This is a genomic window from Oleiphilus sp. HI0066, from assembly GCF_001635725.1.
On the sequence record NZ_LWFH01001222.1, the window covers coordinates 1 to 57,296 of the forward strand.

Annotated in this window: 58 protein-coding genes, 1 other RNA gene, 2 pseudogenes and 1 riboswitch (1 of these 62 running past the window's edge); of the genes and pseudogenes, 38 read left to right on the plus strand and 23 right to left on the minus strand. The window is 44.6% G+C overall.

Annotation, left to right across the window (positions count from 1 at the left end):
* Positions 1–298: 298 nt before the first annotated feature.
* From A3738_RS16850 to pdxH, 5 genes are all read left to right on the plus strand, one after another.
* A complete protein-coding gene (locus tag A3738_RS16850; protein ID WP_068476000.1) occupies positions 299–556 on the plus strand; it encodes a DUF2282 domain-containing protein in 258 nt (85 codons plus the stop codon).
* A 28-nt stretch (positions 557–584) separates the two neighbouring features.
* Positions 585–1,451 carry a DUF692 domain-containing protein gene (locus A3738_RS16855; protein ID WP_068502996.1) on the plus strand — a complete coding sequence of 289 codons (867 nt, stop codon included), beginning with the start codon at positions 585–587 and terminating at the stop codon, positions 1,449–1,451.
* Positions 1,441–2,277, plus strand: a complete 837-nt coding sequence (locus tag A3738_RS16860; RefSeq protein ID WP_068475998.1) for a DNA-binding domain-containing protein — start codon at positions 1,441–1,443, stop codon at positions 2,275–2,277. Before A3738_RS16855 ends, A3738_RS16860 begins: the two co-directional genes overlap by 11 nt.
* Before the next feature lie 29 nt (positions 2,278–2,306).
* Positions 2,307–2,753, plus strand: coding sequence for a DoxX family protein (locus tag A3738_RS16865; protein WP_068475997.1), 447 nt, complete (start codon positions 2,307–2,309; stop codon positions 2,751–2,753).
* 69 nt (positions 2,754–2,822) lie between these two features.
* Positions 2,823–3,461 carry a pyridoxamine 5'-phosphate oxidase gene (gene pdxH, locus A3738_RS16870; protein ID WP_068475996.1) on the plus strand — a complete coding sequence of 213 codons (639 nt, stop codon included), beginning with the start codon at positions 2,823–2,825 and terminating at the stop codon, positions 3,459–3,461.
* Here pdxH and A3738_RS16875 read toward each other — a convergent pair.
* From A3738_RS16875 to A3738_RS16885, 3 genes are all read right to left on the minus strand, one after another.
* The gene (locus A3738_RS16875) at positions 3,410–3,991 is read right to left on the minus strand and encodes a hypothetical protein (protein ID WP_068502994.1); all 582 of its coding nucleotides are present in this window, start codon (positions 3,989–3,991) and stop codon (positions 3,410–3,412) included. The two genes, pdxH and A3738_RS16875, sit on opposite strands and share 52 nt — an antisense overlap.
* A 62-nt stretch (positions 3,992–4,053) precedes the next feature.
* Complete coding sequence (gene uvrD / locus A3738_RS16880; RefSeq protein ID WP_068502992.1) at positions 4,054–6,225, minus strand: DNA helicase II; 2,172 nt, start codon at positions 6,223–6,225, stop codon at positions 4,054–4,056.
* Between the two features lie 181 nt (positions 6,226–6,406).
* Positions 6,407–6,778, minus strand: coding sequence for a VOC family protein (locus A3738_RS16885; RefSeq protein ID WP_068475993.1), 372 nt, complete (start codon positions 6,776–6,778; stop codon positions 6,407–6,409).
* 249 nt (positions 6,779–7,027) lie between these two features.
* On the opposite strand from A3738_RS16885, the gene A3738_RS16890 reads away from it, so the two are divergent.
* Positions 7,028–9,802 (plus strand): GGDEF domain-containing phosphodiesterase, encoded by a 2,775-nt coding sequence (locus tag A3738_RS16890; RefSeq protein ID WP_197472509.1) that lies wholly within the window; start codon positions 7,028–7,030, stop codon positions 9,800–9,802.
* Positions 9,803–9,807: 5 nt separating this feature from the next.
* On the opposite strand, the gene A3738_RS16895 is transcribed toward A3738_RS16890, so the two are convergent.
* Both A3738_RS16895 and A3738_RS16900 read right to left on the minus strand, forming a co-directional pair.
* Positions 9,808–10,545: a sulfite exporter TauE/SafE family protein gene (locus A3738_RS16895; protein ID WP_068475991.1), complete on the minus strand. Its 738-nt coding sequence runs from the start codon at positions 10,543–10,545 to the stop codon at positions 9,808–9,810.
* A 21-nt stretch (positions 10,546–10,566) separates the two neighbouring features.
* On the minus strand, positions 10,567–11,286 hold the full coding sequence (locus tag A3738_RS16900) for a pirin family protein (protein WP_068475990.1): 720 nt from the start codon (positions 11,284–11,286) through the stop codon (positions 10,567–10,569).
* 114 nt (positions 11,287–11,400) lie between these two features.
* Between A3738_RS16900 and A3738_RS16905 the strand changes: the two genes are divergently transcribed.
* Positions 11,401–12,471: a PQQ-dependent sugar dehydrogenase gene (locus A3738_RS16905; protein WP_197468920.1), complete on the plus strand. Its 1,071-nt coding sequence runs from the start codon at positions 11,401–11,403 to the stop codon at positions 12,469–12,471.
* Positions 12,472–12,780: 309 nt separating this feature from the next.
* On the opposite strand, the gene ybaK is transcribed toward A3738_RS16905, so the two are convergent.
* The 4 genes from ybaK to A3738_RS16925 form a co-directional block, all read right to left on the minus strand.
* Entirely contained in the window at positions 12,781–13,257 is a 477-nt protein-coding gene (gene ybaK, locus A3738_RS16910; RefSeq protein ID WP_068502989.1) for a Cys-tRNA(Pro) deacylase, read from the minus strand.
* A gap of 64 nt (positions 13,258–13,321) precedes the next feature.
* Positions 13,322–13,849 (minus strand): inorganic diphosphatase, encoded by a 528-nt coding sequence (gene ppa, locus A3738_RS16915; RefSeq protein ID WP_068475988.1) that lies wholly within the window; start codon positions 13,847–13,849, stop codon positions 13,322–13,324.
* 165 nt (positions 13,850–14,014) lie between these two features.
* Positions 14,015–14,686, minus strand: coding sequence for a ribose-5-phosphate isomerase RpiA (gene rpiA, locus A3738_RS16920; protein ID WP_068475987.1), 672 nt, complete (start codon positions 14,684–14,686; stop codon positions 14,015–14,017).
* Positions 14,687–14,740: 54 nt separating this feature from the next.
* Positions 14,741–16,471, minus strand: a complete 1,731-nt coding sequence (locus A3738_RS16925; protein WP_068502986.1) for a bifunctional diguanylate cyclase/phosphodiesterase — start codon at positions 16,469–16,471, stop codon at positions 14,741–14,743.
* 195 nt (positions 16,472–16,666) lie between these two features.
* Here A3738_RS16925 and ilvA point away from each other — a divergent pair, with 195 nt between their 5' ends.
* Complete coding sequence (gene ilvA, locus A3738_RS16930) at positions 16,667–18,184, plus strand: threonine ammonia-lyase, biosynthetic (RefSeq protein WP_068502983.1); 1,518 nt, start codon at positions 16,667–16,669, stop codon at positions 18,182–18,184.
* Here ilvA and A3738_RS16935 read toward each other — a convergent pair.
* The 4 genes from A3738_RS16935 to A3738_RS16950 form a co-directional block, all read right to left on the minus strand.
* Entirely contained in the window at positions 18,163–18,780 is a 618-nt protein-coding gene (locus tag A3738_RS16935) for a 5-formyltetrahydrofolate cyclo-ligase (protein ID WP_068501846.1), read from the minus strand. The two genes, ilvA and A3738_RS16935, sit on opposite strands and share 22 nt — an antisense overlap.
* Before the next feature lie 21 nt (positions 18,781–18,801).
* A non-coding RNA gene (gene ssrS, locus A3738_RS16940) (6S RNA) lies at positions 18,802–18,980 on the minus strand.
* A 72-nt stretch (positions 18,981–19,052) separates the two neighbouring features.
* Entirely contained in the window at positions 19,053–19,346 is a 294-nt protein-coding gene (locus A3738_RS16945; RefSeq protein WP_068475983.1) for a cell division protein ZapA, read from the minus strand.
* Positions 19,346–19,552 (minus strand): TIGR02449 family protein, encoded by a 207-nt coding sequence (locus A3738_RS16950; RefSeq protein ID WP_068475982.1) that lies wholly within the window; start codon positions 19,550–19,552, stop codon positions 19,346–19,348. The genes A3738_RS16945 and A3738_RS16950 overlap by 1 nt, the downstream gene beginning before the upstream one ends.
* A gap of 172 nt (positions 19,553–19,724) precedes the next feature.
* Here A3738_RS16950 and A3738_RS16955 point away from each other — a divergent pair, with 172 nt between their 5' ends.
* The 5 genes from A3738_RS16955 to A3738_RS16975 all read left to right on the plus strand — a co-directional run bounded on the left by A3738_RS16955 (position 19,725) and on the right by A3738_RS16975 (position 24,685).
* Positions 19,725–20,330, plus strand: coding sequence for a UPF0149 family protein (locus tag A3738_RS16955; protein WP_068502980.1), 606 nt, complete (start codon positions 19,725–19,727; stop codon positions 20,328–20,330).
* A gap of 15 nt (positions 20,331–20,345) precedes the next feature.
* Positions 20,346–21,659, plus strand: coding sequence for a Xaa-Pro aminopeptidase (pepP, locus tag A3738_RS16960; RefSeq protein WP_068475980.1), 1,314 nt, complete (start codon positions 20,346–20,348; stop codon positions 21,657–21,659).
* Between the two features lie 2 nt (positions 21,660–21,661).
* Positions 21,662–22,900 carry an FAD-dependent monooxygenase gene (locus A3738_RS16965; protein ID WP_068502978.1) on the plus strand — a complete coding sequence of 413 codons (1,239 nt, stop codon included), beginning with the start codon at positions 21,662–21,664 and terminating at the stop codon, positions 22,898–22,900.
* A gap of 16 nt (positions 22,901–22,916) precedes the next feature.
* Complete coding sequence (locus A3738_RS16970) at positions 22,917–24,185, plus strand: UbiH/UbiF/VisC/COQ6 family ubiquinone biosynthesis hydroxylase (protein ID WP_068502975.1); 1,269 nt, start codon at positions 22,917–22,919, stop codon at positions 24,183–24,185.
* Positions 24,186–24,325: 140 nt separating this feature from the next.
* Entirely contained in the window at positions 24,326–24,685 is a 360-nt protein-coding gene (locus tag A3738_RS16975) for a hypothetical protein (RefSeq protein ID WP_068502972.1), read from the plus strand.
* Positions 24,686–24,692: 7 nt separating this feature from the next.
* Here the strand turns inward: A3738_RS16975 and A3738_RS16980 are convergent, their stop codons facing one another.
* Positions 24,693–25,061, minus strand: coding sequence for a ribosome recycling factor family protein (locus A3738_RS16980; protein ID WP_068500275.1), 369 nt, complete (start codon positions 25,059–25,061; stop codon positions 24,693–24,695).
* 183 nt (positions 25,062–25,244) lie between these two features.
* On the opposite strand from A3738_RS16980, the gene A3738_RS16985 reads away from it, so the two are divergent.
* Positions 25,245–26,192, plus strand: coding sequence for a sodium-dependent bicarbonate transport family permease (locus A3738_RS16985; RefSeq protein WP_068502969.1), 948 nt, complete (start codon positions 25,245–25,247; stop codon positions 26,190–26,192).
* A 4-nt stretch (positions 26,193–26,196) separates the two neighbouring features.
* Here A3738_RS16985 and A3738_RS30020 read toward each other — a convergent pair whose 3' ends face one another.
* Together A3738_RS30020 and A3738_RS16990 are read right to left on the minus strand one after the other, a co-directional pair.
* The gene (locus tag A3738_RS30020) at positions 26,197–26,373 is read right to left on the minus strand and encodes a hypothetical protein (protein WP_156502777.1); all 177 of its coding nucleotides are present in this window, start codon (positions 26,371–26,373) and stop codon (positions 26,197–26,199) included.
* 32 nt (positions 26,374–26,405) lie between these two features.
* A complete protein-coding gene (locus A3738_RS16990; protein WP_068502966.1) occupies positions 26,406–26,960 on the minus strand; it encodes an ABC transporter substrate-binding protein in 555 nt (184 codons plus the stop codon).
* 54 nt (positions 26,961–27,014) lie between these two features.
* Between A3738_RS16990 and A3738_RS16995 the strand changes: the two genes are divergently transcribed.
* The 11 genes from A3738_RS16995 (at position 27,015) to A3738_RS17045 (ending at position 43,228) form a co-directional block, all read left to right on the plus strand.
* The gene (locus A3738_RS16995; RefSeq protein WP_068502963.1) at positions 27,015–28,133 is read left to right on the plus strand and encodes a succinylglutamate desuccinylase/aspartoacylase family protein; all 1,119 of its coding nucleotides are present in this window, start codon (positions 27,015–27,017) and stop codon (positions 28,131–28,133) included.
* Between the two features lie 128 nt (positions 28,134–28,261).
* The gene (locus A3738_RS17000; RefSeq protein ID WP_156502776.1) at positions 28,262–30,814 is read left to right on the plus strand and encodes an EAL domain-containing protein; all 2,553 of its coding nucleotides are present in this window, start codon (positions 28,262–28,264) and stop codon (positions 30,812–30,814) included.
* 302 nt (positions 30,815–31,116) lie between these two features.
* Entirely contained in the window at positions 31,117–33,681 is a 2,565-nt protein-coding gene (gene nirB, locus A3738_RS17005; RefSeq protein ID WP_068503009.1) for a nitrite reductase large subunit NirB, read from the plus strand.
* A gap of 46 nt (positions 33,682–33,727) precedes the next feature.
* Complete coding sequence (nirD, locus tag A3738_RS17010) at positions 33,728–34,093, plus strand: nitrite reductase small subunit NirD (protein ID WP_369819817.1); 366 nt, start codon at positions 33,728–33,730, stop codon at positions 34,091–34,093.
* Between the two features lie 2 nt (positions 34,094–34,095).
* Positions 34,096–36,855, plus strand: coding sequence for a nitrate reductase (locus A3738_RS17015; protein WP_231876681.1), 2,760 nt, complete (start codon positions 34,096–34,098; stop codon positions 36,853–36,855).
* Positions 36,852–37,745 carry a uroporphyrinogen-III C-methyltransferase gene (gene cobA / locus A3738_RS17020; protein WP_068502954.1) on the plus strand — a complete coding sequence of 298 codons (894 nt, stop codon included), beginning with the start codon at positions 36,852–36,854 and terminating at the stop codon, positions 37,743–37,745. The genes A3738_RS17015 and cobA overlap by 4 nt, the downstream gene beginning before the upstream one ends.
* 171 nt (positions 37,746–37,916) lie before the next feature.
* Positions 37,917–38,504, plus strand: coding sequence for an ANTAR domain-containing response regulator (locus A3738_RS17025; protein ID WP_068502952.1), 588 nt, complete (start codon positions 37,917–37,919; stop codon positions 38,502–38,504).
* A gap of 8 nt (positions 38,505–38,512) precedes the next feature.
* On the plus strand, positions 38,513–39,562 hold the full coding sequence (locus A3738_RS17030; RefSeq protein WP_068502949.1) for a CmpA/NrtA family ABC transporter substrate-binding protein: 1,050 nt from the start codon (positions 38,513–38,515) through the stop codon (positions 39,560–39,562).
* Positions 39,563–39,960: 398 nt separating this feature from the next.
* On the plus strand, positions 39,961–41,277 hold the full coding sequence (locus A3738_RS17035; RefSeq protein ID WP_369819818.1) for a CmpA/NrtA family ABC transporter substrate-binding protein: 1,317 nt from the start codon (positions 39,961–39,963) through the stop codon (positions 41,275–41,277).
* 86 nt (positions 41,278–41,363) lie between these two features.
* Complete coding sequence (locus A3738_RS17040; RefSeq protein ID WP_082869133.1) at positions 41,364–42,347, plus strand: ABC transporter permease; 984 nt, start codon at positions 41,364–41,366, stop codon at positions 42,345–42,347.
* A gap of 17 nt (positions 42,348–42,364) precedes the next feature.
* Positions 42,365–43,228, plus strand: coding sequence for an ABC transporter ATP-binding protein (locus tag A3738_RS17045; RefSeq protein ID WP_068502941.1), 864 nt, complete (start codon positions 42,365–42,367; stop codon positions 43,226–43,228).
* A 97-nt stretch (positions 43,229–43,325) separates the two neighbouring features.
* Here A3738_RS17045 and A3738_RS17050 read toward each other — a convergent pair whose 3' ends face one another.
* The 4 genes from A3738_RS17050 to A3738_RS17065 form a co-directional block, all read right to left on the minus strand.
* On the minus strand, positions 43,326–43,577 hold the full coding sequence (locus A3738_RS17050; protein ID WP_068475967.1) for a TIGR03643 family protein: 252 nt from the start codon (positions 43,575–43,577) through the stop codon (positions 43,326–43,328).
* A 72-nt stretch (positions 43,578–43,649) separates the two neighbouring features.
* Positions 43,650–44,162, minus strand: a complete 513-nt coding sequence (locus A3738_RS17055) for an MOSC domain-containing protein (RefSeq protein ID WP_068502937.1) — start codon at positions 44,160–44,162, stop codon at positions 43,650–43,652.
* Between the two features lie 38 nt (positions 44,163–44,200).
* Positions 44,201–45,331: a PilT/PilU family type 4a pilus ATPase gene (locus tag A3738_RS17060; RefSeq protein WP_068475965.1), complete on the minus strand. Its 1,131-nt coding sequence runs from the start codon at positions 45,329–45,331 to the stop codon at positions 44,201–44,203.
* A 53-nt stretch (positions 45,332–45,384) separates the two neighbouring features.
* Positions 45,385–46,419 carry a type IV pilus twitching motility protein PilT gene (locus A3738_RS17065; protein WP_068475964.1) on the minus strand — a complete coding sequence of 345 codons (1,035 nt, stop codon included), beginning with the start codon at positions 46,417–46,419 and terminating at the stop codon, positions 45,385–45,387.
* Between the two features lie 167 nt (positions 46,420–46,586).
* On the opposite strand from A3738_RS17065, the gene A3738_RS17070 reads away from it, so the two are divergent.
* Genes A3738_RS17070 through A3738_RS17080 form a run of 3 tightly spaced genes read left to right on the plus strand, consistent with a single transcriptional unit; the run spans position 46,587 to position 49,512 of the window.
* The gene (locus A3738_RS17070; protein ID WP_068502934.1) at positions 46,587–47,291 is read left to right on the plus strand and encodes a YggS family pyridoxal phosphate-dependent enzyme; all 705 of its coding nucleotides are present in this window, start codon (positions 46,587–46,589) and stop codon (positions 47,289–47,291) included.
* Positions 47,292–47,350: 59 nt separating this feature from the next.
* Positions 47,351–48,181 (plus strand): pyrroline-5-carboxylate reductase, encoded by an 831-nt coding sequence (proC, locus tag A3738_RS17075; RefSeq protein ID WP_068475962.1) that lies wholly within the window; start codon positions 47,351–47,353, stop codon positions 48,179–48,181.
* 32 nt (positions 48,182–48,213) lie between these two features.
* Positions 48,214–49,512, plus strand: a complete 1,299-nt coding sequence (locus A3738_RS17080) for a CinA family nicotinamide mononucleotide deamidase-related protein (protein WP_068502930.1) — start codon at positions 48,214–48,216, stop codon at positions 49,510–49,512.
* A gap of 65 nt (positions 49,513–49,577) precedes the next feature.
* Here A3738_RS17080 and A3738_RS17085 read toward each other — a convergent pair whose 3' ends face one another.
* Positions 49,578–49,859, minus strand: a complete 282-nt coding sequence (locus tag A3738_RS17085; protein WP_068502282.1) for a pyrimidine/purine nucleoside phosphorylase — start codon at positions 49,857–49,859, stop codon at positions 49,578–49,580.
* 105 nt (positions 49,860–49,964) lie between these two features.
* On the opposite strand from A3738_RS17085, the gene A3738_RS17090 reads away from it, so the two are divergent.
* The 7 genes and pseudogenes from A3738_RS17090 to A3738_RS17105 all read left to right on the plus strand — a co-directional run bounded on the left by A3738_RS17090 (position 49,965) and on the right by A3738_RS17105 (position 53,360).
* Complete coding sequence (locus A3738_RS17090; protein WP_068503002.1) at positions 49,965–50,600, plus strand: histidine phosphatase family protein; 636 nt, start codon at positions 49,965–49,967, stop codon at positions 50,598–50,600.
* Between the two features lie 65 nt (positions 50,601–50,665).
* On the plus strand, positions 50,666–51,103 hold the full coding sequence (locus A3738_RS29425; protein ID WP_082878558.1) for a hypothetical protein: 438 nt from the start codon (positions 50,666–50,668) through the stop codon (positions 51,101–51,103).
* Positions 51,104–52,066 carry an oxygen-independent coproporphyrinogen III oxidase gene (hemN, locus tag A3738_RS17095; protein WP_082878557.1) on the plus strand — a complete coding sequence of 321 codons (963 nt, stop codon included), beginning with the start codon at positions 51,104–51,106 and terminating at the stop codon, positions 52,064–52,066. It abuts the gene before it with no gap.
* A 16-nt stretch (positions 52,067–52,082) separates the two neighbouring features.
* The gene (locus A3738_RS29430; RefSeq protein ID WP_068763385.1) at positions 52,083–52,265 is read left to right on the plus strand and encodes a hypothetical protein; all 183 of its coding nucleotides are present in this window, start codon (positions 52,083–52,085) and stop codon (positions 52,263–52,265) included.
* A 12-nt stretch (positions 52,266–52,277) separates the two neighbouring features.
* Positions 52,278–52,637, plus strand: a pseudogene (locus A3738_RS32650) (cyclic nucleotide-binding domain-containing protein); the annotation flags it as partial.
* Positions 52,571–52,810: pseudogene (locus A3738_RS29440) on the plus strand (helix-turn-helix domain-containing protein); the annotation flags it as partial. The pseudogenes A3738_RS32650 and A3738_RS29440, both read left to right, overlap by 67 nt.
* A 70-nt stretch (positions 52,811–52,880) precedes the next feature.
* Positions 52,881–53,360, plus strand: a complete 480-nt coding sequence (locus A3738_RS17105; protein WP_197469263.1) for a TlpA disulfide reductase family protein — start codon at positions 52,881–52,883, stop codon at positions 53,358–53,360.
* Here A3738_RS17105 and A3738_RS17110 read toward each other — a convergent pair.
* The gene (locus A3738_RS17110; protein ID WP_068502929.1) at positions 53,342–54,361 is read right to left on the minus strand and encodes an AraC family transcriptional regulator; all 1,020 of its coding nucleotides are present in this window, start codon (positions 54,359–54,361) and stop codon (positions 53,342–53,344) included. The two genes, A3738_RS17105 and A3738_RS17110, sit on opposite strands and share 19 nt — an antisense overlap.
* A 130-nt stretch (positions 54,362–54,491) precedes the next feature.
* On the opposite strand from A3738_RS17110, the gene A3738_RS17115 reads away from it, so the two are divergent.
* The 3 genes from A3738_RS17115 to A3738_RS32655 all read left to right on the plus strand — a co-directional run bounded on the left by A3738_RS17115 (position 54,492) and on the right by A3738_RS32655 (position 57,233).
* A complete protein-coding gene (locus A3738_RS17115; protein ID WP_068502926.1) occupies positions 54,492–55,418 on the plus strand; it encodes an alpha/beta fold hydrolase in 927 nt (308 codons plus the stop codon).
* A gap of 757 nt (positions 55,419–56,175) precedes the next feature.
* Positions 56,176–56,511, plus strand: a complete 336-nt coding sequence (locus tag A3738_RS17120; protein WP_082878554.1) for a hypothetical protein — start codon at positions 56,176–56,178, stop codon at positions 56,509–56,511.
* A 113-nt stretch (positions 56,512–56,624) separates the two neighbouring features.
* Positions 56,625–56,850, plus strand: a riboswitch (cobalamin riboswitch).
* 161 nt (positions 56,851–57,011) lie between these two features.
* Positions 57,012–57,233, plus strand: a complete 222-nt coding sequence (locus tag A3738_RS32655) for a cysteine-rich CWC family protein (protein WP_082878553.1) — start codon at positions 57,012–57,014, stop codon at positions 57,231–57,233.
* Positions 57,234–57,245: 12 nt separating this feature from the next.
* On the opposite strand, the gene A3738_RS17125 is transcribed toward A3738_RS32655, so the two are convergent.
* Positions 57,246–57,296, minus strand: partial view of an NAD(P)H-flavin reductase gene (locus tag A3738_RS17125; RefSeq protein WP_068477541.1) — the 3' portion only. Its footprint extends 723 nt past the window's final position; only the last 51 of its 774 coding nucleotides appear in the window; the start codon falls outside the window, past its right edge; it ends in the stop codon at positions 57,246–57,248.

The following is a 57,296-nucleotide window of genomic DNA, read 5'->3' on the forward strand; positions in this document are numbered from 1 at the left end:
AATAACCCGATAACCAAGATTAGAAAAATAATCTTGGTAGTTTTCCCAAATTCTTGGCGTTGCCCACAGACCGTGCACAAAAAACAATGATGTCATGATACTACTCCTTGAATGCGCATTTTGTTCAGAGAAGCGTTCAAATTCAAGCGTTTAAATCTTAGAAATATGGCCAGAAAAAGAGTTTTTCTAAAAATAATCAAAAAAAATATGAACTTCCAAAACCCCTACTAGTCTTTATTTGGGACGGAAGCGCGCAGTCGTCATCAAAAATATCTAATCAAAAAAAGAGGAATAATAGATGTCAAAGGTAGCAACACTAACTAAGTCAACCATCGCTGGTCTTGTAGCAATGGGTGTAATGGGTGCAGCGTCTGATGCGGTTGCAGGAAAGCCAGGTTTTGAGAAATGCCAAGGTATTGCCAAAGCAGGTATGAATGACTGTGGTACGAGCAAGCATAGCTGTGCTGGTCAAGCAACGGTTGATGGTGACCCAGAAGAGTGGGTATATGTTCCAGAAGGAACATGTAAAAAAATCGTTGGCGGTAAAGTGAAGTAACATTTTGCAGCGTACTGGACTAAGAGCAATGAACTCAGCTTCCCCTTTCTCTTCGCTTGAAGGCCTTGGTCTTGGTCTACGTTCGCAGCATTATCAAGACATACTCTCTGGACAGAATCATCCTCAATGGTTTGAAGCGCTAACAGATAACTATATGGGTGACGGAGGTTTACCTCTTCAATATCTGTCGCAAATAGCAGAACGCTTTCCCATCACCTTTCATGGTATCGGTTTATCTTTGGGTTCCTTAGACCCCTTGAACCAAGATTATCTAAAAAAACTCAAAGCGCTTGTTGATCGTTTTCAGCCAGCACTTGTTTCTGATCATTTATGTTGGACGAGCGCATCAGGTCTTCACGGGCATGATCTTTTTCCAATGCCTTATACAGAGCTTGCGGCAAAACATATTGCTGAGCGTATTGAGCAAGTCCAGGAATACTTAGGTCGCCAAATACTGATCGAGAATGTTTCCAGCTATCTTGAGTTTAAAGACAGTTATTTGAGTGAAGTTGATTTCTTGTGCGAAGTACTTGAGCGCGCAGACTGTTTGTTGCTGTGCGATATCAACAATATCTACGTGAGTGCTCAGAATCATCAGTTTGATGCTAAAGATTATTTGGCGCGACTATCGGCAGATCGCGTGAAGGAATTACACCTAGCAGGGTTTGAAGACCAGGGTACACATTTACTTGATACACATGGCGCCCAGGTACATGACGATGTTTGGAAGCTTTATGAAGAGGCGCTCAAGCGCTTTGGCTCTGTGCCTACATTGATTGAATGGGATACAGACATCCCAGAATACTCAGTGTTATTGAAAGAGTTAAGTAAAGCGAGACAGTATTGGGAACAGCATAATCATCACATCAAAGATCGGGCTGATTATGTCGCCTAAACCTGAAAGTAATGCGTTAAATGCATTACAAGATAAGTTTATTCATGGACTCTATCAGGGCGAAATCGCAAACGTAGAAGCCTTGATTTGCGATTCAAATAAACTGTCAGCCACACAGCATTTTGATATTTACCATGGCAGCATGCTCGGTAATTTCACTGCGTCATTACGTGCGGTTTTTCCGAGAGTGTTGGCAGCACTTGGTGATCAGTTTTTTGATGCCTTAGCGCGTCAATATATTAAAAATCACCCATCCAAAACGCCTAGTTTGGATGATTTTGGGGAAGGCTTTCCATGCTTTTGTGAAGGCTTCAAACCCTTGCATGATTATCCATATGTGAGTGATGTCGCTAGTGTCGACTGGTCTTGGCATCAAGCATTTCATAGCTGTGATGTATCGGCAGTTTTTGCGGCTGATCTTCAGAACGTCCTTGGTGTTGATCAAGCCAATATACAACTTGGTCTTCATCCAAGTCTCTCAATCATTCGGTCGGACTTTCCACTCTATAGCTTGTGGCAATTCAACGAACAGGAGAATGCTAGCGTTGATTCAAATAATGGGGCTAGTTTTTCCTTAGATGCTCCCGCAGAGATCGTTATGGTGTGGCGACAAGACTATCAGGTATGCGTGACATCAATTTCTCTGCCTGTTTGTGCGCTTCTTACTGCGTTCGATGAAGGATGTTCTCCTACACAAGCGTTCGAAAGAGCATTCGAGCAGCTTTGGCTAGAACAGAAGATGTATGACTCAGAAGAAGCTTTAGCGGCAGAGCTCAGTGAAGCTTGGAGCTTTCTTCTAAAACAAGGCGCGTTGACGCGTTTATAACGAAACAATTAAGTATAAGGATTTTTATAATGAGCGCTTTTCACTCAGCAACTTCTTTTATCCGTAGTGGTATTTCTCTCGTTAATCATGCGCAAAGTGGTTTAGCTCTCGTATTTCGTTTGGCGATGGCGCAAGTATTTTGGGCTGCAGGGATGACGAAAATCGCATCATGGAGCACGACACTTGATTTATTTGCGTGGGAATATGCGGTACCTCTGATTCCTGCTGTGCCAGCTGCTTATTTGGCAACGGGCGCTGAACTATTGTTTCCCGTGTTGCTTGTTCTCGGATTGGGGACGCGGTTTGCTGCAGGAGGTTTGTTTATCTTGAATGCAGTGGCTGCAATCAGTTACCCAGATATCAGCCCAGCAGGGATTAATGATCATTATTTCTGGGGCGCAGTACTTCTGACCTTATTTTTCTATGGTCCAGGTAAGTTATCTGCCGACTATTTTATCGACCGTAAGCTCTCATAAAACTTGATCTTTAAAGGTTATTGACGCGTAATTCACCTTATCGAAGTATTAGCCGGCTGAGGAGTCGTTGTGGATATTGGTGACTACCGTAGAGAGTACATGAGTGAAGGGATTGATGGAGAAAGCTTACACATTGATCCCGTTCAACAGTTTGAGATTTGGTTTAAGCAGGCGACAGACGCAGGCATTCAAGATTCGAACGCTTTCAGTCTTGCGACGGCAACCGAGCAGGGAATGCCATCTGTTCGAACCGTACTTCTCAAGCTTTTCGATGAACGTGGTTTTGTATTTTTCACGAACTACAACAGCCGCAAAGCCAAAGAAATCAAAGAGAATTCCAAAGCCGCCATGTTATTTCCTTGGCTTCCTCTAAATCGCCAAGTGCGCATTGAAGGGCATGTTGAGAAAATATCGAGCGTCGAATCATTTAAGTATTTCACGTCACGCCCGCGAGGGAGTCAGATTGGCGCGTGGTGTAGTGATCAAAGTGAAGTCATCGAGTCACGAAGTTTCTTAGAGCAAAAATACCACGAGGCGGCTGAAAAATTCCGTCAAGGAAATATTCCGTTGCCATCATTTTGGGGCGGGTACCGAATAGTCCCTAGTAGTTTTGAATTTTGGCAGGGAAGAGAAAGTCGCCTGCATGATCGTTTGTCTTACTTTAAAACTGCCGAAGGTGATTGGACGATCTCTCGTTTAGCACCTTGATCTTGCATCAGAATATCAATCAGCGCGCGTGTTTCGGATGGCTCACGCGCGGGCTCTGCTTTCAGTGATGCGAGTTCCGCTTCTAAATTCTCTAACTTTTGATGTGTGCTGGCTAATTCTTTTGCGCTTGCGCTGACCATAGAAGAACTGTCTACCATGCGTGCTTGTGTCAGACTAAGTACACGTGTGAGTTTATCTACGTGTGCCTCTGCTGTTTTTACTTGCTGAAAATATGCGCGCTGCTGGCTAATTTGTTCAAAGGCAAGATAACCCGCACCAATGCATGTGATTAACAGTAGCGGCGCGATTAACGAGGTGCGTTGTTGTTTCGCTACGCGACGTTCGTGTTGCTGGGCTTGCTGCACGGCTTCGCGTTGTTCAATGAGCGCTTCACGTTCTTGAATACGCTGCTCGCGGTTCATCAACTCTTTGGCTTTACTTTGATTGGCACGCTCTTGTTCAGCGACTTCTCTTTGAAGTTCTTGAATACGTATTTGAGAGAGCTCTAAAAGTTCAACTTCCGCGTTCATCTACTCGCCTAGATTTTTATTGTTAGATTCTGATTTCAGCCTCTTAACAAGGATTTGTCACCTTAAACCTTGCTAAGTTTCGCGTAGGAAAGCACTAACCATTTATTACCATGCTCTTCAAACATGACTTGGATGCGCGCATGCGGGCCTCGTCCTTCGTAATGAACAACGGTGCCATAACCGAATTTTGGATGAGAGACCAAGTCTCCTAACTGAAATTCAGGTGCGTCTTCAAGGTGACTAATATCAGACAAGCCAGCATTATTTCCACCGAAGGAAACGGGTCGCGATACAGCATTGCGTAGGCGCACTTCTTGAATATTTTCTGAGGGAATTTCGCGTACAAATCTCGAGATTGGATTGAACTTCTCTTCGCCATATAAACGTCGAGATTCTGCATAAGTTAGCACCAACTTTTCTCGTGCTCGAGTAACACCAACGTAGGCTAAGCGGCGTTCTTCCTCAAGCCTGCCTGGCTCCTCCATCGACATACTATGTGGAAACAGGTTTTCTTCCATGCCGGCCATAAATACCAATGGGAATTCCAGTCCTTTCGCGGAGTGTAAAGTCATTAACTGCACGCTGTCTTCATGTTCTGCTGCTTGTTGTTCGCCAGCATCAAGCGCGGCTTGGGCAATGAATTGAGCAAGGATGGGTTGCTCATCATCTTCTGGCTCATAGTCGTGGGTTGAGCCGATCAGTTCTTCTAGGTTTTCTTTACGAGCCTGTCCTTTTTCACCTTTCTCGGAGGCGTGGTAGTCCATCAAACCTGAGTCTTTTACCGCGGTTTCCGTTAAGGTGCTGAGGCTTAGTTCGTGGATTTGGGTCGAGAGTGTCTCGATAAAATCCATAAATTCAGCCAAGCCGGTTTTCGCTTTTCCTTTCAATGCGCCTTGCTCTAAGAGGTAAGCGCATGACTGCCACAAAGAACTCCCTGCTTCTCGTGCTCGTTCACGAATGAGTCCCATGCCTTTTTCGCCTACGCCTCGTGGCGGTACATTCGCGACACGTTCAAAGGCTGCATCGTCGTGTTGGTAATAACATAAGCGCAAATATGCCATCGCATTGCGAATTTCTTGGCGATCATAGAAACGTAGGCCGCCATAAATACGGTAAGGGATATTGGCGCGTATGAGGGATTCTTCGAGAATGCGTGATTGCGCATTAGAGCGGTATAAGATCGCAGTATCTTGACGAAGATTGCCTTGCTCTACCCAAGCAGAAATGCGATCTGCAATATAATTGGCTTCGTCTTGTTCATTAAATCCTGCATACAGGTCGATGAGTTCGCCATCTTTGTCATCTGTCCAAAGTTGTTTGCCTAGCCGACTGCCGTTGTTAGAGATCAAGGCGTTCGCAGCATTAAGTATATTGCCCGTTGAACGATAGTTTTGTTCGAGGCGCGCGGTATGCGTATTAGCAAAATCGCTTTCGTATTGGCGAATATTTTCAATTTTTGCGCCGCGCCAGCCATAGATACTTTGATCATCATCGCCAACCACCATGACCGGAATACGGTCTCCAGCGAGTACACGTAGCCAAGCATATTGTACGGTGTTGGTATCTTGGAACTCGTCTACTAGTAAGTAGCTAAAGCGCTCCTGATAATGCGAAAGAAGAGCCGGATGGTTCAGCCAGATTTCATGTGAACGCAACAGTAGCTCACCGAAATCGACGAGACCAGACTGTTGGCATTGCTCTTCATAATCGAGGTACAAACCATGTAGTTGCTTGTCGAAAGGATTTTTCGCAGGCGCTAAATGTTTAGCCCGAACCCCTTCGTCTTTTCGGCTATTGATAAAACCTTGTACTTGGCGTGGCGGAATGCGCGCTTCATCGATGCCGCGATCACGCATCAGACGCTTGATGATGCGAAGTTGATCATCGGAATCAAGAATCTGAAAATTCTCTGGTAATTCGGCTTCTCTGAAATGGGCACGTAAAAAACGATGAGCGATGCCGTGAAACGTCCCAAACCACATGCCTCGGCTCGGAATGTTTAGAAGCTCTTCAATACGCCCACGCATCTCTTTGGCTGCTTTATTGGTGAAGGTAACAGCCATAATAGATGTAGGACTAATGCCCTCGATTTGCATCAACCAAGCAATACGATGAACAAGAACACGGGTTTTTCCGCTTCCAGCTCCAGCCAATACGAGTAAGTTTTGCATAGGGGCTGCGACTGCTTCGCGTTGTGCGTCGTTTAAGCCATCAAGTAAATGAGATACGTCCATTAGGGTGCTACTTTGTTTTAACTATTCAGAGGGTCGAGAGTATATCAGGGCTTAACGACGCTTTTGAGCGCAAAATAAAAAGTAGTGGGGAGAGTTGTGTGTTGCTTGTCGTACAGAAAAAGTTTGTGCTTAAGTGAATCCAGCACCGATCGAGATGTTAGATTCAATCGCCAGAGTGGATTTAGCCGAACTCGTAAAAAGCCATTTTATTACCATCTGGATCTTTTACATATGCACCATAGAATGCATCTGGAACACGCTGGCCTGGCTCGCCATCGCAAGTAGCGCCAAGTGAAATCGCTTTTTCGTGAAGTGCTTTTGCATTGTCTTTTGAGCCGGCAGGAAAGGCCATCATCACGCCATTGCCCGGAGCTGGGTCTTGTTCATTAAACGGAATGCAGACACTAATCATTGGTTCTGACATTGATTTTCCGATGAAGGCAATGCGCCCCATATCCATTAAGACTTTGGCGCCGTAGTCACTGAACAAATCTGTGTAAAAAGTTTTTGCTCTGTCCATGTCTGTCACGCCGACAGTTACATATCCGATCATAATATTCTCCTATTCTTGATTGATGAATGCTGGATGAACTTACGCAGATCATTAGATTTCGGTTTTGCCTGTTTGATGAAAAAACGCAGTGTTTTATGCCAAAGAAAATGTGTGCACGTAGAACATAAACAAAGCGAGGAAAGACTTTTGTAATTTCTATCAGGAATCATTCAAGGGGCTTAGTCACATCCACTAAATTCTAGTACCATGGAATCAACCATAATAACCGTGCATATAGTTGTTCTTTCCGTGAAGCTCAGCCAAAAATTTACCCTAGCGTCTATGCCGCAATTAACGATGTTTGAACGCGTTGCATTTTATGCTGCGTGGTTGATCAGCGCTTTCGTTTGGTTATTGCATTTTGAGGCAAGCGCGAGTTCTTCAGTTTCATTGATTTCGAATGTACTTCTTGTCTTGCTTGCGGGCTTTCCTCTAGCGGTCTCTTTTTCTCAATCTGGTCGTTTTGACGCGTTTACGCACATTGAACCGTTTATTCCTGTCGTTATATCGATTGTGTGGTCATTTGGCGTCTTCAACTCGCCAAATCTATCTTCAGATTCGGTAACAGTATTCGTGTTGCTTGCCTTGTTAAATATCTTGCTTGGACGACCCTATGGCTTGCACCTTTGGCTCGGGATAAGCGCTCCCATTTTGGTATCTATGAACTATCTCATGCTGACAGCAGAGCCTTCACTGTCCGCAGCTACAATGACGATGGCAAATGTTTTGTTGATTGGGATGGGAATTCATTTAGGCGTTGTTGATAGAGGGCCTCAGCGTCGCAGCTCTGCGACCAAGAAGGCGAATGCCCAAGAATTAGCGCAATTACGTTATGAAAAAAATCGACTCAATAATGCCTTGATGAATACGGAAAAGGCGCTTGATCAAAAGATTAAGCAACGTACTGCCGAGCTTGAGCGAGCCAACTTACAGCTAAATCAACAAGTAGAACTTCGTAAATCGGTGAGTGATGCCTTGGTCAAAAGCCAGACGCGCTTGACGCAGGCAATCGAGGCTTCAAATCTTGGTTTAATCGACTGGGAGATCGCCGAAGGTCGCTATTATCAGTCGAATTTTCACGAGTTATTTGGCGATAAAGAATTAAGCTCTCAAGAAGTCATCGAGAGCCTTAAACGTATTGTGCATCCTGATGATTATCAAACACTGCGCGATACGCTGAATGATGCCTTGCAAGGTAATACGGTTGATTACCAAGTTCAATTTCGTGTGTGTGAAGAGCGCGATTGGCACTGGATGGAAGAGTCTGGTCGTGTCGTAGAGTTAGACGATGATAGGCATGCGCGTCGAATAATGGGCACACGTCGAGATATTCAGCACGAAGTACAGCGCAACGAAGAAGTCCGTTTAGCTAAGTCTGTGTTTGATCATACCTCTGAAGGAGTATTTGTTTTAGATCATCAACAGCGCTTTTTATCGGTGAATACCGCATATACCAAGATCACAGGCAATGAGTTAGACACGATCTTGGGGCAAGCCTTGTTAGATGTGAGTGAGACACCACAAGCGACTCAAGTATACAAACAAGTATTTGAGACCTTGCATGAGAAGGGGCAGTGGCAAGGTGAGTTATTGGAGCGCCGCCGTCACGGGGATTATTTTTCACAATGGACTCAGATCAACGTTATTCGAGATGAACGTGGAGGCATTAAATACTATGCCGGCTTGATCAGTAACATGAGCGATCATAAAGAGGTTGATGAGAAACTCGATTACTTACTGAATTATGATTCTCTAACCCGTTTGGCCAATCGAACGCAATTTCAGAATCAATTACATCGCGCTTTAGTGCGCTATCAAACCGATGATTTACCTTTCGCTTTGGTTGTCTTGGATATTGATCGCTTCAAGCATGTGAATAATAGCTTTGGTTACGAAGCGTCTGATCGATTGCTGCAGCTCGTGGCAGAACGTTTAAGTAACAGCATTCAACGGGTTGATGTATTAGCGCGAATTGGTGGTAATGAATTTGCCTGTATTGTGGCTTGTAGCCCGACTTTCCAAGTCAGAAAGTTTGCCGAGCGTTTATTCCATAGCCTAACGGAAAAACCGTATCGTTTAGGTGAGCATGAGCTGGTCTTATCTTGCAGTGTCGGGATCGCCATGCTGCCTGAGCATACTAACGATATTGAGACACTTAGACGTTTCGGTGCGTTAGCCGTGCAGAAAGCGAAATATCATGGCGGCAACCAAATACAAATGTTTGATGAGAGCTTGAAGACCTTCTCGCGAGAGCGATTAGAGATCGAAAAAGAGCTGCGTTCGGCATTGATGAATGATGAACTTGAAGTGCATTACCAACCTAAGCTTGATTTGAAAGAAGGTTTGATACTGTCTTATGAGGCCTTAATTCGCTGGCGACATCCTGAGAGAGGCTTGGTTTCTCCACAAGAGTTTGTGGAGATCGCAGAAGAAAACGGCCTGATTTCAGATTTAGGTGCGTTTGTTTTATATGCGGCTTGTCAGCAAACTAAAGCGTGGCAAGATCAAGGGTTTGGCGATCTCAGCGTGTCGGTTAACCTTTCACCTCGTCAATTATTAGAGCCTCATTTGAAGAGTATTATTATTGAGAGTATTGCCGAGTCTGGCCTTGATCCTCAATATCTTGAGCTGGAACTGACTGAGTCAGCTTTGAAAGAGGATATTCAGGGGGTGAGTGAACGACTTTCTGATTTGCGCGATATCGGTATTAAAGTATCGGTTGATGACTTTGGAACGGGCTATTCTTCTTTGAGTTATCTGCGCCACTTACCGGTCGATACCTTGAAGATTGATCGAGAGTTCATCACCAACATTGAGTTATCCAAAGAACAGCAAGCCATTACAAAGGCGATTGTGGTGCTAGGTTCATCGCTTGATCTAAAAGTAGTTGCCGAAGGTGCAGAAAACGAAGCACAGCTCGATCTTTTACGTGAGTTAGGCTGTGATTATGTGCAGGGCTACTATGTGTCGAAGCCTCTTGGAAAAGAGGCCATGCAAGTGCTTCTGCAACAGCAGAGCCAGTAATCTATTCAGATTGCTTTAGCGATCAGTCCGATACCAGAAAGCAATAACAAAGCACGACAAGCCTGCATAAATGTTTGTTCTGATAATCGTTGCTGAATACCTTTCCCAAGCCAAATTCCGAACAATGCAATCGGGAATAGTAATGCGCTGATCATGAATGACTCTTTGCTCCATTGCTCGTTCAACGTGTATGGGATGAGTTTCACGACATTCATGATCGCAAAGAATGCCGCAGCAGTAGCAAGCCAGGGCAATTTTTCCAATCGTCGCGATATGAAATAAATATTGATGGGAGGTCCGCCCGCATGCACAAGGGTGCTGGTGAGACCAGATGTGGTAGACCAAAACCAACTAGCTCGGGTTAATTTAGCGAAAATCGTTTGTAGGGATGCCCAGGTAGCAAACACAATCGATAATACGCCTAAACCAATCAGCAGCCATCGCTCAGGTAGACTCCCCATTGATAAGCCTCCAAGCAGTATCCCGATGAATGCACCTGGTAACAGTCGTTTGAGTTCGTTCCAATTAATATGTGAGCAGTAATAACGAAGTGTTTTGGCGTCCATTAATAGAAGTAAGGGCAGCGTAATTGCGGTTGCCTCTAGAACCCCTACTTTTAGACTCAGTAATGGAACGGCTACGACACCCGCTCCACCAGCGAATCCGGATTTAGAAATACCCGTTAAAACAAGGCCGATCATAGCGATCAGCCAAAAAATGGGGTCTTGCACTAAGTTCGTCATAGAGACTGTCCGTTGATGTACTTAAGGTAAGTCAAACCATAATGCCTCTAGTGGTGTTGATCTCGTACTCACTTGAATGGTCGACGTTCCTTCAAGTAATCCGCCTAATGCATCGGCATGATTAAGCTCAAGATCATCGTGTTCTGAGATGCTTGTGCCTTGGATATTGGCTTGCCCTTTAATGACATGAAGATAGGCGTTTTCACCTCGTGTTGCGAGCTCAATGGATTCGTTTTCTTCCAATCTTAAACGGTAGATACGCGCATTTTGATTTATGAATAAGGAATCTCCTTCGCGATCTGGCGTGACCAACGCAGTGAGTTGTCCTTGTTGCTCAATTGCACGTTGCTCATAATCTGGCGCAATGTTCTGCACATTTGGTTGAATCCAAATCTGTAAAAACTTCAGTGCTGAATCATTCGAAGCATTGAATTCTGAATGTTTAACGCCAGTACCTGCGCTCATGCGTTGAACTTCGCCAGCAGGGATAGTGTAGTCATTACCTGTGCTGTCTTTATGTGCGATTTCACCTTCAAGAATATACGAAATGATTTCCATGTTTTGATGCCCATGAGTATCAAAACCCATGTTTGGCGCCACAGTGTCATCATTGATCACCCGCAGAGCAGAAATGCCCATATGTGCGGGGTCATAGTAGTGCCCAAAAGAGAAGCTATGTTTGCTGTCTAGCCAGCCAACATTTGCATGGCCTCTGTCTTCGTTACGGCGTAGGTAGTTCATATGTTTCTCCTTACTATTATTCGAACTGTTATTCGATGGTTTCGGCTTTCAATCCAACCGAGAATGGCTCTAGTATATGAACCATCTTTTGGCTGAAAGACCGGAACTTATGCAATGAAATGTTCAAAAAAATTGCACAATCTAATGTGTATGGTGGTCGCGTGTTGCTGTATTCCAATGTCTGTTGCGAGTGAGTCGCGAATAGAACTTATTGCGAAAGGCTTCGAATTACCCTGGTCAATGGAATTTTTAGATGAGACAACACTGCTTGTTTCAGAACGGGCCGGGGCCATAAAAGTGCTTTCTTTGAAAGACAAAGGCCAAACATCGCTTAGAAATGTTTGGCCAGTGGCCTTTGGCGGGCAGGGCGGATTGTTAGATCTTGCTATCCATCCCGACTATCCAGAGGAACCGTGGATTTATGCCAGTTATAGCAAAGCACATTCTAATGGCACCTCAACAGCTTTAGCCCGTTTTCAGTTGACAGATGGCGCTATTACGCAACATGAAGAGTTGTTTGTGAGCAATGCTATTTCTTCTGGTGGTCGCCACTTTGGCAGCCGCATCGCATTTGATGATCAGGGCTATTTATTTCTCACCTCAGGGGATCGTGGAGAGCGAGATTGGGCGCAAGATTTGTCGAATCATGCAGGTACAGTGATTCGTTTACATGCTGATGGTCGAGTGCCTGCAGACAATCCATTCGTCGATCAAGCAGGCGCACAAGCTGAAATATGGTCGTATGGGCATCGCAACGCTCAGGGCATTGTGTTCGATCAAGATCGTGGAATTCTCTGGATTATCGAACATGGACCGCGTGGTGGTGATGAAATTAATCGTGTTGAGCGCGCTAAAAATTATGGCTGGCCTGTGATCTCTTATGGAAAAGAGTATTGGGGGCCAATAGCTGTAGGAGAAGGCACGCATAAACAAGGCATGGAACAGCCTATCAAATATTATGACCCTTCCATTGCTCCAAGCAGCCTTATGCTGCACAAGGGAGACTTATATGCAGGTGCGTTAAAGCTAAGGCATCTCAATTATGTAGCTTTAGATGGGGTAGGCCATGTTGTTTCAGAAGAGCGCCTATTCGAGTCACTAAATGAGCGCATACGAGATGTGGTTGAAGGACCAGATAACAGCGTTTACTTTCTTACTGATCAAGGGAACTTATATCGATTCTAATACTCATAGTTTCTTTGATGGATCCCATCGATTTTTTAGAGGTATATATTTCATCCACTAGATGATGGTTTCCGTAAAGTCTCTGGGAGGTAAATAATGCCTCCTATCTTCAATAACACGGGAAATAGTCGAGGTATTTTATGAGACGACGTGTTCAAAAACAGCGCAAGCAGCGCGTGAGACGGCAACGAATAGCCGTTAGACCTTCCGTCCTTAGTTGATTAAGGACTGACATCCTTCCTTTTAAATCCCTTTTCTTTTTTACAAACAATTGTGCTTCGTTGACTATTCACTTAATTACGCAATAAGTCACGAGTCTTCATTCACGATATTTGCCGAAATAGCTTGGCAGATAGGAATCAGATCTTGTGGTGCGACTTCTATATCTAAGCCACGTTTACCCCCGCTGACCAACATAGTTTCTAGATCAGAAGCTGAAGCATCAACAAGGGTTGGCAGTCGTTTCTTTTGAGCAAATGGGCTGACGCCACCTTTGATATAGCCAGTTGATCTCTCTGCTTTTTGAATATCGGCCATAGAGGCTTTTTTAGATTTAAGTGCTTTCGCAGCGCTCTTAAGATTGAGTGTTTTGTCGACAGGTAAAATAGCGCAGGCAAGCTTTCCTTTATCTAATTCGATCACCAGTGTTTTAAATACGATCTCAGGGGCTAGGCCAAGTTTGTCAGCGGCTTCCATTCCGTAAGCGCCGTAATTCGGATCATGATCATAGGGGTGAACGGTGTGAGCAATTTTGAGCTTGTTCAAAAGTTGGATGGCGGGAGTCATCTAATTTTCCTAGCACTTAAAAACAAAAAAGGGCCCGTAGGCCCTTTCTATTATCAATGTTTGCTTACTTTTTGAAAGCTGCCACTGATTTCTCGATTGAAGCGCGTGCAGCGTCTGCATTTTCCCAACCGATCACTTTTACCCACTTACCTTTTTCAAGATCTTTATAGTTCTCGAAGAAGTGTTGAATTTGGTCTTTCAACAATTGTGGAAGGTCGTCAACGTCTTTAACGTCTTGGTAAATAGTGCTCAGCTTGTCATGAGGAACAGCAACAAGTTTCTCATCACCACCTGCTTCGTCTTCCATATTTAGCATGCCAACAGGACGACAACGAATGATAGAACCTGGCATTACTGGATATGGTGTAATGACCAATACGTCCAATGGGTCACCGTCATCTGCAAGCGTATTTGGGATAAAACCATAGTTTGCAGGGTAGAACATTGGTGTTGCCATGAAACGGTCAACAAGAACCGCGCCCATGTCTTTGTCGATTTCGTATTTGATTGGATCTGCATTAGCAGGAATTTCAATCGCAACGTAGATGTCATTTGGCAGGTCTTTACCTGCTGGGATATTGTCAAAGTTCATTTCAAATTCCTAAAAAAAGCGCTAAAAAATTTAGGCGGCGATTATACGTACAATCTGCTGTGAAACCAAGAGATACAAGGCGTCTAGGCAACTCCTTAGTGTAAGTAGAAAGACCTTGGAAAGATATTCGTGTCTTTCGTCCTTGGTTTTTGCATTTGGCTTAAGTTAAACAGTCACTTTCTTCACGCCATCTGAGGTACCAACAAGCAAGATATCTGCAGGACGCACAGCGAATAAACCGTTGGTGACGACACCCGTTAATTGATTGATCTTTTCTTCAATAGCGATGGGTGATTGGATTTTCATATTGTGCACATCAAGGATGACGTTGCCGTTGTCGGTAACAAATCCTTCTCGCCAAACTGGATCGCCACCTAACTTGACCAGTTCACGCGCAACATAGCTGCGAGCCATTGGGATAACTTCAACAGGCAGTGGGAATTGGCCAAGCAAGTCAACTTGTTTTGTGTCGTCAACGATACAGATAAACTGTTTCGCTACAGCGGCCACGATCTTCTCTCGCGTGAGCGCGCCACCGCCACCTTTCACTAACTCTAAACGGTCGTTACATTCGTCGGCACCATCAATGTAAAAGTCGAGTGATTGCACGCCATTAAGTTCATAGACAGGGATTCCATGCGCCTTGAGACGTTCCGCACTCGCTTCACTGCTGGCAACAGTGCCATCAAATGTATGTTTAATGCTAGCGAGATGGTCGATGAAAAAGTTCGCAGTTGAACCTGTTCCGATACCGATAATGCTATCGCTATCGAGCTTATCTTTTATGAGGTTTAATGCCTCAAGCGCGACAGCACTTTTTAATTCGTCTTGCGTCATGTCAGAGTCCAATCAATGAAATTTTGGTGAAGTATAGGGCGCATGAAAACTGAATTAAAGCAAAGCTTCTATGTCTTTTGCGGGCAAAGGCTTACTCAGTAAAAAGCCTTGCATCGCATCGCAGCCGTTATCCATCAGAAAATGCTGCTGGGCTATAGTTTCAACACCTTCTGCTACAACTTTGAGGCCGAGGCTGTGCGACAAACCAATAATGGCCTTAGTGATCGATTGATTTTTTTTGTCATCAATAATATTGCTGACAAAGCTTCGATCAATTTTCAATGCATCGAGGGGGAGTGCGCTTAAGTATGATAAAGACGAATATCCTGTACCGAAGTCGTCGACTGATACTTTAATCCCTAGATTTTGGAGTTGTGTAAATATGTCTGCACAACGCTCTGGATCCGACATAACAGCTGTTTCTGTCAGCTCTAGTTCGAGACATTGGGGAGAAATTTGACTCGTTTCGAGTGCTGATTCAAGTGAAGAAATGAATCCGTCATAGGCGAGTTGACGACTTGAAACGTTGACGCTGATGGTAACGGAAGGATCAAGTCCGCATTGCTCTTGCCAATATTTTAATTGAGCACAAGCATCATTCATGACCCATAAACCTAAGTCATTGATTAAGCCACTTTCTTCTGCGATAGAAATAAATAATATTGGGCTAATCATTGTGCCTTCTAATTCCCAGCGAAGCAGTGCTTCAAACCCAATGATTTCTTTACCGGCAGGGCCGTATTGCGGCTGATAGTATGTCATCAGTTGTTTGTTTTCGATGGCATGCTTGAGTTTTGCACCAAGTTCAATGCGCATCATTGCTTCTTCTTCTAATTCTTGAGAAAAGTAAGCGAATTGATTACGTCCTTTATTTTTCGCCAAGTACATCGCTGCATCGGCATTTTTCAAGAGTACGTTCGCGCTATTTTGTGTGCCATCGTACATCGCGATACCGATACTTGCTGCCGCGAAAATTTCATGTTTTTGTACAAAATGTGGTGCTGCCAATGCATCAATAATGCGGTTCGCGACAGTACTGGTATCTGCACTGGAATTTACATCAGTAAGCACTATACAAAACTCATCGCCGCCAAGCCGTGCCACATAATCGATGTCGCGTACACAGCCTTTTAATCGCAGCGCGGTACTACGCAAAAGTAAGTCTCCAACAGAGTGCCCGTATGAATCGTTGACGACCTTGAAGTGGTCAAGGTCAAGAAACATGACGGCGATAGAGCGGCTCTTTCGCTTACTTGTTGAGACGAGTCGAGCAAGGATGTTGGTGATTTGCTCACGATTAAATAAGCCGGTTAATTGATCGTGCTGCGCGTAATCTTGTAAGCGTTTAAATGCTGTTTTTAGGTCTCTTTGTTGTTCTTCGATCACGCGACGTTGGCTATCTAGCTGAAGAAATACGCGTGTCTTAGATTTGATGATCTCGGGCTCGACAGGTTTCTTCAGTATGTCGACAACGCCGCTTTTATAACTCCGTAAGATATCTTCATCATCATTTTTTAGCGCGGTGATAAAGATGATTGGGACATAACGACAACGAGGGCGTGCGTGAATTTCTTTAGCAAAGTCATAGCCCAATATGTCAGGCATCATGATGTCTAGATAGATCAACGCGATATCATGCCTGTGTAAAATAGAGCGAGCTTCTTGCGCATTACTCGCCAGAAACACGCGAGCCCCGCATTCCTCAAGCGCTGATTCCATTAAGGTTAAGCTAACAGGTGAATCATCAATGACTAATATCTTCTGTTTAGACTTATGTTTTGCCACAGCCACATCCTTGCAAATTAAACTCCACTAAACACGAATAGATAGATCGTTTACTGCTAATCTGATATCTGTTCAACAAGTATTAATAGCAGAGGAATACCTGTTTAGCCACTCGTTTCAGCGCGCAAATTTAGTTACTATTACGAATCTTTATGCCCCATAGAATCTGGGCTTGGTTAGGTTTGTAAGTGAGTTATGTTAAATAAATATATAAAGAAAATTTTGGATGCGCGCGTTTACGATGTCGCGATTGAGTCTCCGCTCACTCATGCCCGCAGTTTATCGCAGCGCTTGGGCAATCAAGTGCACTTAAAACGAGAAGATTTACAACCAGTATTCTCTTTTAAATTGCGCGGCGCTTATAACCGAGTTCGCCAGCTTAGTGACGAAGATAAGGCCAAAGGTGTGATTGCAGCGTCTGCCGGAAATCATGCACAGGGCTTAGCGCTGGCAGCTAAAACTTTGGGCATTAAAGCGACTATCGTCATGCCTAAAACAACACCTGAGATCAAAGTGAGTTCTGTCCGAGCTAGAGGTGCAAAAGTTGTTTTAGTGGGTGATACCTTCGATGAAGCCTCTGCTTATGCTCAAGAGCAAGTTGCTGAAAAAGGTTTAGTGTATATTCCGCCTTACGACGACGAGGACGTTATTGCTGGCCAAGGCACGGTTGCGATGGAGTTGTTAAAGCAGCATCCTGATAAAGCACATGCGGTTTTTATTCCTTGCGGTGGCGGCGGCTTAATCGCAGGCATGGCAGCGTATATCAAGTACCTTCGCCCTGATATCAAAGTGATTGGCGTTGAGCCCGAAGATGCGGCATGTTTGCAAGCGGCAATGAAGTCGGGCAAGCGTGTCGTGTTAGATCAAGTTGGCATTTTTGCCGATGGTGTCGCGGTTCGACAAATAGGCAAGCTTCCTTGGGATGTCTGTAAAGATCATGTTGATGATGTGATTACGGTGACGACCGACGAAATATGTGCAGCGATTAAAGATATTTTTGATGACACGCGTGGCATTGCGGAACCGGCTGGTGCAATTGGTGTCGCTGGGTTGAAAAAGTATGTAGAGCAGACCAATGTTGAGGGCGAGAACCTTTTGACGGTTGTCTCTGGCGCAAACATGAACTTCGATCGCATGCGATATATTTCAGAACGTACTGAAATTGGCGAGAAGCGCGAAGCGATTTTAGCGGTCACTCTTCCTGAGAAACCGGGTAGCTATAAGAAGTTTATTAAGGCACTGCATCGTCGGAATATTACGGAGTTTAACTACCGATATACTGATGGCTCTGATGCTCAAATTTTTGTTGGTGTGCAAACTTCAGGGGTTGAAGGCGAACGGGTACAGCTTGTTGAGGAGCTTGAGGAACAAGGTTATCCAGTGATGGATTTAACCGATAATGAAGTCGCTAAACTGCATGTGCGACATATGGTCGGTGGCCCATCTAACGCCGAAAATGAGCAAGTATTTCGTTTTCAGTTTCCTGAGCGCCCTGGCGCTTTGATGAAATTTTTGACCTCGCTTGGTAGCAAATGGAATATCTCAATGTTTCATTACCGCAACCACGGAGCGGCATATAGTCGTGTCTTTATGGGGGTGCAGGTCAGTGAAGAAGAGAAGCCAACGTTTTTAGCGATGCTAGATGAAATTGGTTTTCCGTATTGGGATGAGAGTGATAATCCTGCCTATCTTCAGTTCTTGCGCGCGAAATAGGTATGTAGCTCGGTAGTGACACTATTAAGGCGCACATCCCACGCTTGGGTTTCGATGGGTGGCAGTTTTTGTAGCTCAAACGCTAGACCGAGCAGATAAGGAGGGCGCCATGATGCGCCCTTTTTTGTTTTAAACTCAAAATGGCGGTCGTAATATCCGCCCCCCATTCCCAAGCGCGCGCAGTCTTTATCGAACCCCACTAAGGGGCACAATACGAGTGATAAACATCTCGCGGGTATGCGCTTACGAATACTCATTGCTGGTTCGGGCATATTAAATTTATTGCTGATCAATTTGTCGTCAGTTTGATACTCGATGAAGACCATTTCGTTTGAACGAAAGCGATCTAACACAGGTAAATAGACTTTTTTGTTTAATGCAAAACACGCTTGAATGAGGAACTGGGTATCGACTTCACCTTTGTCAGATAGATATAAGCCTACGTGTTTGGCTGCAATAAATTTGGGATTAGCAATGATTTTCTTCGTGATGGCGAGGCTTTTTCTCCGCCGACTACTTTCAGGCAAAGCACGACGTTCTTGACGAATTCTTCGTCGTTGTTCATGAGGTGAAAGTAGAGAGGATGTGTCGCTCATTATATTGAGTCATTTAAAGTAGTGTGCCCGAAATGCCGCTGCCTGATAGGGCCTTGAACCGAAAAGGTTCAAGGTGGCTAGCACATGATATGAATTAGGCTTTCCCGTCGATGGGGACCTGCACACATCATACAACATACTTGCCTGGTACTAAGTATCGGCTCGAGGACTTATCTAGCTGGCAAACATTCCAGAACACATCGCAAGTATATGTATTTACTTAGCTGTTTGCATTCAGCATTCCTAAAAAAAACAAAAAATTAAAGTTGAAACTAGCGAGCGTCTTTCGCACCGAGCATGCGATCCATTTGTGCTTCAAGCTTTGATAATTTCTTTTGATCACCAAAAGTGTTCTCAGAGCTTTGCATTAACTCGTAGGTAAGATTCAAAGCAGCCATTACAGCAATACGTTCACTGCCAAAAATCTTTCCAGAATTACGTATTTCACGCATTTTGCTGTCGAGCTGCACTGAAGCTTCACGAAGTTCTTTTTGTTTGTCTGCTGGGCAGGCGACGAGATACTCTTTGTCCAGAATCTTTACTTCAAGCGTATTCTGCTCAGACATTAATTTTGCTCCAAAGCACGTAGGCGACCGATCATGCCTTCTATCTTAGATTTTGCGAGTTCGTTTTTTTGTAGTAGTTGAGTACGTTCGTTATGAAGCTCTTCTTGTGACTGCTGTAAGCGAGCATTGTCTTCTTCAAGGCGCTGACAGTAGGCAAGTAATTGCTCAACTTTGTCTGAGAATCGGCTGATAGACGAGTTGTCCATGACTGCTTTCCTTAGTGATGACCTAGAGCGAAATGAAAGAGCATCTAAGATAGTCGGTGTTTCTTAATACTACGACTATAATTTGGCTCCGCCTTAGGGTCAATAAGGCTAACACCACGGGGTGAATCAGTCGTATAATTTCCCTTAAAATTTTTGCACCAACGGAGTCTCTATGAGTGATGAGATGCAATTAGAGAGCGATTTTGAATGGCTCGCCAATGTCTATAACTTAAACGGTGCGATTAACCACCCGAGTGAGTTACATGGGATTGTTATGGGACAGCTTGCCGGAAAGAGTAAGCTTCAAGACGAAATTTGGCTTGGCCTGTGTCTAGAGCACATGGGTATCGAAGAGTTCAACGTAGATAAGCAACCGAATGTCCAATCGGACCTTTGTAATTTTTACCATCAAACAGTGGAAAAAGTAGACGCCGATTCAAGCGAGTTTCAGATATGTATGCCTGATGACAGCTACTCTTTATCTGAGCGTGGGGAATCTTTAGGTGCTTGGGTTTCTGGATTTTTGGAAGGAATCGCTGTTGCGCAAGCGCAAGGTTTAACCAATCTTGACCAAGATCTAAAAGAAATACTGAGTGACTTGGTAGAAATTAGTCAGCTTGATGCACGTTTGGATAGCTCCGAAACCAGCGAGCGTGATTTTTTTGAGGTGTGTGAATACGTCCGTATCGGGGTATTGAATTTATATGCTGAGTTCAATGAGCCTGAACCGCCAGCAGACACACTAGAAACAAACGAACCATCTCCGACTTTGCACTAGTAATTAGGAGCCTTCATGAGTATTCCTATTTCAGAATATGCCGAGCGCCGCAATGCGCTCGCCGAACACATGGGCGATAACGCGATTGCGATATTGCCCTCAGCCAAGCTGTTAACTCGAAACAATGACGCAGAATTTCCGTTTCGACAAGATAGTGATTTCTATTACCTCACTGGGTTTAATGAACCTGATGCTGTGCTAGCTCTTATTCCCGGGCGAGAACATGGTGAAGCTGTGTTGTTCTGCCGTGAAAGAGATCCAACAAAGGAAATGTGGGATGGCAAAATTCTTGGGCCAGATCGTGCGTTGGAAGAGCTTGGTGTGGACGATGCATTTCCGATCAGTGATATCGACGATATTTTGCCGGGGCTTATTGAAGGCCGAGACAAGGTCTTTTACGCCTTAGGTCGCGATGCTCAGTTTGATGCGCAAATGATGGAATGGGTGAATACCATTCGCAGCAAGGTTCGCAGCGGAGCGCATCCTCCTGGCGAATTTGTTGCACTTGAATATCCATTGCATGAATTGCGTTTATTTAAGAGTGAAGCCGAGATAGAGACAATGCGACGAGCGGCTCAAATTAGCGCGCAGGCTCATGTGCAGGCCATGCGAACGAGTAAAGCCGGCTTGTATGAATACTCTTTAGAAGCTGAATTGTTACATCAATTTGTACGTGAAGGAGCGCGCTTTCCTGCTTATTCTTCGATCGTTGGAAGCGGAGATAACGCCTGCATTCTGCATTATATTGATAATAACGAAGAACTCCACGATGGTGATTTAGTTCTGATTGATGCTGGCTGTGAACTCGATTGTTATGCATCGGATATTACGCGTACTTTTCCCGTAAACGGAAAGTTCAGCAAAGAGCAGACAGAGATTTATCAAATTGTTTTAGATGCCCAAGAAGCCGCGATTGCTCAAGTGAAGCCAGATAATCACTGGAATCATCCACATGAAGCCGCCGTTGAGGTTATTGTTGATGGCTTGATCAAACTTGGGTTGCTTGAAGGTTCTCGTGAAGACAATATCGAGAATGAGACGTATAAAAAATTCTACATGCACCGCACAGGTCACTGGCTAGGTATCGATGTTCACGATGTAGGTGAATACAAAAGCGGCGGCGAATGGCGAGTGTTAGAACCAGGAATGGTGATGACAGTTGAACCAGGCATATACATCGCTCCGGGCAGTGAGAATGTACCATCGAAATACCATGGTATTGGGGTACGAATAGAGGATGACGTTGTTGTTACCTCTTCAGGTTACGACGTTTTGACGAACGGCGTACCAAAGACGATCCAAGAAATCGAAGCGTTAATGGCAGAATAGTAATGCAAGATCAAGCTGATCACTTACGAACCGAATATGATATTGCCGTGATTGGTGGAGGTATGGTTGGCATTCCTCTTTCAATTGGTTTGGCTCGATCTGGCTTCAGCGTGCTGCTTCTTGAGAAGTTCCCTATTAAGGCTAACGCTCAGCCTCAAACTATACATAATAGTTTCGATAGTCGCTCCACAGCTTTGTCATTAGGTAGCGTCGAAATATTGAAAGGTCTCGATCTATGGGATGCAGATTCAGTACAAGCAAATCCAATTAATACGGTTCATGTTTCTGAGCAGGGGCGAATGGGAACAACTCGAATTGCCAAAACAGATTTGCAGCTTGATGCCCTTGGCTATGTCGTTCCAAACATGGCCTTTGGTCAGTACTTATCTTCGCAGTTATTAGATAGCAAGGTAGATGTTCTTGATGGAGCCAATGTTTCGCAGGTTGTCATGCACGATACGCACGCTCAATTAATCGTTGCTCGTGACAATGGTGGCGCACAGGAGTTAAAAGCTAAGCTCGTCATCGCCGCGGATGGTGCCAACTCCCCGACAGCTCAGGGCTTGGGAATAGAGTACCAAATCAAGTCTTATGAGCAATTTGCCATTGTTGCAAACGTAGAGACGGAATTACCAAATGAAGGTGTTGCTTTCGAGCGCTTTGCTCGAACAGGTCCTTCAGCGCTTTTACCTCTCACAATCGATACGAGTGCTTTGGTATGGACCTTATCTGAGCAAGATGCAGAAGCCGCTATGAAATTAAATGAGCGTGATTTTGCGGACAAAGTTGCGCGTTTGTTTGGAGATCGTCTAGGACGAATTCTTAATGTGAGTAAACGGGTTTCGTACCCTTTGACTTTGAAGCAGGCTAAGGAACCGGTTCGTTCTCGCTTTGTAGTGGTCGGGAATGCTGCGCATAGCTTGCACCCCGTAGCTGGGCAAGGGTTTAATTTAGCTCTTCGCGGTGTTGCTGGCGTGATTGAAGGTCTGAGGCAATCTAGTCGAGATGCGTATTGGAGTTATTCTGTCTTACAAAATATCGCGCAGCAGCATCAGCCTGAACAGCGTAAAATTGTGAGCTTTAGTGATCAACTGATTGATGTGTTTTCCCCAGAGTCACACATCCCAGCGCTAGCTCGTAGTGCTGGTTTAGTGACTCTGAATGGCTTATCGCAACTAAAGTCAGAGTTTGCAAAGCATGCAATGGGGCGAGCTCAGACATTTGATTTAGAACGCGCTTGAGAGAATTCGATAATTTATGTCTGAGCAAACGTCCTTAAATGATCAATCATTTGACCTCGCTATTGTGGGAGCGGGGATTGTTGGTGCAAGCGCTGCACTATGCCTAGGTCAACAAGGCTATCGTGTGGCTTTGATTGATCGGCAATCACAACCTGATTTAGCCGTCGATATGAAGCGCTACTCTGTAAACGACTACTCGGCTAGAGTCAGTGCCTTGACGCCTGCAAATGTCGCTTTTTTTCATCGTTGTGGTGTTTGGGAGCATCTTCCTTCATCACTTGTGCAACCTTACCAATATATGGAGGTTTGGGAGGAACTAGGCGGCGGTCGTATCCATTTTGATTCGGCTGAATATCAGGCCCAGGCGCTTGGATACATTATCGAGAATCATGTATTGCTGGCAGCCTGTATGAGAGCCATTGGCGAGCAAAACAATGTGCATACCTTCTTCGAGAAAGACATTACATCATGCGCCTTGATCTCTCGCGAGGGCGAGCAAGCTCGCGCCTATCAATTAAGTTTTTCTGATCAACCATCTGTGTATGCGAATCTACTTATTGGCGCTGACGGTGCTAATTCTAGTATTCGTAAACAGCTGAATTTGGCGATGCGCGAATGGGATTATGATCAAGAAGCTATCGTTTGCACTGTCGAAATGGAAATGCCTCACGGTATGAAGGCGCGTCAGCGTTTTGCCGAGAGTGGCCCCGTAGCTTTTTTGCCCTTAAATAACTCAAGTACAGAAGGGGCTTCATCTGATGCTTCGTTTTGTTCCATCGTGTGGTCGATTGATACAAATAAAGCTGCGCATATTTTTTCATTGCCTGAAGTCGAGTTTAAACGTCAGTTGGCCGCACAAATAGAAGGTGAGCTAGGCGCGGTTAAGTCAGTATCTAAGCGATTTAAATTTCCTCTACGCCAACGTCATGCAAATAGCTATGTTGCGGATCAAGCCATTTTGATGGGTGATGCTGCGCATAGTATTCATCCTTTAGCTGGCCAAGGCTTGAACCTCGGCTTGGATGATGTGCAGGCACTGATCAGTATTGCAGAAGATGCCAAGAAAAAGGGGTATGAGCTTTCAAGTCCCATATTATTGAAACGCTATGAGCGAGCGCGTAAGAGCGAAAACTTTTCAATGATGCTGGGTATGGAAGGGTTTAAAAGATTGTTTGGTGCGACAGACCCTATAGTACGTTTGATCAGAAATCTCGGCGTGGATGCAATGAATCGTCATACTTTTATAAAAGCCCAAATTGCTAAAAAAGCGATGGGTCTACAGTAAAGCGTTCGCTTTATGTAGCGCCCGTTTTTTGCAGAAATCCGTTCAACATTCCTAATCGTGATTCGCGACATATTCGTATTTCTGTTTTTATCGGACAATAGCTCCGCGGTGACCGTCACGAATAAAAAGAGAATATACCGATGCCATTAAAATACTTATTCATCCTTCCGTTGCTAATTGTAGTGTTTAGTAGTCCAGTGAATGCCAGCGGGACCGTTAATTTTACGACCAAGATGCCTCCAGAGTTCGAGTTTTGTGGGAAGAAAGTTGGCCGCGGCACGCCTGAGTATGATGCCTTGTTTAATTGGTTTAATAACAACACTACGGGTTGGTACGAGTCTAATTTACCCTATGAATTAGGTTTGACGTATATGTCGCAAACGTTTCGGGTTAATTTGATGGATAACAAAGTGATTGTGAGTTATGCCAGTGCAACCTCGGTCGGCCAGTTGGTAAGAGCTGCAAAAACTTCAGGTTTTTCTCGTTTATGCAATAAGTAAGTACTTGCTATTCTGACCATTCAATTTCGTCAATAACTAGCCTAGCTTGTGCGCTCGTACAGTCTGTGAGCCTCATGAGTTGATTAACGCTGATTGGCCAATGTTCTTTGGCAAGCGTTTTTAGGTCTTTCAAATTTAATTCTGGTCGCTGCTTCTTAAGCAGATTTGCAACCCATAGCCAGCTTTCTTGTTTCGCTGATTCAATACTCTTTTGTAAGTTGATGGACTGTTCTGTATTGAGTTCGATTGTCCAATTTCGAGATCGTCCTCTACGCGTTAATGTCACACCTTGGTCTTTTATAAGGCATTTAAGATCCTGCGCATTTTCGACACGGCGAATAAAACTATTCAGTTGGATTCGAAAAAATTGAGGCATTTTAGAGGGATATTTTTAGAGGGTCTCAGAAATATAGCTGTTTTATATGCTATGAGAATCTAACAAATACTTTTACAATAGTCTCGCGGCAATAAAAGGCTGACCAATAAAAACGCGCTTGCCTTTGTTGTCTCTTCTGATTTGCATAGCCGTTTGGCTACTGTTCTGTGCGAAAGACTTACTATGCCTGATATCGTTGTCATGTTTTTTTTGCTCGGCCTAGTTGCCGGGCTTCTCAAATCTGATTTGAGTATTCCAAAAGAAGCCTACGATACCCTGAGTTTACTATTAATGCTTACCATCGGATTGAAGGGTGGTATGGCCTTATTTGGTAGTGTTTCGACTAACTTGATATGGGAGATGTTAACCGTCGCCTTAGTTGGAGCGATTTGCCCTTTATTAATTCTTCCTATCTTACGTTTTGTCTGTGGCGTATCTCTCGCCAACGCCAGCAGTATTGCAGCTCACTATGGTTCGGTTAGTGCCGGTACCTTTGCGGTTGTGCTGACGTATGCAGAGTCCAATAACATTGAGTTTGGTGCGCAAACGACGCTTTATCTGGTTATGTTAGAGCTTCCAGCGATTATTGTTGCCCTCGCCATTTATCGTTTTTTCAATTCGGAGAAGCAAGTTGAAGGCGTTTCTCATCGCGCTATTTGGCATGAAACATTGACGAACCGAGGTGTTGTATTGCTCGTTGGTGGTGTTCTGATTGGCTGGATGTACGGGCCAGTGCAAGGTGCGTCGGTCACCGAGTTATTGACAGGAGGCTTCAAAGCAATCTTGGCTATCTTCATGTTAGAAATGGGACTTACCGCGGCTGAAACACTCCGTCCCTTCCCATACAAACAATGGAAACTGGTTATCTTCGCATGCGTCACACCGCTTGCATTTGCTGCGATTGGCGCAGGCGCTGGTATAGCTTTGGGGCTGCCTGAAGGCTCAGTTCTTATTCTTGCGACTTTAGTCGCTAGTGCTTCCTATATTGCTGCGCCGGCAGCAATTCGAAGCGCTATTCCCGATGCGGATATTGGCTTAGCCATGCTGTTATCACTAGGCTTGACCTTCCCTCTGAACGTTATTTTTGGTATCCCTTTTTACCATTCATACATTTCACAGTGGATCGCATAGTTACTTAGCTACCCGTATAGTTCGCAACAATTCGATCCAGCTCTCCAGTGCGTTTTAGCTCCTCTAAATGCATTTTTACTTCTTTAATTGTACCGACCTTGTTTTGAGGGAGTGCGAAGAAAAATGGTTTTTCTGCTAGACGCACTTTGGTTTTTGCGATGCCTTTTTCGTGCGTTTTCATCAAGGTAAAGTCGATGACGTGTGTTGAGCCGACTAAGCAATCACAATGATTTTTTTGAGCATTCGCACCATAGTTTCATTGTCGGGCGATTGTACGATTCGAATATTTTGCTCTTCGGAGACGAGCTCGATCACAGGATTTTTGTAGCCAAGTCGTGCGCATATTGTTGTGTTCTGAACCTCACTTAAATGTTTCGGTGTTGTGGTGTCGCGAAGTCGCTGGTAGAGAACTTTGGTTTGTGAGAAATAGGTAGGTATGAAATTTAACTTATCATCAATTTCCGTATAGTCAGGATGCATTAACGCAAAATCGATTTGCCCAGAAAACAATGCATCATCCAATCGCTTGCGTGGGATTTCCGTGAATCGAAGTTTATAGGGTTTCATTCGCGCGACGATATCTGGAATGATGCAGATATGATCACCGTTGTTATTTTTCCAAAAATAAGGTTCGAGACCATCCTTTAGGTCATAATGAAATAGGGTAACTTCTGATGCGTGCGTTGTTGTTATTTGAGCTATAACAGCAAGCAATAAACATTTTATAAAAGCCATCATGATGCGTGATTCAATGTATTTAGGTGACATAAAAAAACATAATGGCGATGCAAGCAATCATACTTTCGTCTTAAAGGATTCTTTATGCAATTCAACACATACCCACTGAGGCAACAGACGATTGGAACACGAAGAGAATTAGTCAGTCTGCATTACGGGAAGAAAAGTAGAGATCTAAAGATTTATCTTCAAGCCAGTTTGCATGCGGACGAGATTCCTCCCATGTTAGTGCTGCACCATCTCAGAAGCTTGCTCGATCAAGCTGAGAAAGAGGGATTGATCGAAGGTGAGATTGTCTTGGTGCCATATGCCAACGCAATTGGTTTGTCTCAACATGTGATGCACGATCATTTGGGACGATTCGATCTGAACACAGGCTTGAACTTTAATCGTAGCCACCCCGATTTCTATGAGTTGATCGCTGAGAATATAGAGTCCCAGTTAACACAAGATATCGAAGCTAATAAACGAGCTATTCGAAAAGCCATCGCCGATGCGTTTGAACAAAGGCCTCAGTTAAGCGAGTTAGACGAGCAGCGCGCGATACTTTTAAAGCTATCTCATGATGCCGACTATGTATTGGATATGCATTGTGATTTCGAAGCATTAATGCATCTATATACCGATACACCCTACCTTGAACAGGCCGAACATTTATCGCGTTATTTAGGTGTAGAAACGCTGCTCCACGCAGAAGGATCAGGCGGCTCTGCTTTTGACGAGGCGCAAGCAGGCGCGTGGTATCGACTTCAGGAACGTTTTGGCACGCGTTACCCAATTCCTTTAGCTGGCTGTGGCGTCACCATAGAATACCGTGGTGAGGCAGACGTTAGTCATACGTATGCTAAGCAAGATGCACAGAATCTGTTTGCGTGGTTATGCGCTGTTGGTGTGATTGACCAATCGACACCTTCTGAACCAAAGGCGAAATTTGAATCAACGCCTCTTGCTGGCTGTGATTCAATTGATGCGCAAACAACAGGTATTATCGTTTTTTTAAAAGAGCTGGGAGACTGGGTTGAAGCAGGTGAAGCGATCGCCGAAATTATTAGTCCCGTAGACCAATCTGCAACGCCTGCATGCGCGACGGTTAGCGGTAAGTTTTTTGCCAGAACAAACCAACGGTTTGCTGCAAAGGGAACACATATCGGCAAAATCGCTGGTGCGAAAGCGTTCAAAGAAGGGGGTTTGCTAGGCGCTTAGAAAAAATGTACAAAAAGTGCGCTATCGCTTTATTCTGATCTAGACTTTTAAAGAGAATAAGAGTCTAGAGAATTCGTTTAGTGTTTGTGTGTCATTCCTTTTTTCGTTTGCGAAGTGTCTTGTTTTGCTTGTTATTTGTTTTAAGCAATTATTCTGTTGCAGGGCAAAGTTCAGCGTTGAATACCTTTGAAGGTGTGTATCAGTCACCACTTTCAGCCTCTTACTCCTACCTCATTGATCAAGAATTATCTCTGCAATTGCGAGACATTCAAAAACTACCTGAAGATAAGTGGACCCAAGGTGCCAGCGAGCAAAGAAGCTTTGGGTTTACCAATGCACAACTCTGGTTTAAAACACGCATTAAAAATGGAGCTGACAAGGCCAACAACTTTATTCTTGAGATCGATTACGCTCAGCTTGATCATGTTGTCTTCAATGCGCGTAAGCAAGATGGAACCGAGCTTGGACTGGCCACTGGTGATCGCAAACACTTTGCGCACAGGCAAGTCGACGATCCAGGTATTCTTTTTCGTTTTTCGTTAGAACCCAACGAAGAAATTGAAATCTACACGAGCGTGAAAACAAAAGGCTCGATGACCGTTCCCATGTTGATTTGGGAAGAGAAGCATTACTTTGAACAAGCTTCGAAAGAGCAAAAGGCTCATTTCTTTTACTATGGCGTTCTGACGATTATTGCGATTATTAATCTCGCTGTTTTTCTTCGCTTAGGCGAACGATTGTATCTTTATTATGCGCTGGCTATCGCAAGCTATTTGTTATTCTTTGCGAGTAGTCGAGGATATGTCCATCAACATTTTCTAAATGATCTGCCCGAACTAAATGGGCGCCTGTTCTTGGCGTCTATGCCCTTGCTCTCTATTTTTTCTCTTTTATTCGCAAAGTTATTTTTGCGAATGAAGTCGATTAGTCCGCGCTTCGATAAGCTTCTTCAGGCGATGATAGCGCTGGAGTTGATACACCTCTGTATCATTTTATTCGCAGATTATAGCATTGCGGTGCGTATCTCGGTTGTGGGTGCGTTATTGCTTTTTAGCGTCCTCGCTTTTGCAGGTCCCATCGCTTGGTATAAAGGGCTTCGTTCAGGTATTTATTTCACGGTTGCTTGGATTCCTTTGACCGTTGGTTTTGCGATAACAAGCGGCCGCACTACAGGCGCATTGCCAAATACATTTTGGACTGAGTACGCCATGCAGATTGGATCTGGACTTGAGGCATTGATTTTGACTTTGGCTCTTGCAGATCGTTTGTATCGCGAGCGTGAAAAGAAAATATCTGCGCAATCAAAGAGTCTTCATATCGAGCAACAGCGAAATTACACACAGAGTTTGTTAACGCAAACCATGTCACGTGATCGAGTCACTAATCTGCTTAACCGAAATCATTTCGAGAACCTCTTACGTGAGCAGATGGATGCTGCGCCCAATAGAAGAATGATGATCTCGATGGTGCATTTGACGCGCATCTCTGATATTACGCGGACGCTCGGCTTGGCCAGCTCTGAGACGGTTTTGGCGCAAATGGCGGTGTTTTTAAACGAGAAGTGCAGAGATATGTTCGGAGTAATTAGTGTTGAGCATATGCAAGGAGTTGGCCCAGACGCGGCGTTTCAAATTGCGAATGAAACATTCGGTGTACTTATTGATTTAGATAAATTCGAAAAAAACCGTCAGCCGTTTGATGATCTCTTAGTCGAGCTCGCATCGCCGATTGAATTTGATGGCTTAACGTTTGAACTAGCACCATTATATGGTTGCTCTCTTTATCCCAATCATAGCTCAGAGCCGGCACAATTAATTCGAAATGGATTGATTGCGATGGATCGCTCCGAAAGAGGCTCCATGGGAATCTATAGTGAGAAGTACGATATCTATAGTTCGAGCCGGCTTACCCTGATGACAGACTTACGTAAGGCCTTGAATGATGATGCGCTCAGTTTAGTGTTTCAGCCGAAGTTTGAAATTAGTAGCGGGAAGGTGATTGGTCTCGAGGCTTTAGTACGTTGGATTCATCTAGAGAATGGTTTTGTTCCTCCGGATCAATTTATTCCCCTGGCCGAAGAAACTGGGGTAATTAATGAGCTGAGCTTATGGGTATTTCAAGAAGCGATACGTGCTTTGGTAATGCTGCGAGCTCAAGGCTATGACGGAAGCATGTCGATTAATATTTCAGCGCGTGATCTGAAGTTTAAGTATTTTGGCGCTCAACTTCTTAAAACACTGAAGACCGAGAATGTATCACCTGAATTGGTTTATTTGGAGTTAACCGAAACTGCGGCGATGGATGATCCGGCGTTTAGCATTGCGACACTGGATAAATTAGCAGCCCATGGGTTCAAGATTTCAATTGATGACTTTGGCGCGGGTTATTCATCGTTGTCATATCTCAAAGGTTTGCCTGCAAGTGAAATCAAGTTAGATCGCTCTTTGATCGAAGATATAAAGAATGATGAAAACTCAAAAGTGATCATACAAACCGTGATTGCGATGGCGGAAGGTTTAGGCTGCGATTTGATTGCAGAGGGCATCGAAGATGCACAAACTTTAAAAGTCTTAGAGAAGTTATCGTGTAACCGTTATCAAGGTTACTATGGCTGTAAGCCCCTGCCATTAGATCGATTGCAGCGATGGCTTGAACAAGCTGGCGCGATCTCTTCTAGCTAATCATTGGTGCGCCAGCACCATTATGGTGCATAAAGCTCGGTAGCTACTGATAAGTCTAGCCTTGTAAGTGCCTGAATCTTATAGAGATATAAAGTTGGTACTAAATTTGTATTAGAAATCGTATCGCAAAGCAGTGTTAAAAACCGCGCGGGGTATGACGACGGTTCATACTCACACAGAACAGAGACAGCATATTAAGAATGAACTTAATGTGCTGACGGCAAAGAAGCCCATGCTAACTAGCAAATATGCTGGTGGCATGGGTTTTTTTTTGCCCCAAAATTTTTGGTGGAGAAGAAGTTATGCAAGCATCAACAATGAAAGTATTGGTAGTCGGCAATGGAATGGTAGGCCATCATTTTGTTGAGCAGATACTTGAACAAGATATGAACGTCGAAGTGACAGTTCTTTCTGCAGAGCCAAGGTTGGCGTACGACCGAGTGCATTTGTCGGAGTACTTTACAGGCAAAACAGCAGCTGATCTTTCACTTACAAGCGCAGAATACTATGAAAAGCTAGGCGTGAATTTTCATGTGAATGCAAAAGTTTCTCATATTGATAAGCAAGCCAAGACGGTTAAGACTGAAGCGGGTGATGTGTATGCTTACGACAAACTCGTGCTTGCTACGGGCTCCTTTCCTTTTGTTCCTCCAATTCCTGGTAATGATCAAGAGCATTGCTTGGTGTATCGAACCATTGAAGACCTAGAGCAAATTGAAGCCTCATCTAAACAAAGCAAGGTTGGTGTTGTTGTGGGTGGTGGTCTGCTTGGTCTTGAAGCGGCAAATGCTCTCAAGCAAGCAGGTCTCGAAACCCACGTTGTTGAGTTTGCTCCGCAGCTAATGGCGGTTCAAGTAGACCAAGTTGGCGGTCAATTGCTGAAGTCAAAAATTGAAGAGCTTGGCGTGCAAGTCCATACCGAAAAAGCGACGCAAGAAATCGTATCTGGCGATACTAGCCGCTATAAAATGAAGTTTGCTGATGGCTCAGATCTAGAAACCGATATGATTTTATTCTCGGCAGGTATCCGTCCAGAAGATGGTTTAGCTCGAGAGTTCGACATCGATATTGGCCCGCGTGGCGGCATCGTGATCGACGATAATTGTCTAACGTCCGACCCAAATATTTATGCGATTGGTGAGTGTGCGCTTTGGAGTAACTTTATTTTTGGTTTAGTTGCCCCTGGCTATACCATGGCGCGCGTCGCGGCGAGCCATCTTGCAGAAGGTGATTTGAAGTTTGAGGGTGCAGATATGAGCACCAAACTCAAGTTGATGGGAGTCGACGTAGGCTCTATTGGTGACGCTCATGCTCGCACAGAAGGTGCTTTGAGTTACACCTATGAAAATCAACCTGAAGGTGTTTACAAGAAGATCGTTGTTGATGCAGACAAAAAGCTACTTATTGGTGCGGTGCTAATAGGTGACACTTCAGACTACGATACTCTTCTTCAGTATGCTTTAAATGGTATCGACCTTCCTGAAAAACCAGAAAGTTTAATTCTTCCTTCTACGAGCGATGCTGCGCCTGCGCTAGGTGCTGATGCTTTACCAGCGACTGCGACGGTATGTTCTTGTCACAACGTCTCTAAGGGCGACATTGTTGATGCAATGGATGCGGGCAACTGTGATCTTGGCTCGGTGAAATCATGTACTAAAGCAAGCACCGGTTGTGGTGGTTGTGCGGCCTTATTGAAAAACGTCGTTGATAGCGAACTAGAAAAACGCGGCGTAGAGGTCAATAAAGATATTTGTGAACACTTTGCTTATTCTCGCCAAGAGCTCTTCCACATTATTAAAGTCGAAGAAATCAAAAGTTTTGACGCGCTGCTTGAAAAACATGGTCGCGGTATCGGTTGTGAAATCTGTAAGCCTGCGGTCGGTTCAATTCTCGCGTCAGTATGGAACGATTTCGTGCTTCAAAAAGAGCACGTCAAACTTCAAGACACCAACGACACTTATCTTGGCAATATGCAAAAAGATGGTAGTTATTCGGTTGTACCTCGTATCGCTGGTGGTGAAATTACACCTGACAAGCTGATTGTTCTGGGGCAAGTCGCTAAGAAATACAACCTATACGCAAAAATCACTGGCGGGCAGCGTGTTGATTTATTTGGTGCGCGCGTTGAGCAATTGCCTTTCATTTGGGAGGAGCTGATCGCTGTAGGTTTCGAGACCGGCCATGCGTACGCAAAAGCGCTACGTACGGTTAAGTCATGTGTAGGAAGCACTTGGTGTCGTTATGGCGTCCAAGATTCCGTTGGCGCAGCGATTGATATTGAAAACCGATACAAAGGCTTGCGCGCACCGCACAAAATGAAAATGGCGGTTTCAGGCTGTACGCGAGAGTGTGCAGAGGCGCAAAGCAAAGATATCGGCATTATTGCGACCGAGAAAGGTTGGAATTTATACGTGTGCGGTAACGGCGGTATGAAACCTCGTCATGCTGATTTATTCGCTACTGATATCGATACTGAAACACTGATCAAATATATCGATCGCGTCTTGATGTTCTATGTCAGAACGGCAGATCGCTTGCAACGTACTTCTACATGGATGGAAAACTTAGAAGGCGGTCTTGAATACCTAAAACAAGTGGTTATTGAAGACTCGTTGGGTATTTGCGCAGAGCTAGAAGCCCAGATGCAGCATGTTGTGGATACCTATCAGTGTGAGTGGAAAACGGCAGTTGAAAATGAAGAGTCGCGTAAGCGCTTCCGTCAGTTCGTAAACGCGGCTGATGCGACTGATCCTAACATCGTATTTGTTCAAGAAAGAGATCAAATTCGTCCAGCAACAGAGCAAGAAAAACAATCAGGTGATCTGATTGCGACGGATAAAGCCCTTGCTGAAGATGCTTTGGCTTAATACATAAGCCTCTAACGAATTAAGAACGAATGATATAAGAGAGAAAATGATGTCTAGCAATGAAAACTGGGTTTCTATCTGCCAAACAAACGATCTTATCGATAACTCTGGTGTTTGTGCCTTAGTAAATGGAGAGCAAGTTGCGTTGTTTAAGTTTACGCAAGGTGAACAAGAACAAGTACTCGCGATTAGTAACTTTGACCCGATCGGTAAGGCGAATGTGCTTTACCGTGGTTTGATTTGTTCAGTTTCGGGTGAAGATACTCCGCTGCGTTATGTGGTTGCTTCACCTTTATATAAGCAGCGTTTCTGTTTAACAACGGGCGAATGTATTGATGATCCAGAGCAATCTGTTTCCGTGTTTCCGGCACGTATCGTTGATGAAATGGTTCAGTTAAGTGTAGCGAGTTAATTGTGTCTAGCGCAGAGCTTATTCAGTTTAAATCTGTTGGGTCAAACGTTGCACTGCAGCGCACGACTTGCCCTTACTGCGGCGTGGGTTGTGGTGTCGATGTCCAGATTCAAAATGTTGAGTCTGAGGAGGCTTCTGAGGCAGAAGTTTTGGGGCTGAGTGGCACTCCTGAGCATCCAGCAAATTTTGGTCGACTGTGCGTTAAAGGAAGTCGCTTACTAGATACCTTAGAAGATAGTGGGCGCTTACTTTTTCCTGAAGTTAGTGGGAAGCAGGTTCCTTGGGAAGCTGCGACCAACGAAGTGGCTCAGCGCTTTCAAGATATTATTGATGAGCATGGCCCAGACAGCGTTGCACTGTATGTATCGGGGCAATTACTAACGGAAGATTATTACGTCGCAAACAAGTTGATGAAGGGTTATATCGGGTCTGCCAATATCGATACGAACTCTCGTCTGTGCATGTCCTCAGCAGTTGCTGCACATAAACGCGCATTTGGATCAGATGTCGTACCGTGTAGTTATGAGGATTTAGAGCAAACGGAATTGCTCGTTTTTATAGGCTCAAATGCGGCTTGGACACATCCTGTTCTGTTTCAACGCGTTGAGCGTGCGAAACAAATAAATCCAAATCTAAAAATTGTATTTATCGATCCACGTCGCACAGCAAGTTGTGAAGTCGCAGATCTTCATCTCCCTCTGAAAGCAGGAAGTGATGTTGCCTTGTTTAACGGTTTGCTCGCCTATCTGGCAGAGCATGATGGGCTTGATAAAGCTTATATTGATCAGTCGGTTGAAGGAGTTGAGCAAGCAGTAGAGGCCGCACAGTCTTTCACTATTGAGAAGGTCGCACAGCTATGTGATTTGCCTGAGCAAGATGTAGAAGAGTATTACGCAAGCTTTGCGCAAACAGATAAGGTGATTAGTTTTTTCTCGATGGGCGTGAATCAGTCGAGTGCTGGCGTTGATAAAGCTGCGAGTATTATCAATTGTCATCTTGCGAGTGGAAAAATCGGCAAAGAAGGGTGTGGACCTTTCTCTATTACCGGTCAACCAAATGCAATGGGCGGTCGAGAAGTAGGCGGTTTGGCCAACTTGCTGGCTGCACATATGGATATTGATAACGCAGAACATCGCGCGCTAGTACAAGAATATTGGTCATGCCCAACAATTGTTGAATCGCATGGGCATAAGGCTGTAGATCTGTTTCAAAAGATTGAATCAGGCGATGTTAAAGCGGTCTGGGTGATGGCGACCAATCCTGTCGTGAGTCTGCCAAACAGGCTTCAAATAGAGAGCGCGCTGAAAAAATGTGATTTCGTTGTTGTCTCAGATTATGTGTCGTCAAACGATACTTTACCCTTTGCTGATGTGAAGTTGCCGGCGACGAGCTGGTCAGAAAAAGATGGCACGGTGACGAATTCAGAGCGCACGATTTCTCGTCAAAGAGCTTTCTTGCCGCCTCTAGGTGAGGCAAAGCATGACTGGCGAATTATCTGTGATGTCGCAATTGCAATGGGTTTTGACGGATTTGATTTCGCTTCTCAGCATGAGGTCTTCGATGAGTATGCTGGATTGACGGCATATAAAAACAACGGAAGTCGGGACTTAGATCTAAGTGGTTTGTGTGATTTATCGTCTCAAGAATACGATCAGCTAGCTCCTGTTCAATGGCCCATAAACGACGAGAACCCAAAGGGCACTAAACGATTATTTGAAGATGGAAAGTTCTTTACTCTGTCTCAAAAAGCAAACTGTATTGCGGTGCAGTTCCGTCCTCCTGAGCAGGCAGTTAGTGAAGACTTTCCGTTTGTGTTGAACTCTGGAAGATTGCGCGACCAATGGCACACCATGACACGTACTGGTGTGAGCGCACAATTGAGCCAGCATACTGCGAACGCATATATAGCGATTCACCCAGAAGATGCCAAAGATTTAAGTCTTGAACAGGGTGCCTATGTGTCGGTCACTTCTGCCGTGAATTCAGACGCTGATCAGGTCGTGTTACCAGTCGTAATCGATGATGGATTACGTCGAGGTGAGTTATTTGTACCCATTCATTGGGGTACAACATGGTCTTCATCATCGGCAATTTCAAAGCTATATACAGATGCAAGAGACCCCATTTCTGGGCAGCCAGAATTGAAACATGCGGCTGTTGCGCTTTCACCGGTCGAGATGGCTGAATACGGCGAGTTATTTAGTCTAGACGAGCTTCCGATTCAATGGCTAGATGCGCAGTTTTATGTGTGGTCGAAAGCAAAAGTCCGTGGCGGCATGATTTACCGATTTGCGTGCAAAGAAAAAAGCACCACGCTTGGTTCAGCTCTGAATGCGGTTTATCAGGATGTGCATGAGCGTTATTCCTATCAGCATCAAAATGGAATGAATCGTTTTGCGACGCGCGACCAATCATTAGTTTACGGCGTATTCACGCATTCAGAGGCGCAAGAATATGAGCGAGCTTGGTTAGAAAGCATGCTTGATAGTAGCGTCTTGAGCGAAGAACAAATCCAAGCACTTCTGCATGCGGAAGTAGACTCCGTCTATGCCCAAGGTCGCATGGTCTGCAGCTGTTATAAGGTGGGTGAAAAAGAGATCATCCGAGCCATACAAGATGACGGCTGTGATAGCGTTGAAGCTTTGGGGTCGCAATTAAAGTGCGGCACAAATTGTGGGTCGTGTAAGTCTGAACTCAAACAAATTCTTAAGCAAAATCTTGTTCCAGAAGGTGAACGCATTACCTTAGAGGAGTTTTCATGATTACTGCTGCAACAAATTTATTAGCTCTATTTAGGCGCTCTTCAAATAATGATGGAGAGGTTAAGGACACAGGGTTTATAAATCGGGTTAAAACTCAAATACAAGCTCGTTCTAAACGAGGTTGTGTAACGATTATTGGTGCGGGGCCAGGTGATGTAGAGTTGCTCACCCTTAAGGCTTATCGCGCGCTACAAAATTCAGATGTCATTTTGTTCGACGCACTCGTGTCCGATGAGGTGGTGGCGCTGTTTCCTAAACAAGTACAACGCATTTATGTTGGTAAGCGCTATGCCCAACATAGCATGTCTCAAGAGGGTATTTCGGCGTTGATGCTAAAACTGGCACTTGAAGGAAAACAGGTAGTACGAGTAAAAGGCGGCGATCCCGCGATTTTTGCTCGTGTTGGTGAGGAGTGTCAGGTACTTCAACAATCTGGAGTTCCAGTTTGTGTTGTTCCTGGAGTCACAGCCGCATCGGGCGCGTCTTCTTATGCTGGTATTCCCTTAACACATCGCAGTTGTGCACAATCGGTTCGGTTTGTGACGGCACACATGAAAAGTGCTGAGACAGAACCCAATTGGGCATCATTGAGTGAAGGAGTATCAGGGCAATCGAAAAACGGAGAAACCTTAGTATTTTATATGGGGCTTCGTCGAATCGACTTAATTGCTCAGAGGCTTATTGAGCATGGGGTTTCTGCTTCGTTGCCTGTGGCAGTGATCGAAAACGCGACAACCCCTATGCAAAAGATCTGCATAGCCACGCTTTCTGATATCGTAGAGAAAGTTCGAGATCAAAAAATCTCTGGTCCTGCGATTACGATTGTTGGTGAAGTGGTGAACTTGCGTTATCCAGTGGAAAGAGAAGCTGCTGCTGTTGCGACCGCCTAACTTTGTTACACTATATTGGTGTGCGATTGTATGTGTACAAGTTTGACCGCATCAAAAATCAATCACTTAGCGTGCATTTAATGCATGGTCTATTTTTTGCTGCCTGTTATGCACGTGAGCGAGCATCAAGACTCGTAGCGAGTAAGTTGTCCGTGAAAAGAGTCCCAAGGTATGTCCTCAGAATTAAGTATTCTACTTATTGACGAAGACTTAGATCGTGCTAGTGAGGTGGTATCCGCCTTAGAAAAATCGCGATATAAAATTCGTCATATGGCGCAGCCAAACGCTACCTTACTGAAGGAGGTAGATGCCTGGCAGCCAGATATCATTGTGATTGATATCGAATCTCCTACTAGGGATATGCTTGAAAGTCTAAATATGATTTCAGCATATAACCCTAAGCCTGTTGTGATGTTTTCTGATGCAGAAGACGAAGATCTAATCAATGAATCCGTGAAATCTGGCGTAAGTGCGTACGTGGTGGGTGATACCGATACTAGTCGGTTAAGACCTATTCTTGATGCGGCCGTGGCCCGATTTAATGAATATCAAAGTCTCAAAGAAGAGCTGACTCAAACCAAGAATGAGTTAGAGGCGCGCAAGCTTATCGATCAAGCCAAACGTTTGCTTATGGAGACCAAAGGTCTCTCTGAGCAAGAGGCTTTTAGTAGCATGCGCAAAACTGCCATGGATTCAGGGCAGAAACTTGAAGATGTTGCGAAAACGATTATCTCAATTATGAAAAATATGAATTTTTAGGTGTATTCATGCGATCAACACAAAAACAAGAACTAAAGCTCGGATTTGTTGCTTTGACAGATTCGGCGCCACTTATTGTCGCCAAGGAATACGGTTTTTTTGAAGAACAAGGCTTAGATGTCACGCTTCAAAAGCAAAATTCATGGGCGACACTCAGAGACAAGCTGCACGCTGGTGTTCTCGATGCGGCGCAAATGCTTGCGCCTATGCCGTTGGCGAGTGGCTTAGGTTTAGGTTGTCGGCCTTGCGAGGTCATCGCTCCCTTTGTGTTGAGCTTAAACGGGAATGCAATAACGATTTCCGAAGGTTTATATCAGGAGATCCTTGCGGTATCGGGCTTATCAGAGTTGCCTTTGCCTTTATCAGCAAAGTTATTGTTACCTGTTATTGCGCAAAGAAAAGAAGCGGGTCTTAGCAAATTGAAATTTGCAGATGTCTTTCCCTATAGCTGTCACCACTATCAGTTACTGGACTGGTTAAGTGACGGTGGGGTTGAGTTAGATGATGTGGATTTGCTGACCGTGCCGCCGGTCAATATGGTCGATTTTCTCGAGAGTGGAGAAATTGACGCTTTTTGTGTTGGTGGCCCATGGAACGCAAAAGCTGTGCGTTCGGAGATCGGTTTGACTGCGTTGACCTCTTTCGATATCTGGGAAAACCAGCCTGAAAAAGTCTTGGGTGTAACGAAGAAGTTTGCGTCTGATAATCCAGATCTGGTTCGTTCTTTGTGTACTGCTTTGGCGCAAGCTTGCTCTTATTTAGAGAAAACGCCAAATCGTTTTGAAGCCGCACGTCTCATGTCGAGAGCAAATTATTTAGATGCGCCAATTGAAGTGATTGCGCCTTCTCTTATCGGTAGCTGTTTAACGCATCGATTTTTACCGCCGAGAGTTGTTCCTTCGTACAATCAATTTAGTGATGCTGCAGTCGATATTAACAAGCCGACGCGCGAGCAAGGGATATGGCTTGTAAATAAAATGCTAAAAGCAAACCAGATCACTGATCGAGAAGCGGCATATGCTGTGGTGGACAAGGTATTTACCGATAGCTACTTGTGATCAAAAGCTGAAGATAAAGGCGCGCACACTTGGTGCGCGTTTTTGTTTTAGCTCCTTACTCTGGTGCAAGTAGTTGGTGGGGCAAGAGTGATATGGCCGTAAGTTATTGAAATTTATAGCTTTATAAAGTTGGCCTTTCTTTTGCAATAGATAGGTTACGGATTGCCCGTAAGGCGTAATCTCAGAGAACAACCAAAATTAGAGAGTTGCTGCGAAGGTGCGGCAATAATCAGGCAATGATGCCCGCACAGTCTTTCAAGATCTGGAAGACTGTGCGGGTTTTTTTTTGGCGAAAGAACTGGAGACAGTCGGAGTAGAGCATGAAAAAAACAGGATTTTTGAGTTCATTGAAAACCAAGCTAGCGGTGATGTCAGTCACCGTTGCTGCTGCAGGTGCAATGATCAGTACTTCTGTGACAGCACAAGAGTTAGGATGGCCAGAAAAAGAAGAGTTGAAATTTGGCTTCATTAAATTGACGGACATGGCTCCATTAGCTGTTGCGTATGAAAAAGGTTACTTCGAGGACGAAGGTCTTTACGTTACCTTGGAAGCACAGGCGAACTGGAAAGTATTGCTAGACCGCGTGATCGACGGCCAGCTTGATGGTGCTCATATGTTGGCAGGTCAGCCACTTGGTGCAACGATTGGTTTCGGTACGCAGGCGCACATCATTACTGCCTTCAGCATGGATTTGAATGGTAATGCGATTACCGTATCAAACGATATTTGGTCACAAATGAAGTCGAATATTCCTCACGAAGATGGCAAGCCAGTGCACCCAATCAAAGCTGACGCACTAAAGCCTGTTGTTGAAAAATATCAGAGCGAAGGTAAGCCATTTAACATGGGTATGGTATTCCCAGTATCGACGCACAACTATGAGTTACGTTACTGGTTAGCTGCTGGTGGTATTCACCCTGGCTATTACGCACCACATAAAGGTGATACCAGCGGTCAGATTGATGCAGATGCATTGCTTTCGGTTACTCCACCACCACAAATGCCAGCAACGATGGAAGCCGGCACTATTTATGGTTACTGTGTGGGCGAGCCGTGGAACCAGCAAGCAGTATTTAAAGGTATTGGTGTGCCAGTTGTAACGGATTACGAAATTTGGAAGAACAACCCAGAGAAAGTTTTCGGTGTGAGTAACGAGTGGGCAGAGAAATATCCAAATACGCATGCTCGCGTTGTAAAAGCGATGATCCGCGCAGCAATATGGTTGGATGAGAACAACAACGCTAACCGTCCAGAAGCGGTAAAAATCTTATCTCAAGCAAACTACGTTGGTGCTGACTACGAGGTTATTGCTAACAGTATGACGGGTACGTTTGAGTACGAGAAAGGCGATAAGCGTGAGATTCCAGACTTCAACGTATTCTTTCGTTACAACGCGACTTACCCCTACTACAGTGATGCAATTTGGTATCTAACACAGATGCGTCGTTGGGGGCAGATCTCTGAGCATAAGTCAGATGATTGGTACATGGAAACGGCTAAGAAAGTATATCGTCCAGATATCTACGCGACAGCAGCCAAAGCATTGATCGAAGAAGGTAAAGCGAAAGCTTCTGATTTCCCTGAATTCGATTCAGAAACTGGCTTTAAGCCACCTCAAACACACTTCATTGACGACCACGTTTACGATGGTTCAAAACCAAATGAGTACTTGCAGAAGTTCCCAATAGGTTTGAAAGGCAAAGACTTAATTTAAGCCTTAACGAAGTTAGCACATAGCCTAATTTGCCGAGTGCATAGTCCTCGCACTGGGCAAGTTTTATAGGCATAAAGGAGAAAGATATGTTTAAACAAGCGGTGATGCCTACTACTGGTGGATTAAGCCAAGTAGGTGAAAAATTGAAGCAGCTCTCGACTGCACTCGCATTACCCTTGCTTGGGTTAGTATGTTTTTTAGGTCTGTGGAACGCTGCAGCACAAAACATCGATACCTCGCTAGGCCAATTCCCAGGCCCTGTTCAAGTATGGGAACAATCAAAGAATCTATTGAATGAACATCAGGCAGAGGTTGCTAAGGCAGAAGCCTTTTATGAGCGACAAGAACAACGCAATGAAGCGCGTATGGCAAAAGATCCAGACTACGTGCCTAAAATCCGCCCTTATACAGGCGCACCAACGTTCTTCCAGCAAATTTGGACGAGCTTAGGTACGGTTGCAACTGGATTCTTTATCGCATCAATTATCGCCGTGCCATTAGGGATTTTATGTGGCTTGAGTAAATCGGCATATGCTGCGATTAACCCTTTAATTCAGTTATTTAAACCGGTGTCACCGCTTGCGTGGTTGCCATTGGTAACAATGGTCGTGAGTGCTGTGTATGTATCAAACGACCCAATGTTTTCGAAATCCTTTATCACTTCAGCTGTCACGGTATCGTTGTGCTGCCTATGGCCAACGCTGATCAATACCGCAGTGGGTGTTTCTAGTATTGATAAAGATCTTATAAATGTGAGTAAGGTTCTGCGTTTGAACCCAATCAATCACGTTATAAAAATTGTTATGCCGTCATCGATTCCAATGATTTTTACGGGCCTTCGTTTGTCATTAGGTATTGGTTGGATGGTACTGATTGCTGCAGAGATGCTCGCTCAAAACCCAGGCTTAGGTAAGTTTGTTTGGGACGAGTTCCAGAACGGTAGTTCAGCGTCACTCGCACGTATCATGGTAGCAGTGTTAGCGATCGGTATTATCGGATTTTTATTAGACCGTTTGATGTTAGTTATCCAAAAGCAAGTGAGCTGGGATAAGAGCGCAACATTACGTTAAGCGCAGGAGGATTTAAGATGAGTACAGGACATTTAGAATTATCAGGCGTTGGTATTGATTTCCCTTCACCTAAAGGGCCATTTACAGCCTTACAAGACGTAAACTTAAAGATTGAGAAAGGCGAGTTTGTGTCTCTTATTGGTCACTCAGGTTGTGGTAAATCAACGGTACTGAACATTGTTGCAGGCCTGCATCAAGCGACAACTGGCGGCGCTATTTTGGATGGCAAAGAAGTGAATGAGCCAGGCCCAGAGCGTGCAGTTGTATTCCAAAACCACTCTTTATTACCTTGGTTGAGCGTTTACAAAAATGTTGAGCTAGCGGTGAAACAAACAAGTAACGGTCGCAGTAAGGCTGAGATGAAAGACTGGGTGCATCATAATCTTGAATTAGTGCACATGACCCATGCCTTGGATAAATTACCTTCTGAAATTTCCGGTGGTATGAAGCAACGTGTTGGTATCGCACGAGCTTTGGCGATGGAGCCAAAAGTATTGCTCATGGATGAACCTTTCGGTGCACTCGATGCGTTAACACGGGCTCACTTGCAGGATTCTCTTATGGAGATTCATGCCGAGCTTGGTAACACAGTTATTATGATCACGCACGATGTTGACGAAGCTGTTCTATTGTCTGATCGCATTGTGATGATGACTAACGGACCAGCGGCAACGATTGGCGAGATCTTAGATGTGAAACTAGATCGACCTCGTGATCGTTTGGCGTTGGCAGATAATCCTGAGTACAACCACTATCGTCATGAAGTACTTACCTTCTTATATGAAAAACAGAAAAAAGTTGAGTCTGTCGATAAGCATAAGAAAAAAGAAGAGTCTTCTGAGAAGGTCGTTACAGATCAAACCGATTCGAATGCAGCATAGTTGCTGATTGATTCACTCATTACGAGTTTGCTTATCAGAGTAAATTGTCTCGTGTTCTTGCCCACTTTAACGTGGGCATTTTTTTGCCTGTTAATTACTAGCGTTGCTTGTACTGTGTGGAGCAATACCCTCGAGAGATGTCTGGGTTACGGAGTTTCAAATGCTTCGTGGTGCGCGATGACACACGCGTGCGCCAATGACGAAAGCTAGAAGGTTTAAGTTGACGGCGCATGAATCGAATGACTTCCGATTCATTCATGTCATATTGATGTTTGATGGCTTCAAAGGGGGTGCGATCTTCCCATGCCATTTCAATGATTCTAGAGATATCTTCGGCTGATAGAGCCATACACGCCTCGCTCAATTATTTGAAAGGTATACGTGTAGGAATCAAAAGAGGTTTATGATCTATTGCGGGTGTCTAAAACAATTCTCGTTGAAGTTGTGTTACGCGAACTTCATCGCCAATTTTAAGTTCACCGCCTTGAATCACTTTTGCGCAATAGCCGCCTCTGCCATACATCGCGAGTAGAGTCCCTTTCCCCAATGATTTTTCCATACGAGAACAGGGATGGCAGTGCGCGCCTACTTCTACAATCGCATTACCTATCTGTAGAAGCTGATAGCGCATCGCGTGCAGGCTCATGCCAGAGATGACGATATTTCTGCGCAGAATAGATGGGTCAATTAATGATCTATTTAGTAGGGTGCTGAGTGCTTGAATATCTTCGGCGTTGATCAGTGTGATTTGTCGTGCAGAGCCATTAGCGCGTTTAGCGCTATGGTCGCCTTGGAGGCCTCGATCTGCCTTGGCATAGACCTGCGATACGGTTTTAATATCGGCTTTACGAGAAGGTCGCAAACCAATCCATTCAATCCGGCCAGACTGTGCACTATCCATGTATTTCGCTAATAGTCTGGCTTGGGTTTTCATGTCTTTCTTACTACTTCAAGGTAATGCGTTGCACGTGCCTACACTAAACCATCATCTTGAATCGAAAGCCGTTGTGTATTGCTCGAAAGCTCATCAGGGCTTGATGCGTCAGAACCAAGTTTAATCAGAAGACGCAAGTCGTTCGCAGAGTCAGCATGCGCCAGTGCGTCTTCGTAGGTGATTTCGCCGGCAGCGTACAGGTCATAAAGCGCTTGGTCAAAGGTTTGCATTCCGACATCGCGAGATTTTGTCATTATCTCCTTCAGTTTATGCACTTCTTTCTTACGAATAAGATCTGCACAAAGCGGTGTATTCAGAAGTACTTCAATTACCGCTCGACGACCAGTGCCATCGGGAGTCGGTACAAGCTGCTGCGCGACAATGCCTTTCAAGTTTAACGACAGGTCCATCCAGATTTGGTTGTGCTGCTCCGGAGGGAAGAAGTTAATAATACGGTCCAATGCTTGGTTCGCGTTGTTGGCGTGTAGGGTCGCGAGACACAAGTGACCTGTTTCTGCGAAAGTTACCGCATACTCCATTGTTTCTTTACTACGGATCTCACCGATCATGATGACATCAGGTGCCTGACGTAATGTGTTTTTAAGCGCAACCTCGAAAGACTCAGTATCGATCCCCACTTCGCGCTGCGTAACGATACAGCCCTCGTGTTGGTGAATATATTCAATAGGGTCTTCGATCGAAATTATATGGCCTTTACTGTTTCGATTCCGGTGACCAATCATCGATGCGAGAGAGGTCGACTTACCAGTACCCGTTGCGCCCACAAAAATAATCAAACCGCGTTTCGTCATTGCTAGAGAGTTAATAACTTCTGGAAGCGCGAGGTCTTCAATACGTGGGATATTCGTTTCGATACGACGCAGCACCATACCGATAAGGTTACGTTGAGAGAATGCGGATACACGAAAACGACCAATTCCTCGTGCACTGAGGGCATAGTTACATTCGTTTTTTTCAGTAAATTCGTCGCGTTGTTTGTCGTTCATGGTGTCAAAGACAATCTCACGACACATTTCTGGTGTCAGAGATTGCTTTGTGACAGGGACGATCTTGCCATGGATTTTAATGCTAGGTGGAACGCCTGCTGTGATAAAGAGGTCTGAGCCTCCTTTTTCAACCATGATTTTTAAGAGTCGATCAAAGTCCACGTTTTCTTCCTTAACTTGTCTTGCATCCGATAAATAAACTTATCGGCTAATTCTTAGAAATTTTCAGGGATTTTTGCTTTTTCGCGTGCTGTATCGCGATTGATATGGCCTTTGCTAAGCAAGTTTTGCAAGCACTGGTCGAGCGTCTGCATACCAATGCTGGCCCCTGTTTGTATTGCCGAGTACATCTGTGCAACTTTATCTTCACGAATAAGGTTACGTATCGCTGGTGTACCAATCATGATTTCATGTGCGGCAACACGACCACCATTTGATTTCTTCAACAGTGTCTGCGAGATAACGGCTTGTAGAGATTCTGAAAGCATGGAACGAACCATAGCTTTTTCTTCCGCTGGGAATACATCAACGACACGGTCAATTGTTTTGGCAGCAGATGTGGTGTGGAGAGTGCCAAATACTAAGTGACCTGTTTCTGCAGCGGTTAGTGCCAATCGGATGGTCTCAAGGTCACGAAGCTCACCAACTAGAATAATATCGGGGTCTTCACGAAGTGCCGATCGCAGTGCTTCGTTAAAGCCTAAGGTGTCACGATGTACCTCACGTTGGTTCACGAGACATTTCTTACTTTCGTGAACAAATTCTATTGGATCTTCGATGGTCAGAATGTGGTCGTAGCGATTGTCATTAATGAAATCGATCATTGCCGCTAGCGTTGTTGATTTACCAGAACCGGTTGGGCCGGTTACCAGTACGAGACCACGAGGTACCTCAGCAATGTCTTTAAATACTTGCGACATACCCAAGTCTTCCATGGTTAATACTTTGGAAGGGATGGTACGAAATACTGCGCCTGCGCCACGGTTTTGGTTAAATGCGTTAACACGGAAACGTGCGACACCAGGTACTTCAAATGAAAAGTCGGTTTCTAAGAATTCTTCAAAATCTTTACGCTGCTTGTCATTCATAATGTCGTAAATCAGGCGATGCACTTCTTTGTGTTCCATCGCTGGTAGATTGATACGACGTACATCGCCATCAACACGAATCATGGGTGGTAAGCCTGATGACAAATGTAAATCTGATGCGCCTTGCTTCGCAGAGAAGGCGAGCAGTTCGGTAATATCCATGAGAACCCTCTATAGGACTAGATTTTCACTAGAGTAAAAATCTCATCTTGTTAAACTTATTGAGATAATTAGTTGTTGCCCATACGGCTCAGAAATGTTCTAAGCCTTGATAGGTATGGCTTTCAGAGAACTTAACCCCTAACACCACTATCTTATTGATTAGCATAATGTTTAGCATAGCAGACAAGCTCCAGAGCGTTAGTTTAAGAATACAAAAAGCAACAATTCGGGCTGAGAGAGAAAGTGGCTCGGTTCAGTTACTCGCTGTGAGCAAGAAACATACAGCTAAGTCGGTGATCGAAGCCTATGAACAAGGGCAACGATTATTTGGGGAAAATTACCTGAGTGAAGCCCTTGAGAAGCAAGAAGAGATCTTGTCATTAGCACCTGAAAAAGCAGGCAGCATTGAATGGCATTTTATTGGTCCGATTCAATCGAATAAAACACGTCCCATCGCTGAAAGCTTCGCGTGGGTGCATGGTGTCGACCGCCTAAAAGTGGCAACACGATTGAACGATCAAAGACCAGAAACATCGGAAGCGCTTAATGTATGTATTCAAGTGAATATCGATCAAGAGGAAACGAAGTCTGGAATCTCTCTTGATGAATTGGATGCATTAGCCGAGCAGATTTCGGGTATGGATAAATTATGTTTGCGCGGAATTATGGCGATTCCGAGTGCAAGTGCCGATAACGAGCAATTAGCGAAAAGCATGCACGCTTTACATCAAGCAAAAGATCGGCTCGCTGCACGTTATTCTTCAGTTGATACCTTATCGATGGGGATGTCGAAAGATTTAGAGTTGGCTATTGAGCATGGTTCAACCATGGTACGTGTAGGCACTGATATATTTGGTGAAAGAAAAAATTAGGATTAGAAGCTCGATGAGTCATCGTGACTTTTAATTTCCACGAAAACGGGAAACAAAGAATGAAGTTAGACGAACTGAATATTAGTTTCATCGGTGCTGGCAATATGGCAAGCGCGATTATCGGAGGTTTGATTGAGAATGGCGTGAGCCCAAAGCGTGTGACCGCAAGTGATCCAAGCCAGGATAAGTTGACGCAGATGGCTGAAACGCTTGGCATTAGTACAACCACTGATAATGTCGAAGCGGTACGTGCTGCTGATATCGTATTGTTATGTGTGAAGCCGCAGGTCCTCGAGGCGGTGATTGCACCGATGAAAGACGCTTTGGCCGCGCAATCTCCTGTAGTGGTGTCGATTGCAGCAGGAATCGAAGTTTCAAGTTTGCAGAAATGGCTAGGTGAAGACATTGCGATTGTACGCGTGATGCCAAACACGCCTGCTCAAGTATTAGAGGGCGCAAGTGGTTTGTATGCGACTGAGAAAGTCAGTGCCGAGCAAAAGCAAGCGGTTGAAGATGTTTTTGCTGCAATAGGTGTTGCAAGATGGGTCGCCTCAGAGGAGCTGATTCACGCGGTCACGGCAGTATCAGGGAGCGGTCCGGCATATTTCTTTTTGATGATCTCCGAGATGGCGAAGGCTGCTGAGAAACTTGGCTTATCCACAGAAGATGCGAAGCAATTAGCTGCACAAACAGCACTTGGGTCAGCCAAAATGGTGCTCGGAAGTGATCTGCCAGCAGAACAATTAAAGAAAAACGTCATGTCGCCCGGCGGCACAACTGAACGTGCTATTCATGTTTTCGAAAATGAAGGTCTGCCTCAGCTGGTTGAAAAAGCGATGACAGCGTGTGCTGATCGCTCTATTGAAATGGCAGCGCTTCTCGGTAAATAACTATATTGCGCTGCGTATCGTCAGAGAATTCTATGAGCAACGAACAACAATCTATAAAGCTCTCTTTGCTATTAACAGGCAATGAGTTAATGAGTGGTGACATTGTCGATAGCAATTCGGCAATGTTAGCTGAAGCCCTTAGCCCCTTTGGTTGCACGATTTACTACAAGGCAACTGTTGGGGATGACTTAGCCTTGCTTGAGCAGGAAATAGCGCGCATTGCGGGTTTTTCTGATGTGCTTGTTGTGAATGGTGGTTTGGGGCCAACTGTTGACGATCTCACAGCACAAGCCCTAGCCAATGTTATGCGCGTTGATTTGCTTGAACATCCGCAGGCAATGGCGGACCTTGAACAATGGTGCAAAAGTAAAAATATTGCCTTCAATGCAGCCAACAAAAAGCAGGCTATTTTGCCTGACGGGGTAGGTTTAGTTCCTAATGCCACAGGTTCAGCTGTTGGCTTTTCTGCTGAGATTAATGGATGCACTGTTTACTGCACACCTGGAGTCCCATCAGAACTGAAAACAATGTTTAGTGAGGAGATTCTCCCGCGTTTACCTTTAGACTCGAATGCCAAAGTGAAGCGACAACGATATCGTGTTTTTGGAATGGGTGAGTCAGGCATTCAAGAGCGTGTTTTTAAGAGTGGTTTGAAACTTCCAAAAGAATTGGAGCTTGGGTTTCGCGCTTCATTGCCAATGTTGGAGTTAAAGCTCCAAGCAAATCATGAGCAAGACTATGCGTTGCTCGAGCATTTTTCTGAACAAGTGGAGCAATTATTTGGCGCGCATATTGTGACCGATGATAATCGCAGCATTGCGCATGTCGTGAAAGATTTATTGTTAGCGCAAAGCAAACGTGTGACCTTTGCCGAGTCATGTACGGGCGGACTGATCAGCTCTATGATGACCGAGCTTGATGGCGCTTCGGGCGTATTTGATGCTGGCTTTGTTACTTACTCCAATGAAATGAAGCAGAAGATGCTCGGCGTCGAAGAAGCGACATTAATTGCACATGGCGCGGTTAGCCAAGCGGTTGTAGAACAAATGCTATCAGGCGCCTTGGATCGAAGCGGCGCTGATTTAGGTGTCGCGGTATCAGGAATAGCTGGGCCTCAAGGTGGTACAACAGATAAACCTGTCGGTACTGTATGGGTGGCGTGGGGAAGTAAGAGTGAGATAAAGGCACACTGTTTCTACTTTCCAGTAGACAGAAAACGCTTTCAAATACTCGTTGCGGCCTTGGGTTTCGATCTATTGCGTCGTGAGCTGATGCAAGTCAATGAAGAAGCGGCATATTTCAAAGAACGTAGCTTAAAGAACAAGAATTAGTGCGCTGGAAATGAAAAATTATGGGCCGCGTAGATTTGCGACCCATAGGGCACGAGTTTAATTACTTACTCGTATTTGCAAAGATAAGCAGTATCCGTCGGGACGACTAGATCGAAAGACTGATTTGCTTCAACTTCAAATGTTTGGCCATCTGTGAAGCTGACGAATTCGTCGCTATCAGGCAACTTAACTTGAAGCTCGCCAGCGACAACAGTCATGTATTCTTTTTGGCTTGTGCCGAAGGTGTATTCACCGGCAACCATTACACCTACTGTTGCAGGTAGATCTTTGCCTTCGAATGCGATTGATTTTACTTTGCCGTCAAAGTACTCATTAACTGATAACATGCTGATTCTCCAAAATTAACGTCAACTACGCGAGCGCGAGTGGCCAAAAAACTGGCGCGTAGTATACGCGCAGCTTGCTCAAATGCCGAACAAAATCGACGAAACATGATGAATACAGAAACGATTATTGACCTGATACGACACGGAGAGCCTGAAGGTGGGCAAAAACTTCGTGGCACGCTTGATGATCCACTCTCAGAGCTAGGCTGGGAGCAAATGCGAACATCCGTAGGTGAGCATTCTCCTTGGGCAAGTATTGTCTCGTCGCCTTTATCGCGATGTCGTTATTTTGCCGGTGAACTGGCAGATAAACTGTCGCTAGATCTCGATATCAATGCAGAGTTTCGTGAAATTGCATTTGGCGAGTGGGAAGGCCTCACCAATAAGCAATTGATGGAAGGAAACAAAGAGGCGTTTTCTAAGTACTGGCAAGATCCCGAGAACAATACGCCTCCTGGCGGAGAACCGCTCAGTCAGTTCGTGACACGAGTACATGGTGCTTGGGAAGATCTGGTTGAACAAAGTAAAGGACAACACCGCTTGTTGGTGTGCCACGGCGGCGTCATACGTGCCATTCTGACTCACGTATTAGGCATGCCAACCAGTAAACTTTGGAGCTTTGATGTGCCTTATGCAAACGTGAGCCGCATTATTATATATCATTGGTCTGAACCGAAGAGTGAAGGTGACCAAGAACAAAGTGCAGCGCAGCTGCGTTTCCATCAAACTAGGTTGATTTAGATCAAGAGAACAAGCCTGCAAACTAGGTAGACTGCGCCAAGATACTTTTTTTGCAGGCTACTTTCGTGATAAATGCTGATCAACTCAACGATTTTCTCTTACGGTATGAAGGTTATGGTCCTCGTTATACTTCATACCCGACGGCGCTGCATTTTCGTGATGACTTCCCATTAGGTAGTTATCTTGAGCAGGTGACTGAGAGTAATCAGCACCCAGTTCCTAGAAGCTTGTCCCTTTATATTCACGTGTCGTTTTGTGCATCGCTTTGTTATTGCTGTGGTTGCAACAAAGTGGTGACTCGAAATATGTCTAGAGCGGATGAATATATTGAATTGCTAAGTAAAGAGATCGCTTTAAAAGCGCCATTATTTGAAAGTGGTCGCTTAGTCGAACAGATTCATTTTGGTGGCGGCACACCGACCTTTATGAGCACTGATCAGATCAAAGAGATCCTAGAGTTACTCGCACAATCTTTCCATTTTGGACTTCCTCAAAAGCTTTAGATGGGCATCGAAATCGACCCACGAAGCGTCACAGTAGATGACATCGATGAACTAGTGGGCCTAGGCTTTAATCGCTTTAGTTTTGGTATTCAGGTCTTTAATCCAGAAGTACAAAAAGCGGTGAACCGTGAACAAAGTATTGAACAAATCGAGGCGCTTGTAGCGCGCGCTCGTGCTTTGGGTGTCAGCTCCATTTCTTTTGATTTAATTTATGGATTACCGAAGCAGACTCGTGCTTCATTTGATGAAACACTGAAAGAAGTTTTGCGGATTAAGCCTGATCGCTTAGCGCTTTATAACTACGCGCATATGCCAGATAGAATGCCTGCTCAGCATTTGATCAATGCAGAAGAACTTCCATCGAGTGCAGAGAAGATTCATATTCTCAGTGACAGTATTGTTGGCTTGGGTGATGAAGGGTATAGCTATATCGGAATGGATCACTTTGCTCTGCCAAGCGACAGCTTAGTGAAAGCACAAGAAAACGGCTCGTTGCAGCATAACTTCCAAGGTTACTCTACGCATGCTGAAACAGGCTTGATCGGCCTTGGGGTGAGCGCTATCTCTAAGGTGAATCACAGCTTTAGTCAAAACGTGACTAAAATATCTGAGTACAGAGAGCAGTTAGCAAATGATGAATTACCGCTCTACAAAGGACTGATTATGTCGTCTGATGATATCGTTCGATCAGACCTTATTCAGCGGATTATGTGCGGTGAATTTATTAGCAAGGCTGCATTTGGTAACGAACATTTGATTGACTTCGATACATATTTTAAACGAGATTTAGAAAATCTATCTCAGTTTGTCAAAGATGACTTGGTGCTGTTAAACAATGACGGCATCCAAGTGACCGAACTTGGTCGCGTATTTTTAAGAAATATTGCGATGACGTTTGATCATTATTTGGCAAGAGGAGAACAACAGAATGTTGAAATACCTCGATACAGTAAAACAGTATAAATAAAAACGAGCGGTTATGGATCAGGGAATAAGACTAGCTACGATTAGCGACTTGAAACGTGGTGAATGTGCGCTTGGAAAGTTGTGTTTACCAGTAGGTGTGAATCCTGCTCAGATGGCATCGCTAGAAGAAATTGTTGATGCGGGAAGGGTTTACCATGAAGGTGAACGCGTCTACTCAGAAGGTCAAAATTTTTAGTATGTCTATGCGGTTAAATCAGGCATGTTCAAAACTGTGCTCAATGATGGCCAAGGTTCGGAGCATATCGCAAGCTTCCATCTTCCAGGTGAACTTTTCGGACTAGATGCGCTGCACCAAAATTCGCATCCCTCTAGTGTGATTGCGCTTGGGACATCTAGCCTTTGTGCTATCAAATATTTGAAGCTCGAACGACTTGCGTTGCAAATTCCTGGCTTACAACACCACTTGCTCTCAGTACTCGTAAAGAAGTGCAAAGCGGGCACGAAAAACAACAATAACACGCGGCTGATCAGAAGCTTGCAACCTTCTTGTTTACTTTATCTGCTCGTTACAAAGAACGCGGATATTCTGATACGCGCTTTAATTTAATGGTGCCACGTAGAGATATCGCTAATCATCTTAATCTTGCTCCGGAAACCATCAGTCGTTTGTTCAAACGCTTCCAGCGAGACGGGTTGATTGATGTGAAGCGAACCGATTTGCAGATTCTTGATTTACCAGCACTCGGTGTGCTCGGCGGCTGCAACCAAATGTGCGTCTAAGCTCTGTTTCATTTGAACCAATGCTTTATCATTAAGTCTTAGGACATTTGGTATCGCATTGGTAATGAGAATGCAGCATCTCATTTTTATTTTACTTCTTCTAATTTCCTCAATCTCACGGGCCGATTTCGTAGCAGCGCCTGATTTTCATCTTAAAGAATTAGCTAACGACACGATGCATCGGTTGAGTGATTACCGTGGTACGGTTATCTATCTCGATTTTTGGGCGTCGTGGTGTGGGCCTTGCCGACAATCGCTACCGGCGCTAGATCGCTTGCAAAAGGAATTCTCACCAGACGACTTTCAAGTGATTGCGATTAACTTAGATGAAGACTCAGCTGAGGCGCTTGGATTTCTAGCGGATTATCCGGTTGACTATACCGTACTGACAGAAAAAACAGGAAAGACACAGCGGGCATATCACTTGGTCGGTTTACCTTCCTCGTTTCTTATAGATCAACGAGGAGAGGTGATTGGTTCGTTTCAGGGTTTCAAGCCTGATCACATTCCGAAAGTAAAAAGAGCGGTGAACTATCTCTTAGAGGAATGATCCTTACGATACTGCGAAGGACTTCGTTCACTCCAGCGCTTAAAGGCATGATTAAACGCGGCGGCTTCTTGGTAACCCAGTTTCAGAGCGATTAGCTCAATACTTAATTGTGACTCGCTTAACCAGCGTTTTGCTTTCTCGAATCTCACTTCATCCAACACGTTCTGAAAGCTGCTATCTTCGTCGCTTAACTTTCTGCGTAAAGTTCGTTCTGACATACCAAAGGTTTGAGCAGCTTCCTTGGCTTTAGGAATGTCATAACTAAACATCAAAAGATAGTTCTTCAATGCATCAGTGAGCGTTTCTTCTTTTTGACTTGATTCGAACAGAATCTGCTCGCATTGCTCACGATACATGTCGAATGCGTTTTTATTCGCTTGAGGGAAGGGCTGTTTCAGTAGCGCGGTTGGAATCAGTATGCGATTGCTTTGCATGCCAAACAACACTCGGCAGCCGAAAGCTTTTTCAAACTTAATACGATCTTGTTTTTTTGGCGTGACAGTCAGGTGAACTTCAACGATTTGAAAATCGATTCCGTTCATCATATAGATGTCACGGACGAGCTTCGCGCATCCTGCCATGTCGCGGTACAAAACAAATTCGCGCACATCTTCGGGAAGCATTGCGGGGTCGAAACGTAGTGACGAGTTATCAGTCGCCAAAGAAAAACTCATTTCGCCGAACATATAGCCCATAGATTGGTAGCGAATACCCATCTGGCAAGATTCATAGCCATCTTTACAGCTGCTAAGTAACATTGCGAATGGGCCGTAGCCAGCAGGCCCAAGGAAAGGACCGATTTCGAGGGCGATGAGAGGGTCGGGATTTAATTTGACTAAGTCTTGATAGACTTCAAGCTCTTTGCTGCGTGTGATGCGCGCTTGCGGATCGATACGATCGACGTTTAGTCCGTTGCTATTTAAAACAGCATCGCTGTCAAAACCCAGAGACTTAAAAAGCTGTGCGGTATACGATAACCCTAATACTGATCTCGTTGGCATAATCTTATTATTTGGCCAAATTTATCAACTTGAAGCGCAGCTTACCATAGAGGGGCTAGGAGCTGTCTACTAGGATGCGTGCGAAAAGTACAAAATAAATACAAATAAACTGTTCCATAAGGAAGATAATGTGAAGAAGGTAATCATTTTTCTCGCTGCTGTGTTAATTGTTTTGATGGGAGCGAATGCCCTATTTTTAGAAAAGCGTGTTGAGTTTAGGGCGTGGGCACTCAACATGGAGGCCGAAAAAGCTGGTCTCGTTCACGAAACAATTGAAGTAAACGGTCAGCAAGTCACCTTATACGATAATAACGCTGATGCCCCAGTTCTAGTAATGTTGCATGGTTTTAGTGGTAGTAAAACGAATTGGTTGCGTCTAGCGCAGCAGTTCGGTTCGACGTATCGTGTGATTGTTCCAGATCTAATGGGGCATGGTGAAAACAAGCAAGATCTGAACGCGAGTTACCATATTGCTGATCAAGTTGCGTTTGTGAATGCTTTGATGGCGAAGCTAGATATCAAGAAGTTCCATTTGGTGGGCAATTCTATGGGTGGCGCTATCTCATCACTTTACGCAGCCCGTCATCCAGATCAAGTGTTATCGGTTACCTTAATCAGTCCAGCAGGTGTGCATACTCAGCCTTCGCAGATGGACGAAATTCTCGAGCAAGGGAGCAATCCTTTGATCGCAAAAACTGAACAAGACTTTTATCGGGTCTTAGAGTTTGTCATGGAAGTGAAGCCATTTATTCCCGATGCGATTGCAAAAGCGGAGGCTGAAATAGCGGTGTCTCGACTAGCGATCAACGAAAAGATTTTTAAAGACATTCGTTCAGACCTCACTAAAGGCTTAGACAAAGAATTCGTTAATATCACCGCGCCAACCCTAATCATTTGGGGAGAAGGAGATAAGGTGATTAGTGCCAAGAATATTGATGAATATGCGGCGCTGGTGAAGAACTCTAAGAAGGTTGTATTGCCTGGTATTGGTCACTTAGCAATGGTTGAAACACCAGAAAAAACAGCTGAACTAATGCGAGACTTTATCGGTAGCTAGACTCAAGCATTGATGAAATGAAGCCGCTATTGGGAAACTAGTAGCGGCTTTTTTTGTTTTGTGAGTGTTGTCTACGGTTAGGCATAAGTGGTTGTTGTTTTTAGAGGGTAACATCAGGCTCATTCTTCTGTTCCTGTCGGCGCTGGCCGACGGCAAGTCAGGGTCTTTGTTTCGCCAAAGACCCCAACACCCCAAAGGCGACCCGGATCGCTTACGCGCTCAACGCGATTATCCCTTCGTTCCATTGCGTCATTCCGGACAGCGAAGCGCGACAAGGTGAATTGCGCAACGCGCAAGAGAGGGAGCCCTGGGGTATCCGGAATCTACTTTGCGAATGCATGAAAATAGACAAGAGCAGACCTTGGCGGCTCTCTGAACACAATGCCCGCTTCAATAGGAAAGCGGACCTTCAGTCAGGAAAGAAATCTTGGTTTGCGGGCATTCACTTTCATGAGAAAGCGGTCATTCCAATTTGGTAGAAATACCTCCTAAACCGTCATTAGAGATCGGTTTAGTATTTGGCCGAGTTTTCTGGTCTAACTTTGACCTAGTTCAATTACCTAAACAGACATTGCAGACCTGAAAATCGCTTGTTTTTCGATGTGTGCTTAAAGATAGAAGCGCACTAAATGACTGAAGCTCAATGTTAGTAATAACAAAATGATCTTATCACCTGAGTACTTTTGATACTAAGGCATTCATAGTCGACTAAACTGACATAGACCGCTGATTAATATTCGGATTGTGGAGGAATACTATGTCTTGCTCAAACACTTCATCCCACCCTGATCACATTCATGGCCCAAACTGTGGACATACTGCGATTCGTCATGGCGATCATATCGACTATATTCATGACGGGCATCTACACCACCTTCATGAAGATCACTACGATGAACATACCATCGAGGTTAGTGACGCTAATCCAGATGGGTGTAAGCCTTTACACTCCTGCGGAGATCATGTTCATGGTCCAGGTTGTGGCCACGAAGCGGTGCCTCATGGAGATCACATAGATTATTTAGTGGATGGCAGGTTACACCACGTGCACAACGGGCATTGTGATGATCATGGTCCTATAGAACTGGTATAGATAGAGTCACAACGCTTCTTTAATTTGAATTGCTGAGTCATGGCGACTAGTGCTCCACTAGTTGCATAATTAGGCCAGTAAACTTATATTCAGTACCGCATTGGTTCACGCCTACTAAATAGATGCCTTAGGGTATCTACAGGTTGTGCTAAGAGGAAATCTGGTGAGAATCCAGAACTGACGCGCAGCGGTAATAGGGAACGAAAGCGACACGATTGGTATCTCATATAGATTAAGATCAGGCACTGGAAAGAGCTCCGGGAAGCCGTCGCCGTAGAAAACTAAGCTCAGCTTATTTGCCCTTAAGTCCGAAGACCTGCCAACGCAGTTCATCCACAAACTATTGGGTGAACTTTCATGCCTTCGCGATCATGAGGTATAGAAAGACAGGTTTTAGTTGCCTTAAGCAAGCTTAGTGTTACCGCTTATCTTGCCTCCTGTAGTTTCTTCTTTTTTCGCAAAGGACCGTTTACCGAGTTCAATTTGCGTTGTAAAGAAATATGCCGAACCATGAAGAAATCAAATGCCCCCGTTGTGGATCACCCTTTGAATGTAAAATGGGATCAATCACAATTTGCCACTGTAGCGATGTCCACTTATCTAGAGAACAAATGGCGTTTATTTTGGAACATTGGCAAGGCTGCTTGTGCCATGCGTGTTTGCTTGAGATTAAAACATTGTTACCAGAGAACCCTTCCTATAGGGCAAGGGCGTTGAACTGAACTGTCCAATTCCTAAATTGCTATTCGTCGTTCTCTAGGCGCGTATTCAAAAACATCGGAGTA

Bases quoted from the DNA above. Each gene is read 5' to 3' on its own strand.
- A3738_RS16850 (WP_068476000.1), top strand. From the start codon at position 299: ATGTCAAAGGTAGCAACACTAACTAAGTCAACCATCGCTGGTCTTGTA.
- A3738_RS16855 (WP_068502996.1), top strand. From the start codon at position 585: ATGAACTCAGCTTCCCCTTTCTCTTCGCTTGAAGGCCTTGGTCTTGGT.
- A3738_RS16860 (WP_068475998.1), top strand. From the start codon at position 1,441: ATGTCGCCTAAACCTGAAAGTAATGCGTTAAATGCATTACAAGATAAG.
- A3738_RS16865 (WP_068475997.1), top strand. From the start codon at position 2,307: ATGAGCGCTTTTCACTCAGCAACTTCTTTTATCCGTAGTGGTATTTCT.
- A3738_RS16875 (WP_068502994.1), bottom strand. From the start codon at position 3,991: ATGAACGCGGAAGTTGAACTTTTAGAGCTCTCTCAAATACGTATTCAA.
- uvrD (WP_068502992.1), bottom strand. From the start codon at position 6,225: ATGGACGTATCTCATTTACTTGATGGCTTAAACGACGCACAACGCGAA.
- A3738_RS16885 (WP_068475993.1), bottom strand. From the start codon at position 6,778: ATGATCGGATATGTAACTGTCGGCGTGACAGACATGGACAGAGCAAAA.
- A3738_RS16895 (WP_068475991.1), bottom strand. From the start codon at position 10,545: ATGACGAACTTAGTGCAAGACCCCATTTTTTGGCTGATCGCTATGATC.
- A3738_RS16900 (WP_068475990.1), bottom strand. From the start codon at position 11,286: ATGAACTACCTACGCCGTAACGAAGACAGAGGCCATGCAAATGTTGGC.
- A3738_RS16905 (WP_197468920.1), top strand. From the start codon at position 11,401: ATGAAATGTTCAAAAAAATTGCACAATCTAATGTGTATGGTGGTCGCG.
- ybaK (WP_068502989.1), bottom strand. From the start codon at position 13,257: ATGACTCCCGCCATCCAACTTTTGAACAAGCTCAAAATTGCTCACACC.
- ppa (WP_068475988.1), bottom strand. From the start codon at position 13,849: ATGAACTTTGACAATATCCCAGCAGGTAAAGACCTGCCAAATGACATC.
- rpiA (WP_068475987.1), bottom strand. From the start codon at position 14,686: ATGACGCAAGACGAATTAAAAAGTGCTGTCGCGCTTGAGGCATTAAAC.
- ilvA (WP_068502983.1), top strand. From the start codon at position 16,667: ATGTTAAATAAATATATAAAGAAAATTTTGGATGCGCGCGTTTACGAT.
- A3738_RS16935 (WP_068501846.1), bottom strand. From the start codon at position 18,780: ATGAGCGACACATCCTCTCTACTTTCACCTCATGAACAACGACGAAGA.
- A3738_RS16945 (WP_068475983.1), bottom strand. From the start codon at position 19,346: ATGTCTGAGCAGAATACGCTTGAAGTAAAGATTCTGGACAAAGAGTAT.
- A3738_RS16950 (WP_068475982.1), bottom strand. From the start codon at position 19,552: ATGGACAACTCGTCTATCAGCCGATTCTCAGACAAAGTTGAGCAATTA.
- A3738_RS16955 (WP_068502980.1), top strand. From the start codon at position 19,725: ATGAGTGATGAGATGCAATTAGAGAGCGATTTTGAATGGCTCGCCAAT.
- pepP (WP_068475980.1), top strand. From the start codon at position 20,346: ATGAGTATTCCTATTTCAGAATATGCCGAGCGCCGCAATGCGCTCGCC.
- A3738_RS16965 (WP_068502978.1), top strand. From the start codon at position 21,662: ATGCAAGATCAAGCTGATCACTTACGAACCGAATATGATATTGCCGTG.
- A3738_RS16970 (WP_068502975.1), top strand. From the start codon at position 22,917: ATGTCTGAGCAAACGTCCTTAAATGATCAATCATTTGACCTCGCTATT.
- A3738_RS16975 (WP_068502972.1), top strand. From the start codon at position 24,326: ATGCCATTAAAATACTTATTCATCCTTCCGTTGCTAATTGTAGTGTTT.
- A3738_RS16980 (WP_068500275.1), bottom strand. From the start codon at position 25,061: ATGCCTCAATTTTTTCGAATCCAACTGAATAGTTTTATTCGCCGTGTC.
- A3738_RS16985 (WP_068502969.1), top strand. From the start codon at position 25,245: ATGCCTGATATCGTTGTCATGTTTTTTTTGCTCGGCCTAGTTGCCGGG.
- A3738_RS30020 (WP_156502777.1), bottom strand. From the start codon at position 26,373: ATGAAAACGCACGAAAAAGGCATCGCAAAAACCAAAGTGCGTCTAGCA.
- A3738_RS16990 (WP_068502966.1), bottom strand. From the start codon at position 26,960: ATGTCACCTAAATACATTGAATCACGCATCATGATGGCTTTTATAAAA.
- A3738_RS16995 (WP_068502963.1), top strand. From the start codon at position 27,015: ATGCAATTCAACACATACCCACTGAGGCAACAGACGATTGGAACACGA.
- nirB (WP_068503009.1), top strand. From the start codon at position 31,117: ATGCAAGCATCAACAATGAAAGTATTGGTAGTCGGCAATGGAATGGTA.
- nirD (WP_369819817.1), top strand. From the start codon at position 33,728: ATGATGTCTAGCAATGAAAACTGGGTTTCTATCTGCCAAACAAACGAT.
- cobA (WP_068502954.1), top strand. From the start codon at position 36,852: ATGATTACTGCTGCAACAAATTTATTAGCTCTATTTAGGCGCTCTTCA.
- A3738_RS17025 (WP_068502952.1), top strand. From the start codon at position 37,917: ATGTCCTCAGAATTAAGTATTCTACTTATTGACGAAGACTTAGATCGT.
- A3738_RS17030 (WP_068502949.1), top strand. From the start codon at position 38,513: ATGCGATCAACACAAAAACAAGAACTAAAGCTCGGATTTGTTGCTTTG.
- A3738_RS17035 (WP_369819818.1), top strand. From the start codon at position 39,961: ATGATCAGTACTTCTGTGACAGCACAAGAGTTAGGATGGCCAGAAAAA.
- A3738_RS17040 (WP_082869133.1), top strand. From the start codon at position 41,364: ATGTTTAAACAAGCGGTGATGCCTACTACTGGTGGATTAAGCCAAGTA.
- A3738_RS17045 (WP_068502941.1), top strand. From the start codon at position 42,365: ATGAGTACAGGACATTTAGAATTATCAGGCGTTGGTATTGATTTCCCT.
- A3738_RS17050 (WP_068475967.1), bottom strand. From the start codon at position 43,577: ATGGCTCTATCAGCCGAAGATATCTCTAGAATCATTGAAATGGCATGG.
- A3738_RS17055 (WP_068502937.1), bottom strand. From the start codon at position 44,162: ATGAAAACCCAAGCCAGACTATTAGCGAAATACATGGATAGTGCACAG.
- A3738_RS17065 (WP_068475964.1), bottom strand. From the start codon at position 46,419: ATGGATATTACCGAACTGCTCGCCTTCTCTGCGAAGCAAGGCGCATCA.
- A3738_RS17070 (WP_068502934.1), top strand. From the start codon at position 46,587: ATGTTTAGCATAGCAGACAAGCTCCAGAGCGTTAGTTTAAGAATACAA.
- proC (WP_068475962.1), top strand. From the start codon at position 47,351: ATGAAGTTAGACGAACTGAATATTAGTTTCATCGGTGCTGGCAATATG.
- A3738_RS17080 (WP_068502930.1), top strand. From the start codon at position 48,214: ATGAGCAACGAACAACAATCTATAAAGCTCTCTTTGCTATTAACAGGC.
- A3738_RS17085 (WP_068502282.1), bottom strand. From the start codon at position 49,859: ATGTTATCAGTTAATGAGTACTTTGACGGCAAAGTAAAATCAATCGCA.
- A3738_RS17090 (WP_068503002.1), top strand. From the start codon at position 49,965: ATGATGAATACAGAAACGATTATTGACCTGATACGACACGGAGAGCCT.
- hemN (WP_082878557.1), top strand. From the start codon at position 51,104: ATGGGCATCGAAATCGACCCACGAAGCGTCACAGTAGATGACATCGAT.
- A3738_RS29430 (WP_068763385.1), top strand. From the start codon at position 52,083: ATGGATCAGGGAATAAGACTAGCTACGATTAGCGACTTGAAACGTGGT.
- A3738_RS17105 (WP_197469263.1), top strand. From the start codon at position 52,881: ATGCAGCATCTCATTTTTATTTTACTTCTTCTAATTTCCTCAATCTCA.
- A3738_RS17110 (WP_068502929.1), bottom strand. From the start codon at position 54,361: ATGCCAACGAGATCAGTATTAGGGTTATCGTATACCGCACAGCTTTTT.
- A3738_RS17120 (WP_082878554.1), top strand. From the start codon at position 56,176: ATGTCTTGCTCAAACACTTCATCCCACCCTGATCACATTCATGGCCCA.
- A3738_RS32655 (WP_082878553.1), top strand. From the start codon at position 57,012: ATGCCGAACCATGAAGAAATCAAATGCCCCCGTTGTGGATCACCCTTT.